Source organism: Bradyrhizobium sp. LM2.9 (assembly GCF_054056555.1).
In genome coordinates this window covers 1,377,992-1,435,224 of record NZ_JBSRYJ010000002.1, presented here as the reverse complement: position 1 = coordinate 1,435,224, position 57,233 = coordinate 1,377,992, and the positions used below count along the sequence as shown (strand labels likewise).

Below are 57,233 nucleotides of genomic sequence, written 5' to 3'. Positions count from 1 at the left end.
TCGTACTCAATCAGCTCGGCGACGGTGAAGCAGTCATGGGTCTCGACGAAGGAGAGATCGGACAGCGTGATCCCGGCCTGCTCCAGCGCGCGCTGCCATGCGACCGTGCAGCCTTCGAACTGGAGGATGTCGCGCTTGGACATCGGCAAGAAATCCTGGGCGTGCGCGGTGGCGCGGAAGCCGATCGACTTGCTCATGGTCTTGGCGGTCTCGGCGTCGGCCAGCACCAGTGCGGCTGCGCCGTCGGAGACGAGCGAGCAATCAGTGCGCTTCAAGGGGCCGGCGACGTAAGGGTTCTTCTCGCTCTCGGCGCGGCAGAAATCGAAGCCAAAATCCTTGCGCATCTGGGCGTAGGGATTGGCGACGCCGTTCTTGTGGTTCTTGGCCGCGATCAGCGCCAGCGCATCGGACTGGTCGCCGTATTTCTGGAAATAGGAGCTGGCGATCTTGCCGAACACGCCGGCGAAGCCGCCGACGGTGTCACCGTCCTCAGGCAGGTAGGATGCCTTCAACAGGTTCTTGCCGATCTCCGGCCCCGGCGTGCGCGTCATCTGCTCGACGCCGACGACCAGCACGATCTTGGCCGCACCCGCAGCAATCGCACGCACGCCCTGATGCACGGCGGCGGAGCCGGTGGCGCAGGCGTTCTCGACGCGGGTGGTCGGCTTGAAACGCAGCTTCGGGTCGGCCTGGAGCACCAGCGAGGCGGTAAAATCCTGCGGCGAGAAGCCGGCGTTGAAATGGCCGAGCACGATCTCATCGACGTCGGACGCGGAGATACCGGCATCCGCCATCGCCTCATTGGCGACGCGCGTGACGAGGCTTTCGACGGTTTCGGTGTCGAACTTGCCGAACGGCGTATGCGCCCATCCAACGATGCTGGCGGTCATGGTCTTTTCTCCCTACGGTCTATTACTGACCTAAGTCTTAGCCCAGCGATGGCAAGACTTCACGAGGCTTTCAGGGCCTTGATCGTGCGCTGGCAGATGGCAGTTATGCCGGCCCAGTTTCCGGCCTTGATCTCCGCCGCCGGGCACAGCCAGGAACCGCCGACCGCAACCACGTTGGGCTCGGCAAGCCAGGTCGCCGCATTGGCCTCGCCGACGCCGCCGGTGGGGCAGAACCGCACGTTCGGGAACGGACCACCGAGCGCGCGCAGGCCCTTGATACCGCCGGCCTGCTCGGCCGGGAAGAATTTTGCCACGTCGAGGCCATGGGCCAGCGCCATCATCAGCTCGGACGCCGTGGCGATGCCCGGCGCGAACGGCAAGGAGCTGTCGGCGGCAGCCTCAAGGAGATCCGGGGTCAGGCCCGGGCTGATGCCGAACGCGACGCCGAGCCTCTCGACACGGGCGAAGTCTGCCGGATTGAGAATCGTGCCGATGCCGACGACCGCCTCGGGTACTTCGGCCATCATCGCCCTCGCGGCCTCGATCGCAACAGGGGTGCGCATGGTCACCTCCAGCGTGCGGACGCCGCCGGCAACCAGCGCACGCGCCAGCGGCACTGCATCCTGGATCCGCTCGATGGTGAGGACGGGGATGACGGTCGCGGCCTTGAAGAGCGCAACGAGGTGGTTCTGTTGGGCAGTCGTGGTCATGGGTCTCGATCTTACTTGGTCGCTTGACGAGAGGTCGCCGGCCGGTGCCGCTTCTTCGGCGGCATGGCATAACCCGGAATGATGGCGCCGGAATAGCAGATCACGAGGCTGGCAAGGCGATGCCCGGCCTGGGCGGCCTCGACCGGGTCGGAACCGGCGAGCCGCGCCGCGATATAGGCCGCCGCAAAGCTGTCCCCGGCCGCCGTGGTGTCGACCACCGGCTTGGTCATCGGCTCGGCGCGGACCTCGTGGGTGGCTCCGGCAAAGCGCAGCAGGCTGACCGGCTCCGCGAGCCGGAACACCAGCTCGGGGCTCGGGATGCGCGCCATCAGCTGGTCCTGGCTCTCGCCGGGATAGAGGGCGAGCAGATCCTCGGTCGAGGTCAGCACGATGTCGGCGGCCGCGAAGGCCGCTGCAAACACCTCGCGCGCGACATCGCGGTCCGGCCACCCTCGCGCGCGAAAATTGGTGTCGAACACGAAGCGGGTGCCGAGCAGGCGCGCCCGCTTAATCGCCGCGAACAGGCGCTCGCGTCCGGCCGCATCGTAGATCGAGAGCGTGATCGCAGAGAGATAGATGATGTCGTAGCTCATCAGCGAGTTGAGCAACTCGTTCGTCTCCGGCAAGTCCATCAGCTGGCGCGCCGCCGCACTGTCGCGCCAGTGGAAGAACTGGCGCTCGCCCTTCGCATCCAGCTGGATCATGTAGAGGCCGGGCAGCTTGCCCGCCAACCGCGCGACACGCCTTGTGCCGACGCCCTCCGAGGTCCAGGCCGCGATCATCTCATCGCTCAGGGCATCGTCGCCAAGCGCGGTGAGATAATCGACCTTGGTATCGAGCCGCGCCAGATACACGGCCGTATTGAGGGTGTCTCCGCCGAAGCCGCGCGAGTACAGGCCACCGCCCTGCCCGGCAGACTGTCCCGAAGACTGTCCGCCCTGGGCCTGCCGAAGCTCGACCATGCATTCGCCGATGCAAGCAACGCTCGCCATCAATTTACCCGCTCAGTCAGAGATCAGGCGACGAAATTACCGCCGAGCTCGTCTTCGATGTGAATGCGGATGATGTCGTCGAAGGTCTTTTCCTCGGTGGTGAAGCCGAGCTCGAGCGACCGCTTGGCATTGAAGTTGCGCGGCCAGCCGCCGACGATGCCGACGATGAAGGGGTCGGGCTCCCGCTTGATGCGGGCGGCGACCTTGTCGCCCGCGACACGCTTCAGCGCAGCGATCTGCTCGCCGACCGTCGCCGACAGGCCCGGCATGGTCAAATTGCGGCGCGGACCGACGGTGGCGAGGTCCATGGTGCCGGCATGCAGCAGGAAACCGACGGCGGAGCGCGGCGTGGCGTGCCAGTGACGGACGTCCTCGGAGACCGGCAGCACGACCTCCTTGCCGGCGAGCGGTTCGCGCAGGATGCTGGAGAAGAAGCCCGATGCGGCCTTGTTGGGCAGGCCGGGCCGGATGCAGATGGTCGGCAGGCGGATGCCGATGCCGTCGAGGAAGCCGCGGCGCGAATAGTCGGCGAGCAGCAGTTCGCCGATCGCCTTCTGGGTGCCGTAGCTCAACAGCGGCGTGTGGAAGAACTCGTCGCCGATCGCCTCGGGGAACGGCGCGCCGAACACCGCGATCGAGGAGGTGAACACCACGCGCGGCTTGTAGCCGCCGCCAGCAAGCCTGACCGCGTCGAGCAGCATCCGCGTACCGTCGAGATTGATGCGGTAGCCCTTGTCGAAATCGAGTTCGGCTTCGCCCGACACGATCGCGGCGAGATGGAAGATCACGTCGGGACGGCCGGCGATCAGCTTTTCGGCGGCGCCGGGGACGGCGAAGTCGCTCGATACCGTCTCGACGGCAAAACCGGCCTTTTCCGGTTTCTTCGGCTCGACCACGTCATGCATGGTAAGCTTGGTGATGTCGCTCTTGCCGAGCCTGCCGTCGCGCAGCAGCCGTTCACACAATTTGCGGCCGACCATGCCGGCGGCGCCCAGAACCAGAATGTGCAAGAGCCTACTCCTTTTTATTGGCGCGCTGCCCTCAGCGCGCCCTCATTGCGGCCCCGCGATCATTCCTTCACGGCGCCGGTCATCGCCGACACATAATACTCCACGAAGAAGGAATAAAGGATAACTACGGGGACCGAGCCGGTCAGTGCCGCCGCCATCAGCGCGCCCCAATGGTAGACGTCGCCATTGACGAGCTCGGTGATCGCGCCGACGGGGATCGTCTTGTTCTCGGACGAGGAGATGAAGGTCAGCGCGTAGATGAACTCGTTCCAGGACAACGTGAAAGCGAAGATGCCCGCCGAGATCACCCCCGGCAGCGACAGCGGCAGCGTGATCTTCATGAGAATCTGCAGCCGCGTCGCCCCGTCAATCAGCGCACACTCCTCCAGCTCATAGGGGATGGTGCGGAAATAGCCCATCAGGAGCCAGGTGCAGAACGGGATCAGGAAGGTCGGATAGGTCAGGATCAGCGCCAGATTGCCGTCGAACAGGCCGAGCTGAAACACGATCGCCGCCAGCGGAATGAACAGGATCGAGGGCGGCACGAGATAGCCGAGGAAGATCGCAAGGCCGATATAGCGCGAGCCTTTGTAGCGCAGACGTTCGATCGCATACGCGGCGCACACGCTGGCAAACAGCGAGATGAAGGTCGAGGACACCGAGACGATCACCGTGTTCCACATCCAGAGCGGATAGTCGGTGTCGAAGAACAGCTTCTTGATGTGCTCCAGCGTCGGATGCACGATCCAGAACGGATTGTACCTCTCGTAGTCGTACATCTCCGCGTCCGGCTTGAACGTCGCGATCGCCATCCAGTAGAACGGGAACAGTAGCAAGAAGATGATCAGACCGAGCGGAAGGTAGACGCGGAGAAATTTCCGCGGGAAGCTCTCGAGGTAGTCCATTCCGACGCTTTGGTCGTCCGCTGTGCTCATGGTCAGTCCCTCCCGCCCTGCTGCCAGCGGGAACGCTGAAGCCCGAAAAAGCTGAGCAGGATCGCCGCGACCAGGAACGGAATCATCGCGTTCGAGATCGCCGCGCCCTCGCCGAGATTGCCGCCGGTGATGGCGCGCTGGAACGATAGCGTCGCCATCAGATGGGTGGCGTTGATCGGCCCGCCCCGCGTGATGGTGTAGATCAACTGGAAGTCGGTGAAGGTCATCAGCACCGAGAACGTCATCACCACCGCGATGATCGGCGACAGCATCGGCAGCGTGATGTGGCGGAAGCGCTGCAGATTGGTGGCGCCGTCGAGATTGGCGGCCTCGTAGAGCGAGGGCGAGATGGTTTGTAATCCCGCCAGCAGCGTGATCGCCACGAAGGGCACGCCGCGCCAGATGTTGGCGGCGACGACCGACCAGCGCGCATTCCAGGGATCGCCGAGAAAATCGATGTAGTGCGTGATCAGGCCGGCCTTGAGCAGCACCCAGGAAATGATCGAGAACTGGCTGTCATAGATCCACCAGAACGCGATCGCGGAGAGCACCGTCGGCACCACGAAGGGCAATAGCACGATGGCGCGGACGATCGACTTGAACGGAAGTCGCTCGTTGAGTAGCAGCGCCAGGTAAAGTCCGATCGCGAATTTCACGGCGCTGGCGGCGACCGTGTAGAAGATGGTGTTGAACACCGACAGCCAGAACACCGAGTCCTTGGAGAGCGAGACGAAGTTCTGGAACCCGATGTAGCGCCCGGCTCCGCCGATCTTGGTATCGGTCATGCCGAGCCAGAAGCCCAGCGCCAGCGGGTAAGCCAGAAACAGGATGAGAATCGCGATCGCCGGCACCATGAACATCGCGCCGAGAAAATTCCGGCTCTCGAATGCTCTGGTCCACAAGCTGCTGCGCTTGACATGCGCGGCAACGGGCTCGGCCATAACTGCCATGTCGGACTCCCCTCAACGAAAAGTCGCGGCGTCCGGCGAACCGGACGCCGCGTAGATTGGAACTGATCAGACCTGGTAGTAACGCTTGGCGCGCTCGGCCGCGCGTGCGGCTGCCTGCTTCGGCGTCACGGAGCCCGACGCCGCCTCGGCGAACATATCGACGACGACGAAGTCGCCCATCACGGCGGCGGAGGCATAGCCGAGATCGCCGGCATAGCCGTTGTCGCGGCAACGCTTCAGGCAGTCCCGATACGGCGTGATCTTCGGATCCGACGTCCACACCGGGTTGTCGTTGTAGGCCGGAAGCGGCGGCGAGACGTAGCCGTTGGAGGAGACCTCCCAGGCGTCGTAGTTCGCCTTGTCCATCATGAATTTGATGTATTCCTTGACCGCCTTGGGATACTTCGAGTGCTTGTAACCGTAATAGACGAGCACGTTCTGCTGCTCGGTCGACACGCCGACCGGCCCGATCGGCATCGGCGCGTGGTTCATGTCCTTGGCGATCTCCTGCTGCTTCGGATCGGTCGAGTTCTTTCCGACGGTCCAGATCGAGATGCCGTTCAGCGTCAGGCTGAGTTCGCCGTTGAGGAACGCCTTGTTGTTGTTCGAGTCGTTCCACGACAGCACGCCGGGGATGAAGGTCTCGTAGAGCTGCTTGACGTATTCGAGCGCGGCGATCGTCTCCGGCGAGTCGATCACGACCTCGTTCTTGTCGTTGACGACCTTGCCGCCGAATGCCCACAGCGCCCACTGGCACCACCCGTTGGCGTCGCCCGTGGCGTGGCCGAGCGCGAAGCCGGCCGGCGTGTTGTTCTTCTTCAGGGCCTGGCACAGCTTGAGGAAGCCGGCGGTGTCCTTGGGGAATTCATCGAAGCCGGCCGCCTTCACGTGGCTGATGCGGTAGTTCAGGCAGCCGCCGGTCGCGCCCTGCGGAATGGCGATCCAGCTGTTGCCCTTCTTGCCGTAGCGTTCGGCAACCGGATACCAGCCGCCATACTGCGCGCCGAGATAGTCGGCGACATCGGTCACATCGATCAGCTTTTCCGGGAACTTATGGGGATCATCGAGCGTGCCGATGATCAGGTCGGGACCGGCGCCGACATTGGCCGCGACCGCGGCCTTCGGCCTGATGTCCTCCCAGCTCTCGGCCTCGAGCTTGACCTTGACGCCGGTCTTCTCGGAGAACGCCTTGGTCTGCTCGGCGAACTTGTCGAACTCGGCCTGGATGAATTGCTTCCAGCGCAGCACGCGGATGGAGGCGTTCGGCTCCGGCGTGTTGGTCCAGGTCGCCGCACGCACCGGGACGATGCCCGGGCCAGCCAGCAACGCCGCGCCACCGAGGCCGACTTTAAGCACACTTCGCCTGTCGAAATCGCTCATCGTTCTCTCCCTAAATTTAATATTTTGTATTGGGTAGTCTTGTGTTGGGTCTTCTTGGGCCGTCGTTCGGCGTCGCTACACGCGTTTGCCCGTCGCCTCGTCGAACAGATGAACCACGGCAGGATCGGGCTTCAGCTTGACCTTGTCACCCGGATTGAATTGGTGACGTTCGCGGAAGACCGCGACGACCTGCTCACCACCGAGCTTCGCAAACACCTGCGTTTCGGAGCCGGTCGGCTCGACCACGACGATCTCGGCATCGGCGCCGTCGTCGGCGATGGTGAAATGCTCGGGCCGCACGCCGTAAACGACGGGACGGCCGTCGGACGCCGCCGGCGCGTTCTTGAGCGGCAGCTTGACGCCGTTCGGACCCTCGAAGGTCGCAACGCCGTTGACGCGCACATGACCCTTCAGGAAGTTCATGGAGGGCGAGCCGATGAAGCCGGCGACGAACTGGTTGTCGGGCTTGTCGTAGAGTTCGAGCGGCGTGCCCATCTGCTCGACGATGCCGTCATGCATGACGACGATCTTGTCGGCCATGGTCATGGCCTCGATCTGGTCGTGGGTGACATAGACGGTCGTTGTCTTCAGCCGCTGGTGCAGTTCCTTGATCTCGGTGCGCATTGCGACGCGCAGCTTGGCGTCGAGGTTCGACAAAGGTTCGTCGAACAGGAACACCTGCGGATCGCGCACGATGGCGCGGCCCATGGCGACGCGCTGGCGCTGGCCGCCGGAGAGCTGGCGCGGGTAACGCTCGAGCAGCGGCGACAGCGCGAGAATTTCGGCGGCGCGCTTGACGCGCTTGTTGATCTCGTCGGTGCTCTCGCCCCGCAGCTTCATCGAGAAGCCCATGTTCTCGCCGACCGTCATGTGCGGATAGAGCGCGTAGTTCTGGAACACCATCGCAATGTCCCGCTCCTTGGGCTGGACATTGTTGACGACGCGGTCGCCGATCGAGATCGTGCCGGAGGTGATGTTCTCGAGGCCCGCGAGCATGCGCAGAAGCGTCGACTTGCCGCAGCCGGAGGGACCAACCAGGACGACGAACTGGCCGTCCTCGATCGGAATCGAAACGCCGTGCAGGACTTCAAAATTGCCGAACGATTTCCGCACGTCGCGGATTTGCACAGACGACATCTAGCTCCCTCCTCGAAAGTCCACGACGCATCTTGCGCCGCGACCGTCTTGTTTTTTCAGACTTCACCGAACGAAGCCCAACCTTAGCGGGGGACATTGTCGGCAGTTTGTGCGGTTTTGGCAATTTGTCTTTGGTTAGTCTGTGCTGGTAGCGCTGTCAACGTTCCTTTGTTTGCGACAGTGAGTGTGTTAAGAGCAGCAAATGGGTCGAAAACGCACCAAGTCAGGCAAAATCCGGCTGGCGGAAGTCGCCGAACTGGCCGGCGTCAGCCCGATCACAGCGTCCCGCTTCTTCCGCAATCCCGAGGCGCTGTCGGTCGCCAAGCGGACACGGGTCGAGAGCGCGGCCAAGGAGCTCGGCTATGTGCCCAACCTGGCGGCACGCGCGTTGGCCTCGCAGCGCACCGAAGTGATCGGCGTCTTGATTCCGTCACTGACCAACAACGTGTTCTCCGACGTGCTGCGCGGCATCTATGACGCCTCCGAAAGCAGCCGTTACTCGATTCAGTTGTCCAATACACGCTACAGTATTCTCCAGGAGGAGAAGCTGCTGCGTCTGTTTCTCGCGCAGAAGCCGGCCGGACTGATCGTCACCGGCATCGACCAGACCGCGGAATCGCGCGCGATGCTCGATGCCGCCGACTGCCCGATTGTGCAGATCATGGAGATCGGACCCAATCCGGTCGACATGATGATCGGCTTTTCGCACTATGACGCAGCCCGCGCGGCGATCGCGCACCTGTTCGCGCAAGGTCACCGCAAGATCGGCTTCGTCGGCGCGCGGATGGATCCACGGGTGCAGCGGCGGCTCGACGGATACGTCTCGGCCATGAAGGACGCTGGACTGTTCGAGCAACGCCTCGTCGTCACGACGGCAACACCGACCTCGGTGACGCTCGGCGCCGCCCTTTTCACCGACCTCCTGGCGCAGGAGCCCGGCATGGACGCGGTGTTCTGCGCGAATGACGACCTCGCGCTCGGCGTGCTGTTCGAATGCAGGCGCCGGGAGATTGCGATACCCGAACAGATCGCGATCGTCGGCTTCAACGATCTCGAATTCATGGCGTCCACCGTGCCGACCCTCTCCAGCGTGCGCACCAACCGCTACGAGATGGGCAACACGGCCGCGGCCATGCTGATCGAGGCGATCGACGGGCGGCGCCCGCAGCATCCGGTGCTCGATCTCGGCTTCAAGGTGATAGAGCGGCAAAGCTCCTCGGCGCGGCGTTCGGACAACAGGCCGGCGGTTTCAGGCGCGGGCGCTGCGAACAAATTGGTAGCGTTACCAAGTGGCCATGACTAGTATCGGATTTGTGAGGAAACGACCCGCCAGCGGGCAGGCAAATCATCACTCGCGCCGTTGGGCATCGCACAAGCCGACACCATAAAACGGACGCCAGTGCGTTTGCATTGCAGGAGAAACCAATGACAAAAAAACCAACCAATGGGCATGCCCCCGCCGAGAACGGCGCTCGGCGCCACCTTCGCTCGCAGGAATGGTTCAACAATCCGCATAACCCGGGCATGACCGCGCTCTATCTGGAGCGCTATTTGAACTACGGTCTGACCCGCGCCGAGCTTCAGTCCGGCAAGCCGATCATCGGCATTGCACAAACCGGCAACGACCTTTCACCCTGCAACCGCCACCATATCGAGCTTGCTCATCGCGTCCGCGAAGGCATCCGCGAGGCCGGCGGCATTGCGATGGAATTCCCCGACCCATCCGATCCAGGAGACCGGCAAGCGCCCGACCGCGGCGCTCGACCGCAACCTCGCTTATCTCGGCCTGGTCGAGATCCTCTACGGCTATCCGCTCGACGGCGTGGTGCTGACCACCGGCTGCGACAAGACCACGCCGGCCTGCATGATGGCGGCCGCGACCGTCAACCTGCCCGCGATCGTGCTGTCGGGCGGCCCGATGCTGAACGGCTGGCACAATGGCGAGCGCACCGGCTCCGGCACCATCGTCTGGAAATCGCGCGAGCGGCTCGCCGCAGGCGAGATCGACTATGAGGAATTCATGGAGATCGTGGCGTCATCGGCGCCCTCGGTCGGCCATTGCAACACCATGGGCACCGCCTCGACCATGAACGGGCTTGCGGAAGCGCTCGGCTTCTCGCTACCGGGCTGTGCGGCGATCCCCGCGCCTTATCGCGAGCGCGGCCAGATTGCCTATGAGACGGGCAAGCGCGCCGTCGAGATGGTCTGGGAGGACCCTAAAGCCCTCGGACATCCTGACCCGCGAGGCGTTCGAGAACTGCATCGTGATCAACTCGGCAATCGGCGGCTCGACTAACGCGCCGATCCACATCAACGCGCTGGCGCGCCACATCGGCGTGGAGCTCTCGATCGACGACTGGCAGAAGGTCGGCCACGACGTGCCGCTGCTGGTCAACATGCAGCCGGCCGGCTTCTATCTCGGCGAGGAATTCCATCGCGCCGGCGGCATACCGGCGGTGGTGCGCGAATTGATGAAGCACAAGCGCATCCACGAGAACGCGGTCACCGTGAACGGCCGCGGCATCGGCGAGAACTGCGCCAATGCGGCAAAGCCCGACAACGACGTGATCTGGAATTACGACAAGCCGCTGGTCAAGGACGCCGGGTTCCTGGTGCTGCGCGGCAATCTGTTCGATTCAGCGATCATGAAGACCAGCGTGATCTCCAAGGAGTTTCGCGACCGCTATCTCAGCAACCCCAAGGACCTCAACGCCTTCGAGGGCCGCGCCATCGTGTTCGAGGGTCCCGAGGACTATCACGAGCGGATCGACGATGCCTCGCTCGACATTGATGAGCATTGCGTGCTGTTCGTCCGCGGCACCGGGCCGATCGGCTATCCCGGCGGCGCCGAGGTCGTGAACATGCAGCCGCCGGCGGCGTTGATCAAACGCGGCATCCTCGCCCTGCCCTGCATCGGTGACGGCCGCCAGTCCGGCACATCGGGCTCGCCCTCGATCCTCAACGCCTCGCCGGAAGCTGCCGCCAATGGCGGGCTGGCGATCCTCAGGAACGGCGACAAGGTGCGCATCGACCTCAACAAGGGCAGCGCCAACATTCTCATCTCCGACGACGAGGTGAAGAAGCGCCATGCCGAACTGGCGGCCAATGGCGGCTTCAAGCATCCGCCGAACCAGACGCCGTGGCAGGAGCTTTATCGCAACACCGTCGGCCAGCAGTCGACCGGCGCCTGCATGGAGTTGGCGACACGCTACCAGAACGTCGCCGGCACGTTTGGTGTCGCGCGGGATAATCACTAACCACTCGTCATTGCGAGGAGCGAAGCGACCAAGCAATCCAGACTGTCTCCACGGTGAGATTCTGGATTGCTTCGCTTCGCTCGCAATGACGGCATAGCAATCAAATTCACGGTGAGGAGAATTACAAATGGCAGACCGCCTCAAAGGAAAGCGTGCCGTCATCACGGCTGCAGCGGCAGGCATCGGACGCGCATGCGCCATCGCATTCGCGCGTGAAGGCGCGACCGTGATCGCCACCGACATCAACGAGAGCGGCATTGCGGGCCTGGCCAAGGAAGGCATTGCCGAGACGGCGAAGCTCGACGTTCGCAACACCGCCGACGTCAATGGCTTCGCCAAGCGCGTCGGCAAGGTCGACATCCTGCTGAATGCGGCGGGCTTCGTGCATCACGGCACCATCCTGGAGTGCTCGGAAGAGGATTTTGATTTCTCGTTCGACCTCAACGTCAAGTCGATGCACCGGACCATCAGGGCGTTCCTGCCGGACATGCTCGCGGGCGGCGGTGGCAGCATCGTCAACATCTCCTCCTGCGCAGCGCTGCGGCCGCCGGCCAATCGCTACGTCTACAGCTCCTCGAAGGCCGCGGTGTCGCTGCTGACGCGCGCGGTCGCGCTCGACTTCATCACCAAGGGTATCCGCTGCAACAGCATCTGCCCCGGCACCGTCGAGACGCCCTCGATGCTCGACCGCGCTGCCGCGCAAGGCCCGCAGGGCAAGGAGATGTTCGTCTCCCGCCAGAAGATGGGCCGGCTCGGCACCGCCGACGAGATCGCATCCATGGCCATCTATCTCGGCAGTGACGAGAGCGCCTTCACCACCGGCGTCGACCTCGTCGTCGACGGCGGCTACATGCTCTGATTAGTCCTCATCCCGAGGAGCCGCGACAGCGGCGCCTCGAGGGATGGACCACGGGCTCAATGGTTCGAGACGCGCGCCAAGTGCGCGCTCCTCACCATGAGGGATAGATGAAGGGATTTCGCGATGAACAAGATCGATCTCAACGGCCGCGTCGCCATCGTCACCGGCGGCGCGCAGGGCTTTGGCCGCGCCATCACCCAGCGCTTTGTCGATTCCGGCGCCAAGGTCGCGATCTGGGATTTTGACGCCGCGCTGGCCGAGAAGACGGCGAAGGAGATCGGCGACAGCGTCCGCATCTTCAAGGTCGACGTCACCGATACCGCAGCCGTCGAGCAGGCCCGCGATGCGACGCTTGCCGCCTTCGGCAAGATCGACATCCTCGTCAACAATGCGGGCATCGCCGGCGTCAACAAACCGGTCTGGGAAACCGATCTCGAGGAATGGCGCAAGGTGCTGCGCATCAACCTCGACGGTCCCTTTATCGTCTGCAAGGCGATCGTCCCCACGATGCTCAAGCAGAAATACGGGCGCATCGTCAACATCGCCTCGATCGCCGGCAAGGAAGGCAATCCGAACGCCTCGCACTATTCGGCCTCCAAGGCCGGCCTGATCGCGCTGACGAAGTCGCTCGGCAAGGAATTGGCGGCGCATGACATCCTCGTCAACGCGGTGACACCCGCGGCTGCGAAGACCGCGATCTTCGACCAGATGACGCAGCAGCATATCGACTTCATGCTGTCGAAAATCCCCAAAGCGCGCTTCGTGCTGGTGGAAGAGCTCGCCGCGATGGCGGCCTGGCTCGCATCGGAGGACTGCGCGTTCTCGACCGGCGCCGTGTTCGACATCTCCGGCGGGCGGGCAACATACTGAGGGCATCATGATCAGAGAAGGCGGCTGCCTCTGCGGCGCGGTGCGGTTCAAGGCGGAAGGCGAGCCGCTCAACGTTCGCATCTGCCATTGCCGCATGTGCCAGAAGGCAATGGGCTCGCCCTACTTCGTCCGCGCGCAGTTCGACCAGCGCGCCCTGACCATCGAGGGTGACACCGCCCGCTATGCGTCGTCCGAGAACATCGATCGCGTGTTCTGCAAACGCTGCGGCAACGCGCCTGTTCTCATGGCGGCGCAACGGCACGCTGGCGGGCGTCGCACTCACCACGTTCGATGATCGCAACGCCTTCGCGCCGACCGAGCACATCTGGGTCTCGGAGAAGCTCGCCTGGCTGAAGCTCGACGACGGGCTGACGCAGTATCCGGGCACGATCCCGGCGTGAATTTTGGCGGCAGCATAGCGGCTTCGGGGCCACGCGGATCATTTGCAGCGTGGCATTTCGGAACCGGCCACCCTATGTTGAGGTGAAGCGTTGCTGCACCACCGGTTTGGCTGGGTCGGCTGCATGACCGCAGGCAAACCGGAACGGACGGGCCGTGAACATTTCTTTCTATGACATATCGGTGTGGGTGCTGCCGCTGGTGCTCGCCATCACCTTCCACGAGGCCGCGCACGCCTTCGTCGCATACCGTCTCGGTGACACCACGGCCTGGCAGCTCGGCCGCGTCAGCTTCAACCCGCTCAAGCATATCGACCCATTCGGCACCGTAATCCTGCCGGCGATGCTGCTGTTTGCGCATTCGCCGTTCCTGTTCGGCTATGCCAAGCCGGTACCGGTGAATTATCGCAACCTCAACCATCCCCGGCTCGACATGGTCTGGGTGGCGTTGGCCGGGCCCGTCACCAACATCCTGCTGGCGCTCGTCGCAGCTCTTGCCCTGCACGCCCTGCCCTGGGTGCCGGCCAGCTCGGCGCAGTGGATCTTCGACAACCTCAAGAATGCGCTGTTGATCAACGCGGTGCTGGCGGTGTTCAATATGATGCCGATTCCGCCGCTCGATGGCGGGCGTGTCGCGGTCGGGCTGTTGCCCCGGCCCCTCGCCCTGCCGCTGGCCCGGCTTGAGCCGTTCGGGATGCTGATCCTGATCGGTCTCTTGATCCTGCTGCCGCTGGCGGGCTCCCAGTTCGGTCTAAATCTTGATGTTATTTCAGCAATACTGCGAACGTTGACCGGTTATGTGATTCAGACTGTTCTCATTCTGACCGGCAATGCGTAGTTGAACAGCCACACACCCGAACAGAAGCCGAAGGGCTCGAGGCCGACTTGGTCAAAGCTGCCGATATGCTGATCGCGCGACGCGCCGACACCCGCGCCCGCGCCGATTTTGCCACCTGGAAGATGATGGCCAAGCTCAACGGGTCGTCCGCGCTGCCTCCGGAAGCGCAGGAGTTCCTCGTCAGCTACAAGAACATGCTGGCGCAGATGAACGAGGGCGAGGCCACAGAGGCCATCATCGGCGTGATCTACAAGGCCTATTATTCCGAGATGGGCGGCGCAGGAACCCCGCCCGACGTCCGTCCCCGGGCGCCTGAAACGGCGTCGGACAATGTTACCGCCTTCCGCCGCCCAGAACCGAAGCCGAAAAAGGTCAGTTTCTTCGGGGCAGCGACCGCAGGCGCAACCCAGAAACGTCCGCTTCCGGTAGCGCTGATCTTCGCCTGCCTGGTCGTTGTCTATGTCGCGATCAGGCTCTACTGGCGCTGAGCCGCCTTCTTCTTTTTCTTGGCGTCCGGCGGCGTGAAGATGATGTCGACGGTGCGCTCGAACCGGTCTTCGGTCAGCCCGGCCGGCGGCTGCGGGACGGGATCGGACTTGCGGACGATCGAGATCGCGGCCGTATCGTAAGCTGCATCCCCGGACGACTCCACAACGTCGACCGAAAGCACGTTGCCCCGTCGGTTGATCGCGAAGGAGACCTTGACCTTCTGATTGTTGGGCTGCCTCCCCTCCGGATTGACCTTGTGGGCCGTGAGGTGCGCGCTGATCTTGCGATTCCAGTCGGCCGTCAGCTTCAGCATGTCCTTGCCGATGCCAAGCACAGGCGCCAGCGCCTTCTCGGCCTCGCGGGCGTCCTCATCGAGTGTCTGCCGCGCCGTCGCAACGGACTGCGGCGAGGCCTCCGCAGCGGGGGTTTCAACCGCCGCGATCTTCGGGTCCTCGTCCTGCGGCTTCTTCGAGATGTTTTCGGTGACGACCCGATCGGGATCGTCGACCTGTTGCGACTGATCCTTCGGAAGCTCGGTTTCCTTGGTCTCGGCTTTTTGCTCGGGAAGCGCCTGCTGCTCCTGCATCGCTTCACTGTCCGGTCCGGGCGGAAGATCGGTGTCAGGCGCCTTCGGCGAGGCCATCTCGACGGCGAACTCCGCGCCGGCTGCCCCCAGGCCATCGTCGCCGTCATCGGTTTGTAAATGGGCCAGCGCGAGCGCGGCACCACCCAGATGCAGCGCGAGCGCTGCCACCGCTGCCAAAATCCAAAGCTTCCGGGGTGGTCTGGGTTCGTCCGACATAGCGGGCCTCTAAGGCTGAGCGGCGCCTGCCGCAGGCGCCCCCGGAGCGCCTTCCAGCGCAACCAGCTTCACCCGCGAATAGCCGCCTGCGCGCAACAGCTCCATGACGCCCATCAACTCGCCATACGGCACCGAGCGATCAGCGCGCAGGAAGACATACTTGTCCTTGCTCATGTCCGACAGGCCGTCGAGGGTGCCGATCAACTCGGCGCGGTGGACCGGGTTCTCTCCGATCGCAAGCGTCAAATCGGGCTTGATGCTGAGATAGGTCGGCTTGTCCGGCTTCTTCTGCGGCGTCGCGCTCGACGTCGGCAAATCGATCGGCAGGTCGACCGTGGAGAGCGGCGCTGCGACCATGAAGATGATCAGCAGCACCAGGATGACGTCGATGAACGGCGTGACGTTGATCTCATGCGTCTCGCCGAAATCGTCGTCGTCGTCATTGTCTGCGAGCGAAACGCCCATGGTTCACTCCGCCGCGCGCGAATGCACGCTGCCGTGGCTGCGGTCGAGATCGCGCGAGAGCAGCCGCCCCGCCGCGCCCGAGGCACGGCTGACGAGTTCGAGATAGCTCTTCGTCACGCGCGAGAAGTAGTTGTAGATGATGACGGCGGGAATGGCGGCGACAAGGCCGATCGCGGTCGCGAGCAGCGCCTCGGCGATGCCGGGCGCGACGACGGCGAGATTCGTGGTCTGCGACTTCGAGATGCCGATGAAGCTGTTCATGATGCCCCACACCGTGCCGAACAGGCCGACGAAGGGCGACGTGGAGCCGATGGTCGCGAGCACACCCATGCCGACGCGGATGCGCCGCGCCTCCGCACGCACGATCTCGGAGAAGCTCGAGGCGGCCCTCTCCTTGATGCCGGTATCGCTGGACAGGCCGGCCGACATCCGCGCCTCGCGCAGCGCCGCCGCCAGGAACGACGGCAGGATGCCCTCCTTGGAGCCGAGTGCCATCTGCGCTTCCGCGAGCGAGCGCGCCTCCGCAATCTTCTTCAGGGCCGAACGAAGCTTGGTCGAGGCAACCGACAGCTCGATCGACTTGGCGATCAGCACCGTCCAGGTCATCAGCGATGCGAAGGCGAGCCCGATCATCACCGCCTTCACGATGATGTCCGCCGACTGGAACATCACCCAGGGCGACAGTTCCTTCATGGCCGGCGCGATGCCGACCGCCGCATCGGGCTTTGCCGCCGCCAGCGCGGCGGCTGAGGGAGCCGCGGCGGGCGCGGCCGGCTGAGCTGTCGATTGGACCGGCGTCGCCGGCGGGCTTTGTGTCTGGGCAGAAACAGGGGATGCGAGCCAGGCGGCCGCCAACATCAAGGCTGCGGCAACGCTTGCTTGGAAGGACATGATCTTCATACTTCGGCCCAGTAGCGAATGAGGTTGTGATAGATACCCGTCAATTTGACCGTTTCGGGATCGTCACGCCCGAGCCGTTCCACCAGCGCCTGAATCGCGGTGTCGAGGTCAAAGATCATGCTCCGGGCTTGATCGTCCCGTATCATGCTCTGAAGCCAGAAGAAAGACGCAACCCGCGTTCCCCTCGTCACCGGGGTGACGAGATGGAGGCTGGTCGAGGGATAGAGCACGCAGTCCCCGGCTGGCAACTTGACTTCGTGCGAACCGTAGCTGTCCTCGATCACAAGTTCGCCACCGTCGTACTCCTCCGGCTCGGCCAGGAACAAGGTGACCGACAGGTCTGTACGGATGCGAAGGCCGGTCAGGCGGTCGCCGCGGATGGCATTGTCGACATGCAGCCCAAAATGGTGGCCGCTGCTGGCCGCATAGCGGTTGAACAACGGCGGGAAAATCTGGAGCGGAATTGCCGCCGCGATGAAGCGCGGGTTCGACGTCAGCGCCGAGATGATGCGGTTGCCGAGTTTTCGCGCGACCTCGCTGTCCGGCGGCAATTGCTCGTTGCGCTTGACCACCGCCGACTGCGAGCCGGCGGTGGAGCGCCCGTCTTCCCAGTCGCTGGCGTCCATGATGCGGCGGAAATCCGCCACATCATCCTTGCTCAAAACGCCTTCAATGCATGTCAGCATGGCACCTCGTCATGACTTCATCAGTAGCGCGCCGAGATCACCAGATAGGCGGCGCGTCCCGGTGCTTCCAGCACGAACGGTGCCGCGCTCTGGTACAGCGCGTCGTAGTAGCGCTTGTCGAAGATGTTGTTCACGAACAGCTTGACCTGCCAGTTCTTGTTGATCTTGGCCTCCGCGAACATGTCGAAGCGCCAGTAGCTTGGGATCGACGTGCCCTGGTTGGCCGCGAGTAAGGTGCCGCCGTAGATCTTCGAGCGGTAAACCGCCTGCCCGCCAAGCTCCCAGACATCGGTGAGCTGGTATTTCGAGAGCAGGCTGAACGACTCGTGCGCAACATTGGCGAGCGGACGGCCGACGTTGGTGGGATAAAGGGTCTTGTTCGCGGACGGCGCCAGCGACTGCGTCACCTCCGACTGCATCAGTACGAGACCGCCGAATACGCTCCACTTGTCGGTGATCTTGCCACCGACACCGAGATCAATGCCGCGGATGCGGTAGGCTGCGCCGGCCGTGATACACGACACCGAGCCGGTAGTCGCCGGTACAGTTACTGGATAGGGACAAGTCGCCGTTGCCGTTGCCGCGGTAATGTTCTGCGATTCGCGCGCGTTGTCCTTCGTGGTCTGAAACAGCGCCGCCGTCAGCAAAAGGTGACGGTCGAACAACTCCCATTTCGTGCCGAGCTCGATCGCCTTGTTCTTCTCCGGCCCGAAAATCTGGTTCGTACTGCCGTTGAGGACGGGTGTGAGACCACCATAAGCGGTGCTCGTCCCATCGAACTCGGCACCGACGGGATTCGCTGAGGTCGCATACGCCACGTAGACGCTGCCATTCGGAAGCGGCTTGAGCGTGAGACCGAGGTTGAAGTTCGGAATCAGGAACTCGGCAGACTGCTGGCCAAACTGGCTCACGCCACCGACCGTTCCGTATCCCGACGTGTTGATCTTGTAATTATCGTAGCGGAAACCGCCGTTGAGGATCAGGAGGTCGCGATAATTCGCGCTATCCATGACGTAGCCGCTGACGGTGTCGATGCCGATTTTGGTCGGCAGCCCTGCCAGCGCGAGCGCTTTACCGGGCAAAAACGTATCTTGGGGAAAGAAGACGCTGACGCCCGTCGGCGAACCGGATGGGCTTACGGGCACTCCGTTCCCCTCCGAGGTGAGCCCGAGATATTTGTCGATCGACGATCTCTCGCGATCGACTTCAATTCCCGCCAGCGCGGTATGCTTGAACCCGACCCCGTCCTGGAATTTGTAGGTCGCCTCCGTCTGGTTGGCGATCACGTCGGTGATCTGGAGACGGCTCTGCGGATTCATCGTGAGCGTGGAAGCCGAGAGCGGGGTGCCGTTGATCGGGCTCTCCGGCAGCGTTCCGACGTAGTTCTGCGTCGAGCGAGACGCACGGAACCTGTTGCTGACCATCAGGTCCGGGGTGATCTGCACTTCCGCGTTGAGCGAACCGATGTCCTGGCCGGTCCGATAGAAGTCGCGGTTGATCTGGCCATACCAGTTGTTGCGGTTGGCGCCGAAGTCCGCGAACGGACCGCCGGCGGTCGACGCCGTGCTCGGCCGATAATAGGGCACACCGAAGTCCGGAACTCCCGTCAATTCGGTATGAATGTAGCCAGCCGTGACCTTGACAGCATCGACAGGCTTCCAGGTCGTCGCGACGAAAGCGCCATTGCGATTGTCCTTGACGAAATCGCGCCCGGCGACATCGGCATCCTGGAACAGACCGCCGGCACGAACGGCCAGTGTCGGGTTGATCACCTGGTTGACGTCGAGGGTGACACGCTTGGTCTGGTCGGTGCCAAACGTGGTGTCCATGTTGTAGAAGCTCTTCTCCGTCGTCGCCTGCTTGGTGACGATGTTGATCGCACCACCGGCGACACCGCGACCGGCAAAGGTCGAGCCGGGACCGCGCAGGATCTCAACCTGCTCGGTGAAGAAGTTCTCACGAACGCTGACGCCGGGATCGCGGACACCGTCGATGAAGATGTCGTTGCGGGCGTCGAAGCCGCGGATAAAGAAGCGGTCACCGAAGGCGTTGCCGCCCTCGCCTGTTCCAAGCGTCACGCCAGCCGTACTCAGGATCGCCCGTTTCAGCGACGTGGCGTTCATGTCCTCGAGCACATCCTTTGTAAGCACAGTGATCGATTTTGGCGTGTTGAGGATCGGCTCGGGGAATTTGCCTGACGCCTGCACCCGGGTCGCCATGTAAGGCGCGGCGGGATTTGCGTACGGATCACGGTCGGCCGCAAGACCGCCTGGATTGACGACTGGCGCCGTTGCTGCCTGCTGCCGCTGCGCAGCACGCCGAAGCGCATTGCGCGCGCGGACCTGGTCGGCCGCCGGTTTCGAAGCCACGGGGCGCGGACGCTGGACCGGCGCATCGACCGTCACCGGCGGCAGGTTCGACTGCTGCGCCTGAGCCCCGCTCGAAACTGACGCGACGGCGATCAGACTGGCCACTGCAGAAACGGTCTTGCCCGTCGCAGCATCCAAATTGTTGCCGAATGATTTCCGAACAGCGACCGGACGCAACGATCGCGGTGTTTTCGTCATGCTCATCACACGCCCCGCAGTGTTTTTGCTTCCATTGGCCGCGTTGCGACAACGCGACGCACCGGTGCTATCGGGCGTATTGATGGGGGTCAACGCGATCACGGCAACACAGCGGAGGAATCCGCCCATTTCAAAGCAATTCTAAACTTGCCTGCGCGCGTCACTTTGTAAGCGTTCTAATCTCGAGTTTGTAAGCGTTCTAAACTGATGCCGATTTTGTCCCTCGGACACCGGTGGCACGCACTCTCACCATCGGATGCGGAAGGTGGAGGGATGCCCGCCATGGCGGACATCCCAGCCTTGGATAGACGAAATCAGAACTTCGCCGTCGTCACGAGATAGAATGCCCGGCCCGGCGCGACCGCCACGAACGGCACGGCGCTGCGGTAGAGCGTATCGTAGTAGAGCTTGTTGGTGAGATTCTGCGCGTAGAACTTCATGGTCCAGTTCTTGTCGATCTTCTTCTCGACGAACGCGTCGAAGCGCCAGTAGCTCGGGAGCTCGTTGCCGGTATTGGCCGCGAACGTGCCGCCATAGACTTTCGAGCGGTACACCGCCTGCCCGCCCAGCTCCCAGCCGCCATCGAACTTGTACTTGGTCAGCATGCTGAACGACTGGTGCGCGACGTTGGCGAGCTGCAGGCCGAGGTTGGAGGCGATGTTGCTCTGCGTGACCTTCGACTGCATCAGCACGATACCGCCGAAGATGCTCCAGCGATCGGTGATCTTGCCCTCGGCCTCGATGTCGATGCCCTGGATGCGGTAGGCAGCGTTCGACGTGAGCAGGCCCGCGGCGTTTGTCTCGCGCGCATTGTCCTTCGTGGTCTGGAACAGCGCAGCGCTGACCAACAGGTGACGATCCGCCAGCTCCCATTTGGTGCCGAGTTCGGCGGCCTTGTTGCGCTCGGGCCCGAGCAGGATGACCGTGTTGGCCGGAACGCCACCGTAGTCGGTGCCGGTCGCGTCAAGCTCCGAGCCGAACGGATTGGCCGAAGTCGCATAGGCCGCATAGACGCTGCCGATCGACGTCGGCTTGTAGACCAGGCCGACGTTGTAATTGACGAGGTCGGCGTTCATTTTCAGGTAATTCGGCGAGTTGGTCGACGAGCTCATGTTGTAGCCGTCGTAGCGGATGCCGCCATTGACGATGATCGTGTCCTGCCAGTTGGCGGTGTCCATGACGTACACGCTGCTGGTGTTGACACCATAGCGCGTCGGATTTCCGGTCAACGACGGCGATCCGAACGGGATGTTGGTGTACTGGGGGGAATAGAGATTGACCCCTGTAACGGCGCCGGTGCTGGTGAAGGCGCTGCCGGCCAGTTCCGACGCGAGGCCGGCGTAACGGTCGATCGAGATGTTCTCGTTCGCATATTCCACGCCGAATACGGCAGTGTGCTTCACCCCGCCGGTGTCGAGCTTGAACGTGGCCTCGTTCTGGTTGGCCCACACGTCCACGTTCTGCAGCCGGCTCTGCGCGCTGGCCGTCGTGGTCCAGAGCAAGGGATTGGGGCTGGTCGTATTCGGGTTCTGCGGCAGCGTGCCGATGTAGTTCAGCAGCGAGTGCTCGCCGCGCACTTTGCTGCTCAGCGTGATGGCCTCGTTGACCTTGTACTCGATCGTGCCGGTGCCGAAATCCTGCCGCGCGGTCTGGAAGTCGCGGTTGAGGAAGCCGTACCAGTTTCCACGCGGAATGCCGGCGGACGTCACCGGCACGTTACCCTTCTTGTAATAAGGCACGCCGAAATCCGGCAGGCCGCTGAGATCGGTATGGACGTAGTTCGTGGTGATCTTGATGTCGCTGGTCGGGGTGTACTTGGTCGAGATGAAACTGCCCCAGCGATTGTCGGTGACGTAGTCGCGGCCGGCGACGTTGGCATCCTGGAACATGCCGCCGGTGCGCACCGAGAAGGTCGGATCGATCACCTGGTTGACATCGATCGTGACGCGCTTGGTCCTGTCGGTGCCGAACTCGGTATCCATGCGCTTGAAGTTGGTGTCGCCGGCCTGCTTGGTGACGATGTTGATGGCGCCGCCGGCGGTGCCGCGGCCGGCATAGGACGAGGCTGGCCCGCGCAGAATCTCGATCTGCTCGGTGAAGAAGTTCTCGCGGATCGAGACCGCGGGATCGCGGATGCCGTCGATGAAGACGTCGTTTCGCGCGTCGAAGCCGCGGATGAAGAAGCGGTCGCCGAAGGCGTTGCCGCCCTCACCCGATCCCAGCGTCACGCCGGCGGTCGAACGGCCGATCTCCTTCAGCGTCGTGGCATTCTTGTCCTCGAGCACTTCCTTGCTGAGCACCGTGATGGTCTTCGGCGTGTTCAGCATCGGCTCGGGAAACTTGCCGGAGGCCTGGACGTGGTCGACTTTGTAGGGCGCCGCCGGATCGGAATAGGGATTGCGATCGACTTCGCCGGCCGGGACCGTGGGCGCGGTCTGCTGCGCCGCCTGCTGCCGCTGCGCGGCGCGCCGAAGCGCATTGCGCGCGCGGACCTGATCCGGCGTCGGCTTCGAAACCGCGGGACGCGGACGCGCGACGGGAGCGTCGACCGTCACCGGCGGCAGGTTCGACTGCTGCGCCTCTGCGCCGCTCGACACCGACGCCACCGCGATCAATCCTGCAACGGCAGAAACCGCCTTGCCAGAATGCCCATCGAACTTGTTCTCAACCGAATGCCCCCCTGCGATCGAACGCAACGATCGCGGCACAACTGCCAGCTCCATCCCAACGCACCCCATCTTGAATTCATCGATCCGCAACATGCGCGATGAACGATGGGCCGGTGCTATCGATCGAGAAAATGCAGGTCAATGCAGTGTGATCCGTTCGATCACTTGAAATCGTCCAGTTCAAATCGATTCTAAAATCGAGCTTTGTAATCGATCTAAATCCGCGCGACATAGTGATGCAGTTGATCTGCACGCGCCTTGCTTCACACGGTAGCGTGTTGCAGCTCAATCGCTGCTCGGCGGCTTCATCAGCGAGAACAATTCGTCGATGGTCTTCTGCGCCACGGCGCGCACGCGATCGCTATCGTCCATGCCGGCGATGTTGACGCCGTTGACGACGGCTTTGATCTCGTCGCGGAAGTCCGTGAGGAAGCGCAGGGGATCACGCTGCTCGTTGGCAACGCGTGCGATCAGTCCCGTGATCAGAATCTGACACGCGATAAGCTTGCCGTTCAGCTCGTCCATCCTGCGCTCCCTCTGGTGGCGGGGCCGATATGAACGATGCCGATTTTCCTGACAACCGAAACGGCCTCTGCACGGTTTAGAACCGTTCTTGTAAAGCGTCCGCCCCGGCGGCTCTGCGCGGCGCCATTCAGCGTGGCGCACACCGCTTTCGAGCATTGCACAAGGTTTGCACGCTGATCGTTCACGCCGGGAAAATGCAGTGCTGCACACCGTAGCGCCACGGAGCTGCCTAGACAGTGCAAAGCTTTCCAATTGTTTAGGATTCTCAACCGATAGTGCTGTTTACTCTGGAACTTGGCGTGTATTATACAGGCGCCTTGGAACCCAATGATTGCCCTCATAATTCGTAGCTTAGGGCACGAGAGCCGACACGAGACGATATGAAAAAGTCCCGGCCGATCCTCTGGATTCTGATCATCGCGGCCGTGGCCTCCGCGGGTTACTATGGTTGGCACAAATTCGGCTCGCCCGACGCCGCAAAAACCCAGACCGCGCAGAAGGGTCCGCAGCGTCCGCCCGCCGTCCTCGTGAGTGTTTCGCCGGTCCAGAAGGTCGACTTCCCGGTCTACCTGACCGGTCTGGGCACGGTTGCGGGCTTCAACACCGTACAAGTCCGGACTCGGGTGGATGGCCAGATCGACAAGATCGCCTTCACCGAAGGCCAGATCGTCAAGCAGGACGAGCTTCTCGTCTCGATTGATCCCCGCCCCTATCAAGCCACGCTCGACCAGGCCAAGGCCAAGAGGGCCCAGGACGAGGCGAATCTGGCCAACGCCAATCTCGAGCTCCAGCGCGCCATGAAGCTCGGCGAATTCGCCACCGCACAGCGGGTCGACACCCAGCGCTCCACGGTTGCCCAGCTCACTGCGCAGATCGCCGCCGACGATGCCGCGATCTCCAACGCCCAGACCCAGCTCGACTACACCCAGGTCAAGGCACCGATCACCGGCGTCGCGGGCCTGCGCCAGGTCGACGTGGGCAACATCGTCAACGCCTCGACGCAGACCGGCATCGTCACGATATCGCAGGTCGAGCCGATCTCGGTGATCTTCACGGCGCCGGAGGATCAGCTTCCCTATATCAGCGAGGGCCAGAAGGCCGGCGCGCTCAAGGTGATCGCTTTCACCACCGACGGCAAGAAGACGCTGGCCGAGGGCAAGCTCGCGGTCATCAACAACCAGGTCGACACGAGCAGCGGGACGATCCGGCTCAAGGCGGTGTTCGACAATAAGGACCACGCGCTGTGGCCCGGGCAGTCGGTGTCGACGCGCCTTCTGGTGCGCACCTTGAAAGATGCGACCGTCGTTCCCGATGACGCGGTCCAGCACTCCACCAACGGCCTCTATGCCTATACCGTCAATCAGGACAACAAGGCCGAGATGCACAAGATCAAGGTCAGCTACGGCATCGACGGGCGTTCGGTCATCGACGAAGGGCTGACGCCCGGGCAACAAGTGATCACCGGCGGCCAATTCAAGGTCCAGCCGGGAAGCCTCGTCTCCACGGCCGTGGCGAGTACGGATCCGGCCCAGAACAAGGTTCGACAGGAATGAACGCGGGAGGGATTTCGGCACCTTTCATCCGTTATCCCATCGGCACCTCGCTGCTGATGGCCGGCATTCTCTTCGTCGGTCTCGTCGCCTATCCCCTGCTGCCGGTCGCGCCACTGCCGCAGGTGGACTTCCCGACCATCCAGATCACCGCCAATCTGCCGGGCGGCAGCCCGGAGACCATGGCCTCGTCGGTGGCCCAGCCGCTCGAACGGCAATTCGCCCAGATCCCGGGCATCGCCCAGATGACCTCGACGAGCTATCTGGGCACCGCGTCGATCACGATCCAGTTCGACCTCAACCGCAGCATCGACGGCGCCGCCAATGACGTGCAGGGCGCCCATCAATGCCGCGAGCGGCCAGCTGCCGAAGAATCTGCCCTCGCCGCCGACCTACCGCAAGGTCAACCCGGCCGACGCGCCGATCCTGCTGCTGTCGGCGACCTCCGATACATTGCCGCTGACCAGCGTCAGCGACGCGGTCGATGCCCAGCTCGCCCAGCAGATCAGCCAGCTCTCGGGCGTCGCGCAGGTGTTCATCGGCGGCCAGCAGAAACCGTCCATCCGCATCCAGATCGATCCGGCGAAACTCGTCGCCAAGGGCCTGTCGATGGAGGACGTGCGCAGCCAGATCGCGATCACCACGGTCGACAGCCCCAAAGGCAATATCGACGGCCCGAAGCGCGCCTACACGATCTACGCCAACGACCAGCTGACCCAGGCCAAGGACTGGAACGACGTCATCATCGCCTATCGCAATGGCGGTCCCTTGCGAATCCGCGACATCGGCCAGGCGGTCAGCGGCGCTGAAGACGCCAAGCAGGCGGCCTGGGCCAATGGCAAGCGCGGCGTGTTCCTGGTGATATTCAAGCAGCCGGGCGCCAACGTGATCGAGACCGTCGACCGGATCAAGGCCACCCTGCCTCGCCTCGTGGCCGCGATACCGCCCGCGATCAAGATCGAGCTCATCAGCGACCGCACCACGACCATCCGCGCCGCCGTCGAGGACGTCCAGTTCACGCTGCTGCTGACCATTGCGCTGGTGGTCATGGTCATCTTCATTTTCCTGCGCAGTTTCTGGGCGACCGTCATTCCCACCATCACGGTTCCGCTGGCGCTGCTGGGCGCGTGCGCCTTGATGTGGGTGGTCGGCTATTCGCTCGACAATTTGTCGCTGATGGCGCTCACCATCGCGGTCGGCTTCGTCGTCGACGACGCCATCGTGATGCTCGAGAACATCACCCGCTACATCGAGGAAGGCGAATCGCCGATGGCGGCCGCCTTCAAGGGCTCCAAGGAAATCGGCTTCACCATCGTGTCGATCAGTATCTCGCTGGTCGCGGTGCTGATTCCGCTGCTGCTGATGGGCGGCATCATCGGGCGCCTGTTCCGCGAATTCGCCGTCGTGCTGGCGATGACGATCTTCGTCTCGATGTTCGTGTCGCTGACCCTGACGCCGATGATGGCCTCGCGCTTCCTGCGCGCCCATGGCGAGGTGACCCACGGCAAGTTCTATCAGTGGAGCGAGCGCGGCTTCGATGCGATGCTGCGCGGCTACGAATGGGTGCTCGACCATGCACTGGCCTGGCGCCGCACGACGCTCGCGATCTTTTTCGCGACCCTTGCTTTGTCGGTCTATTTGTTCGTCCTGATCCCGAAAGGGTTCTTCCCGCAGCAGGACGTCGGCCTGATCACCGCGACCTCGGAAGCCTCCCAGGACATCTCGTTCGCGGAGATGCAGCGCCGCCAGGTCGAGCTCGGCAAGATCGTGATGGACGATCCCGACGTCGCAACGATCGCGATGAACATCGGCGGCAGCGGCCGCGCCGGCAACAACGGCAACATGTTCATCACGCTGAAGCCGCTCGGCGTCCGCACTACCTCGGCGCAGCAGATCATCGCGCGGCTGCGTCCCCAGCTCGAGAAGGTGTCGGGCGCCCGTCTCTACATGCAGGCGGCCCAGGACGTCCGGCTCGGCGGCCGGCCGACGCGCACGCAGTTCGAGTTCACGTTGCAGGACGCCGATCTGGCCGAGCTCAACGACTGGGCGCCGAAAATCCTCGCCAAGATGCAGACGTTGCCGCAACTGCGCGACGTCGCGACCGACCAGCAGACCAAAGGCACCACGGTTCAGCTCAAGATCAACCGCGATACCGCAGCGCGCTACGGCATCCAGCCTCAGCTGATCGACGACACGCTGTACGACGCCTTCGGCCAGCGCCAGGTCACGCAGTATTTCACCCAGCTCAACACCTACAAGGTGATCCTGGAAATCCTCCCGGAGATGCAGGGCAGCCTCGAAAGCCTGAACAAACTCTATCTGAAATCGCCGCTGACCGGGGACCAGGTGCCGCTGTCGACGTTTGCGACCTGGAGCACCGATCCGGTCCGCCCGCTCTCGATCAGTCATCAGGGCCAGTTCCCGGCGATCACGATCAGCTTCAACCTCGCCCAAGGCGTCGCGCTCGGCCAGGCCACGGAGGCCGTGCAGAAGGCGATGGCCGATCTCGGTGCGCCGCCCACGCTCAATTCGAGCTTCCAAGGCACGGCACAGGCGTTCCAGCAGTCGCTGGGCACCGTGCCGCTCCTGATCCTCGCGGCGCTGGTCGTGGTCTATCTGATCCTCGGCATCCTCTACGAGAGCTACATCCATCCGATCACGATTCTCTCGACCCTGCCCTCGGCCGGCGTCGGCGCGCTCGCGATCCTGATGGCGGCCGGTTTCGAGTTCAGCCTCATTGCTTTGATCGGCATTATTCTGCTGATCGGCATCGTGAAGAAGAACGGCATCATGATGGTGGACTTCGCCATCGCCGCGGAGCGCGACGAGCACAAGACGCCGGCGGAATCGATCCGGCAGGCAGCGCTGTTGCGCTTCCGTCCGATCATGATGACGACGATGGCTGCCCTGCTCGGCGGTGTGCCGCTGATGCTCAGTCACGGCACCGGCGCCGAGATCCGCCAGCCGCTCGGCTACGCCATGGTCGGCGGCCTGATCGTCAGCCAGGCGCTGACGCTGTTCACCACCCCGGTCGTCTATCTCTATCTCGACGAGCTCAACAACTGGTTCTCGGGTTGGGGCCGTAAGGGTGACGGCGAAGGCGACGAGACGATCGCGCACGGCACCGTTAAGGAAGCTGCCGAGTAGCAGCTTGCACCGCCCGCCTCGCGACGCTACAGCGAGCGAGACCCCGGTTCACGCCAACGCGGTTTTGCCATGTCCATGCAATCCAGACTTGCCGCCCTTGCCGCCGCGCTCCTGTTGTCGACGGGTGCCGCGTATGCCCAGCAGGGCGCCAAGAAGAACGCAGCTCCCCCTGCCCCGGCGGCACAGCCCGCACCGGCTCCGACGCAACCGCAGGCTGAGGCCTCTCCGGCGCAGCAGGCCGGCTGGGTCGTGCGCTGTACCAGCGTCAGCCGCGATGCGCCGCTCGAATGCGCGATGGAGCAGAACGCGGTGCTGACCAAGACCGGCCAGACCATCGTCCTGATCAACATCCGCATTGCGCCCGACACCCGCACACCGGTGGCGCTGCTGCAATTGCCGCTCGGCCTCAACCTTCCCATCGGCGCCAAGCTCCAGGTCGACGAGGGCAAGACGGTCGATCTCCCCATCCAGACCTGCGAGAACCGCGGCTGCTACGCCTCGACTCCGATCGCGCCGGACCTGCTTGCGACCTTGCGGTCGGGCAAACAGCTCAAGGTCTCCTTCCAGAACATGGCGAAGGAAACGATCGCGATTCCGATGCCGCTCGGCGATTTCGCGGCCGCTTACGACAAGATCAAGTAGCCCGCTTCTTTTTCGCCGATTGCCGCAGGAGTTTTCCTTGCGGCCCATCCTTCGAGACGCCCGCTTCCGCGGGCTCCTCAGGATGAGGTTTCAGCGCGCGGCAAATCCCAAACCCTTATGGTGAGGAGCCCGCCAGGGCGGGCGTCTCGAACCATGATGGCCGAGCGCTCTCGCAGCCCGCAAGCCTGCCGTTACTGCCGAGCCATCTGCGCGTTGCCGACGGCGTCGCCGTCGAGCTTCTGGTCGTTGTGCATGGTCACGCTGACGCGCGAGAGCCGTCCTTCGAATTCGAACGGCGCCTCGTAATGCGACACCGGGCTGCCGCGGTCGCGGCCAATGTCGAGGCCGGACCACGAAATCAGCGTGTGGAATCCGAGCTGGGTCTGCAGCGATCCCGCCTTCTCACCGTCGATCAGGAGCGTGTAGTCAGTGACGCCGGTACGCGAGCCCTTGGCCGGCGGCTCCTTGCGCACAAGACGCTCAACGTGAACGCCGAGCCGCCGCGCGCCCGACGGCACCTTGCGCTCCGAGCGGACGATCTGGTGACTGCCGCCGATGTTGAGGTCGTGCACGAGATGGCCGTCCTTGACGTAGAGGCTATAGCCGGACGTCGCATCACCATGCGAGATCAGCACGCCGTCGGCACCCGCCTCGTCGATCTCGACATGCGCCTCGATCGTGTAGCTGCGGCTGCGCACATCAGGCGCGACATCGGTCGGCACATGACCCATGCCGGCATGGAAGACGAAATGATGGCGCGCACCATGGAAGCGCGCGGCATTCTCCGCAAAGCGCGGCCCGAAGCGGTCGTCGAGCGGCAGCACCTTGTGCTTCTCGGCTTCCTCCCACCATGCCGCGATCATCGCTGCCAGGCGCTCCGGTTCTTTCGCCGCAAGATCATCGGTCTCGGAGAAATCCTCATCGAGATGGAACAGCTCCCATTTGTCGCTATCGAACGGCGTGCCCGATGGATGGAAGGCGACCGCCTTCCAGCCGCCCTGCCAAAGGCCGCGATGGCCGAACATCTCGAAATATTGCGGCGAGCTCTTTGAAGGAGCGGACGCGTCCGCGATCGAACGCGCAAAGCTCTCGCCTTCCAGCGGCATCTGCCGGCAGCCCGCGATCTCGGCGGGCGCCTCGATGCCGATCAGCTCCAGCAGCGTCGGCGTGAGGTCGGTTGCGTGCACGAACTGGTGCCGCAGCTCTCCCTTGGCCGCGATCTGCTTCGGCCAGTTGATGACGAAGGGATCACGGATACCGCCGCCATGGGTGTTCTGCTTGTAGCGCCGCAGTGGCGTGTTGGACGCCATCGCCCAACCATGCGGAAAATTACTGTGGGTGTCGGGCCCGCCGATGTCATCGATACGGCTCAGCTTCTCCGCGATCGGCTCCGGCTTGAAGTTGAACGGACCCATCGCGTTGACGAAGCCGAGCGGTCCGCCCTCCTGGCTGGCGCCGTTGTCGGACATCACGATGATGACCGTGTTGTCGCGGATGTTGGCCGTCTCCAGGAATGAGACAAGGCGCGCAAGATGACGATCGGAATGATCGAGCATGCCGGCAAAAGCCGCCTGCAGGCGCGTGAAGACGCGACGCTCGTCGGCCGAATGATCTTCCCAGGCCTTCACGCCGTCATTGCGCGCCGGCATCCGCGTTCCCTCCGGCACCAGCCCCATCGCCTTCTGACGCGACAGCCGCTGCTCGCGCTCGATGTCCCAGCCGTGTGAGAACGTCGCGTCGTAGCTCCTGATGATCTCGGCCGGGGCCTGGTGCGGCGCGTGGCAGGCCCCCAGCGCCACCCAGGTGAGCCACGGGATGTCGGGACGATCGGCGACGTGATCACCGATGAAGCGGATCGACTGGTCGATCAGGTCCTCGGTCAGATGATAGCCATCGCCATACGTCCCCGGGGGATCGATATGCGTGTTGTCGGAGACGAGCTCCGGCGCGTACTGGTCGGTCTCGGCATCGAGAAAGCCGTAGAAGCGATCAAAACCGCGGCCGAGCGGCCAGCCGTCGAACGGGCCGGTGGCGCCGCTTTCGGTCAGCGGCGTCACGTGCCATTTGCCGACCATGTAGTTGCGATAGCCGTGGGTGCGCAGCATCTCGGCGAGTGTCCCCGCCTCGCGCGCGATTTTGCCGCGGTAGCCGGGATAGCCGGAATCGAAATTGGCAAGGCATCCGACGCCGACGGAGTGATGGTTGCGCCCGGTGAGCAGTGCCGCGCGCGTGGTCGAGCACATCGCGGTGGTGTGGAAGCCGGAGTAACGCAGCCCTTCGGCGGCGAGCCTGTCGATGGTCGGCGTCTTGATCGCGGAACCATAGCAGCCGAAATCGGAGAAGCCGACGTCGTCGAACAGCACGACCAAAATGTTCGGCGCGCCCTCGGGCGGCCTCGGCGCCTCCGGCCACCAGGGTTTTGAGTCCGCAACCGTCTTGCCGACGGTGCCGCGGAACGGCGTGTTGCTGCCTGCGCTCATCTGATCCTCCCTGTCGGCTGGCCTGGATGGCCGCCGACGGCCACGGTTGACCTGCGGCTCGTCCTCGCCTAAACTATAATCCGAATTATGGTTATGATTTAGCCCAGATGCAAGCGCGGAAGCAGCCAGGTTCGGAACAGCCCGAGTTTCGTGATTTCGACCTGCCCGGCGTCGTCCCGTCGCGCCAGAAGCGCAGCCGCGAGACGACGCTGGCGCTGCTGCGCGCCGGCGCGGAGATGCTGCGGAGGCGCAGCCTCGCCGAGCTTTCGATCGAAGCGCTCTGCACCGAAGTCGGTGCCACCGTCGGCGCCTTCTACAGCCGCTTCGAAAGCAAGGAAGCCTATTTCAACGCGCTGATGGCACTGGCCGCGCGCGACGGCGAGCAGCGGCTGGCCGAGATCAGGCGGCCGTCGCCCGATGCGGGCCTCGACAAGCTCTGCCAAATCATCGTCAGCGGCATCATCGTCTGGATGCGCAACCACGAGGGCGTGCTGCGCGCAGCGCTCCAGCATGACGACACCCGTCCGGACAAATGGACAGCATTCAAGGCTCTCGCGAAAGCGACCACCGAACGCGCCACCCCTCTCCTGCTGCCGGCGATGGGCAAGGGGCGTAAGGCCGCCAAGGTCCGCACCATCGCGTTCGGCTTCCAAATCGTGCTGGGCACGCTGGTGAATGCGATCCTCAATGATCCCGGGCCGCTGTCGCTCGGGACGAAGGAGATGGAGACACGGCTCGCCGGCTGCCTGTTGCTGCTGCTTCAGTCGGAAATCAGTCAGTCCACCCCAAGATAAGCCTTCTGCACCTGCGGGTCTTGCGCGAGCGCTGCGGCCGTGCCTGACAGCACGCTCTTGCCGACCTGGAGCACGGTGGCGAAATCCGAGACTTCCAGCGCGAGCTCGATCGATTGCTCGGCGAGCAGGATGGTCAGACCCTCGCGATGCAGGCGGCCGAACGTCTCGTACATGGATTCGACGATCGCCGGCGCAAGACCGAGCGAGGGTTCATCCAGCATCAGCAGTTTCGGGTCGCTCATCAGCGCGCGGCCGACCGCGAGCATCTGCCGTTCCCCCGCCGGACATGGTGCCGGCGCGCTGGTTGCGGCGCTCCTTCAACCGCGGAAAGAACTCGTAGACGCGTTCGAGGAGCGTGGCCCGGCGCGACTTGTCGTGCAGCGGCGTTGCGCCGAGCAACAAATTGTTCTCCACGCTCTGCTGCACGAACAGCCGCCAGCCCTCCGGCGACAACGCCAGCCCCTTGCGCACGATCGCAAACGCCCTCTCGCCGGCGATGTCCTCGCCGCGAAAGTGGATCAATCCGGAATGCACGGGAATGAGGCCGGCGATGGCGTTCAACGTCGTGGTCTTGCCGCCGCCATTGGAGCCTAGCAGTGCGACGACGCTGCCTTCGGGAACCTCCAGCGAGACGTCGGAGACGCCGATGAGATCGCCGTAGCGCACCTCCAGATGCTCGATCCTGAGCAATGCCCCGCTCATAGGTCCGGCCCGCCCATCAATTCGACCGGCGTGTGGCCGGCGGCCGCCTTGGCCGCGCGCTTGCCGAGATAGGCCTCGATCACCGCCGGGTTGGACGTGACTTCGCGGGGTGACCCACGGGCGATCTCCTTGCCCTGGTGGAACACCATCACGCGGCTCGCGAGCGACATGATCACTTCCATGATGTGCTCGACGATCACAAGCGTAATGCCGGAACGGTGGATGTCGCGGACGAGGTCGATGGCGAGCCTCACTTCATGCGCGTTGAGACCGGCCATGGCTTCGTCGAGCAGCAGCACCTTCGGCTCGGTCGCGAGCGCGCGCGCGATCTCCAGCCGCTTGCGGCCGGGCGTGCCGAGCGAGCGCGCCGGTGCATCCGCAAGCCTGATCATGCCGACCCGCTCGAGCACGGCGCGCGCCTTGGTCTCGGCCTCCTTGCGATGCGCCGTGCGCAGGAAGGCGCCGATCATGACGTTCTCGAGCACCGTCATGCCTTCAAATGTCTGCGGCACCTGGAAGGTGCGGGCGAGCCCAAGCCCGGCGCGCAGCTCCGGCGTGAGGTCGGTGATGTCGCGGGCCCTCGAACAGGACGCGGCCGGACGTGGTCTTGAGATCGCCGGTGAGGCAGTTGAAGAACGTGGACTTGCCCGCGCCGTTGGGGCCGATCAGGCCGAGGATGTCGCCCTGCTCCAGCGTGACGGAAGCATCGTCCACTGCCTTGAAGCTGCCGAACGCCTTGGTGATCCCGCACGCCTCAAGGAGCATGGCCTGCTCCCGTATCCTTGCTGGGCTTGCTGCGCCGCGTGAACAGGCTGAGCAGACCGCCCGGCTGGAAGCGCGCGATCACCACGATGATCGCGCCATAGAGCACGAAGGTGAGCCCGGCGCCCTTGCCGCCGAGCCAGCTGTTGGAGATCTCCTCCAGCGGCACCAGGATCGCGGCGCCCACCAGCGGTCCGAACAGCAGCCCTGCCCCGCCCAGCGCCGCCATGATCAGGATTTTCACCGAGATCAGGATGCCGAACCCGGACTCGGGATCGACGAAGCCGAACATCATGGCGTAGAGCGCGCCGGCGACGCTCGTCAGCGCCGCACTCAGCATGTAGGCATAGAGCTTGGTACGGCTCGCAGGTGCACCGAGCGAGCGCGCGGCCCGTTCGGAATCCTTGATGGCGCGCAGGTAAAACCCCATCCGGCTGTTGGTCATCCACCACGTGATCAGAAGCGTGATCGCGAGGATGAGCAGGAAGAGATAATAGTACGGCAGCGACGACAGGAACGAGAGATCGAAGATGTTGCGTGGGACAGTTGGACCAGAGAGCCCGACGGCCGCGCCTAACCAGTCGGTGTTGGTGACGATCAGCCGCATCGTCTCGGCGACCGCGATCGTCGCCATGCTGAAATAATGGCCGGACAGACGCAGCGTCGGGACACCGATGATCGCAGCCAAGCCCACGGCCAGCACGATCCCGCCGGGAATGCCGAACAGGGGCGACAGGCCAAATTTTACATAAGACCCCATCGCGGCATAGGCGCCGCAGCCGAAGAACACGACGTGTCCGACCGAAACCTGGCCGGCATAACCGCCGACGATGTTCCAGGCCGACGCCGCAATCGCATAAAGCAGCACCAGTGCGCCCAAGCGCTGCTGGAACGGCGAGGACAGCAGCAGCGGATAGGCGATCGCAATCGCTGCGACGACCGAGAGCCAGATCAAGCGCCGCATCACAGCTTTCTCATCACATCTTCCCCATCAGGCCCTGTGGCCGGAACCAGAGGAAGAGCAGGAACAGGACATAGACGACGATGTCCTTGTAGATCGCGCCGATCAGATAGCCGGATAGCGACTCGATCACCCCGATCAGGAGCCCTGCGACGAGCGCGCCGGGCACGCTCCCAAAGCCGCCGAGCGAAACCGTGACGAAGGCGACGATGCCGAGCGTCTCGCCGACGGTCGGCACGATGTAGAAGAAGTTCGCAATCAGCGCGCCGGCAAGCCCGGTGGCGCCAGCCGCAATCGCCCAGGCGATCGCCTGCATGGTGTCGGGCCGGATGCCCATCAGCTGAGCCGCTGTTTGATCCTCCGCCACCGCCAGCATTTTCGAACCGAGCGAGGTCCGCGTCAGCAGCAGATGCAGCCCGAGCGTCACGAGCAGCGCGACCACGCCGGCAAGCAGCCGCGAGGCCTCGATGCGCAAGCCGGCAAACGCATAAGTGCCGCCCACGATATTCGGGGGCATCGACAGGAAGTTGGCGCCGAACCACCAGAACACGGAATAGCGCAACAGCAGCGCCAGACCGAAGGTGCCGAGGATCTGCGCCAGCATCGGCCCCTTCATGATGTCGCGGATCAGGGTGAAATAGACCACGACACCGACCGTCGCGAGCACCAGCGTCGCCAGCGGCGCGCCGAGGATCGGCCCTCCCCCCAACAGCGTGTAGACGACGTAGGCAACGTACATGCCGAGCATGACGAAATCGCCATGCGCGAAATTGACGATGTTCATCATGCCCCACACCAGCGTGAGGCCGGAGGAAAACAGGGCGTAGACGGCGCCAAGCAGAAGCCCGCCGACGATCACCTGCACGAGTACAAAGGACATGAGCCGCGTTGCTCTGATCAAATCATCATGGGAATGGCGGAGCGCTCAGCCCCGCCTTTAAATCTCACCAGCCCTTGTAAGGCAGCACAGGCGCCTTCTCGGCATTGGCCTTGGGCCACACCGCGGTGTAGTTCTCGCCGTCCTGGAGCTGGATGATGAGGCCGGAGGCGAGCACGTTCTGGCCCTTGTCGTCGAACTTCACGCCCTTGTAGCCCATCATCAATTGCTCGGGCTTCAGATCCGTCGCCTTCAGCGCGGCCTGGATCTTGGCGGGATCGGTCGAGCCGGCGCGGTCGATCGCGTCGGCCAGCACGAAGAAGCCCTGCATCTGGCGGCCGACGGTGTCGTCCATCTCCTCGCCGCTCTTTTTCTTGTACATGTCGGCGATGATGGCGGACGGCGAGCCGGACGGACCCACCGCCCAGGACGAGCGATTGAAGACGCCCTGCGAAATCTTGCCGACCGCCTTGATGAAGGACGGATCGGAATAGCCTGCGTCGTCGGCGAGCAGCACGGGCGGCTTGTAGTCGAGCGACTGCATGGTCTTGGCGAACAGGATCGCGTCCGACGTGTAGCTGATCATGATGATGACGTCGGGCTTCTTCTCCTTGAGCTGGAGCACCTGACCCTGCAAATCGGTGGCGTTGACGGGATAGGCGACGTCAATTGCGATGGCCTGCCCCTTGTCCTTGAAGGCGGCGCTGATGGTGTTGGCGACAGAGGTGCCGTATTCGGTGTTGTCGTGAACCAGTGCGATTGCATCGGTCTTGGCACCCTGCGCCTTGATGTCGGCGAGGAAATCGACATAGGCCTTGGCGAAGTCGGTGGCGATCGGCGTGGTGCGGAAGAACCATTTGAAGCCGCGCTCGGTGAGATTGGCGGCGACCGACTCGGAGTTCAGGAAGGGAATGCCGTATTTCTCGGCGATCGCGCTCGAGGTCAGCGTGACGCCGGACTGATAGGAGCCGAACAAAGCGGCCACCTTGTCCTCCGTGATCAGACGCAGCGCCTGGTTCTGGCCTGTCGCCGGGTTGCCCTGGTTGTCCGCGAACACGATCTCGATCTTGGCGCCGCCGAGGCCGGCGAGGCCTGCGTTCTTCGCCAGCGGCAGATTGCCGAGTTCGGGATGGGCGTTGTTGATGATGTCCGTCGCGACCTCGAGCGCCGCCTTGGCATGCGCGCCGATCGAGGCGGTGCCGCCGGACATCGGCAGGATCGCGCCGATCTTGACGACCTTGTCCTGCGCTCGCGCGCCTGAAGCGAGCACAAGGGACATCGCAGCCGCGCAAAGCAGCCCGGTGACGTGCTTCAATCTCATGAAATCAGACCTCCCAAGGGGTTTCCCCAACCAGTTTCTTTTAGAAAGCTCGGCTAAGCGCCCGCCTCCGTTTGATTATGCCTGGTGATGAGAGGATGGCATGCCGGCCCGATACCGGCAAGGTGAAACGAATTGCCACGATGCATAAGCAAGCACCGCTTATAGGGTGGGTTAGCGCCAGCGTACCCACCCTACGAGGCTGCGCAGCGCGCGCTCACCCGACCACGTCGCTCGCCCTCAGCAGCGTCGTGAAGCCGCCATAGATCATGCGCTTGCCGTCAAACGGCATGCCGTCCAGCTTCAGCCGGGGGTCCGCCATCACCTTCTTGTTGACGGCGTCGCGAGTTTCCCGGTCGCGATAGATGATCCAGGAGAACACCACGATCTCGTCCTCCTTGGCCATCACCGCGCGCGGAAACGACGTGAGCTCACCATAGGGCACGTCGTCGCCTATGCATTCGACATAATCCAGCGCGCCGTGCTCCATCCAGATCGCGCAGGCCGTTTTCGCCAGCGCCTTGTAGGGCTCGATCTTGTCCTTCGGCACAGCCAGCACGAAACCATCGACATAGGGCATCACGGATCTCCTTGGGTTGCATGTCCAAGGACGATGCAGCGCGCGCCGATCCGACCGGGAAACGTGATTTTCCGATGAGGCAAACCGTCGCGCGCCGCTGCGGCGCGCCGCCGGAGCCTGAGATCCGGCCGCTCACGCCCCCGATTGGACCGCAAAACACACCTGCACCTCAGCGCTTGCCAGCCCACAGCCGAGCGGGTAGAAACCCTCCACGCCTGAGCCGTGATTTGCGCGATAAGCGCCGTCGGCCGCGGCCGGACAAGTCAACAAGTCATTGAATTTGTTCGGCTATTCCGTTGGGGAATGGTGTAACGGTAGCACAACAGACTCTGACTCTGTTTGTCTAGGTTCGAATCCTAGTTCCCCAGCCACTCCAGGTAAGCCGCTCACAAACAGACCGTCAGAGGTGGCGCTCTTCCTCGAGCGCCTTCATCCTATGCTTCTCGACAGGATGCGACGAGCGAGCTTCGCGCATACACGAAGCTTTGGCGGGACCGGCGCGACAGGCGCCAAGCCGCGATCCGGCCCAAGCCACTTCGAACGTTGCCAGACGGTCGACCTGGCTCCTAATCCAGCTTGATGTTTGCGGCTTCGATCACCTTCTTCCAGCGCGCGGTTTCCGCGGCGATGTAGGCCGCGAACGGTTCGGAATCCACCGCGACCGCGGCTGCGCCGAGTTCGGCCATCTTCTGCACTGTCTCCGGCTGCTGCATGAAGGCGCGGATCTCGGCGGAGAGCTTTTCGACGATCGGCTTCGGCGTCGCCGCGGGGACGAAGAAGCCGTGCCAGGCCACGGCCTCGAAGCCGGGCAGGAATTCGGCAACGGCGGGCATTTCCGGATCGAAGGCAGCGCGCTTGGGCGTTGCGGTCGCAAGCATCGCGAGTTGGCCGGTCTTCACCTGCGGCAGCAGCAGCGGCACGTTGTCGAAGGCGAGATCGATCTGGCCACTCAGCAGATCCGTCAGCATCTGGCTCGAGCCCTTGTAGGGCACGTGCACCATCTTGGTGCCGGTCATCTGCTGAAACAGTTCGCCGGCGAGATGCTGCGAGGTGCCCACGCCGGCCGAGCCGAACGAGACCTTGTCCGGGTTCGCCTTCAGAAAGGCGATCAGCTCCGGCACGGTGCGCGCCTTGATCTTGTCGGGGTTGACGACGAGAACGTTGGGCACGACGCTGATCTGGGCGACCGGCGCCAGATCCTTGTTCGGCTGGTAGCTGAGCTTCGGCCCGTAGAGCGTGGGGTTGATTGCGAGCGCGGACGTGCTGGCAAGCCCGAGCGTGATGCCGTCAGGCGCAGACTTCGCCAGCCGCGTCACGCCGAGGATCGAACCGGCGCCGCCGACATTCTCGACCACGAACGGCTTGCCGAACTTCATTTGCAGATGGTTCGAGACCATCCGCGCAAAAATGTCCGCGGTGCCGCCGGCAGCGAAGGGAACGATCACCGTCACCTGCTTGGACGGATAGCCGTCCTGGGACTTCGCCGGCGACGTCGCCAGCAGCACGGTTGAGGCAAGAACAAGCCACATCGATCTCATCGAAGTTTCCTCATTTCCTGTTGTTGATTGGCTGCCGCGCGCGTGCGCGGAGATAACTAGAACGCAACCTCGTACATGCTCAGGATCGCATCCCGTCCGAGGTCGCGCGGATTGTTGTCGAGCAGGCGGCGAATGGCGTGCGCCTCGTCGGCCATCGCGCCGAGATCGTCCCGGGGCACGCCGAGCGCAGACAACCGCATCTCGATGCCGAGATTCCTGCAGAACCCATAAGTCGCCTCGAAGGCAAGCTTCGCATCACTCTGCGCCGGCAGTCCGAGTGCCGCGAGCACCGCCGCCGTCTTCGCCTCGGCCGCCGGCATGTTGAACGCCAGCGTGTGCGGGAAGATCACCGCGCAGGCGAGCCCGTGCGCCACATGATGGCGCGTCCCGAGCGGATAGGCCACCGCATGGCCGGCGGTCGTGTTCACCGGCCCGAGGCAATAGCCGCCGTACAGCGAGGCCAGCGCCAGACCCGCGCGCGCCTCGCGATCCCCGCCGTCAGCGACCGCGCGCTTGAGATATTGGCCGACCAGCCGGGCGCCTTCGAGCGCGTAGAGATCGATCGCCGGATGCGCCTTGCGGCTGGTATAGGCCTCGGCGCAATGCGCAAGCGCATCGACACCGGTGGCCGCAGTGATCTCCTTCGGCACGGTCATCGTCAGGTCCGGATCGACGATGGCGATATCGGCGAGCATGAAGCGGCTCTGCACCGCCTGCTTGTTCCGGCTGACGGGATCGGTGACCAGTGCGCGGGTGCCAGCCTCGCTGCCGGTGCCCGACGTGGTCGGAATCTGCATCAGCGCCACGCTGCGGCCGGCCACCTTCTCCGGACCGACGATATCGGCAAAAGCCACCTCGGAGGTACAGAGCACAGCCACCAGCTTGGCGAGATCCATCGCACTGCCGCCGCCGAAGCCGATCACGAGATCGGGCTTGACCTCGCGCGCCATCGCCACGGCCTTGTCGAGATTGGGCAGGTCCGGCTCGGGCTTGACCTCGCCGAACACCTTCACTGCACCCGGCAGCGCCAGCCTGTCGACGCGGCGCGCGTTGAACGGGTCGGAGATCACGAGCGGTCGTTTGGCGCCGATGCGCTCGGCGAAGCGCGCCGCTGCGGTGATTGTGCCGCAACCGAATTCGAGGACGGCGGGGCGAAGAATTTCGATGGGCGTGAAGGCGTTGGTCATCGTGGGCTCGATCTCGTCACTTGGATGCGGAGGCGCCAGCGGCCAGCCGTTCGGCATAGTCGATGGCCTCGATCAAGCTGTGCTCGTTGGCGATGCCCTTGCCGGCGATGTCGAAGGCGGTGCCGTGATCGACTGAGGTGCGGATGATTGGCAGGCCCAGCGTGATGTTGACGCCGGAGAGCTCCTGCCAGCGGCCAGTCGCGGGATCGATCTGGAAGCCGAGCAGTTTGACCGGGATATGCCCCTGGTCGTGATACATCGCCACCGCGGCATCGTACTGACCGGCGCGCAGCTTGACGAAGATGGTGTCGCCGGGCACGGGACCGACGACGTCGAGGCCGTCAGCGACCGCTTTCGCAATCGTCGGCGCGGACACGTCGATGTCCTGGCGGCCGAACAGGCCGCCCTCGCCGGCGTGCGGATTGAGCGCGGCGATGGCGATCTTCGGCTTGGCGATGCCGAGCCGCAGCAGCGCATCGTTGGTGAGGTCGATGACCATGCGCAGGCGCTCCGGCGTCAGACGCTTCGGCACGTCCTCCAGCGCCACATGGGTCGAGACATGGCTGACGCGCATGTTGCCGTGGGCGAGCAGCATCACCGAGCCGCGCACCCCGGTGAGATGCGCCAGCATCTCGGTATGTCCAGGGAAATGATAGCCGGCCTTGTTGAGGGCTTCCTTGTTGAGCGGAGCCGTGACGATGGCCGCGGTCCGCCCCGCCTGCGTCAGGCGCACGCTCTGCTCGATCGCCTTGTAGGCGAAGCGTCCGCCGTCGGCGCTCAATACGCCGGGCTTGATCGGGTCGCCCTCGACGTCGGCCTGGAGGAAGCAGAGGTTCGGCCAGTCACGATCCTCAGCGCTCACTTCCGGGATCGCAATACCGGCACCGAGCGTGGCTTTTGCGCCATCGAGCGCCGCGCCACTGCCGATGATCAGCAGACGCAGATCGCCGGTTGCGATCCGGTCCTTCAGCCCGACGCAGGCCTTGATGATGATCTCCGGCCCGATCCCGGCCGGATCGCCCATGGTGATGGCAAGATGGCGAGAGGTCATGTCGGACTCTCCTTGTTGAGCAAATGATTGATGTGGAGCAGATCGCGCCAGAGCTCACTGGTGCCAAATGCGCCTGATTTCGAGATGACATCGACGCCGGCCCAGCGGCCGCCCTGCAAGATCGAGCGCGGCAATCCCGGCACGATACGTCCTGTCACCTGCAGCGCATGCGCGCCAAGGGCAACGCATGCGGCCTTCAAAGTCTCTCCGCCGGCAACGATCAGCGTGCCCGGCGGTTCAAGCGCTGCGATCAGCGCCGTCATCTCGCGAGCGATCCTCCGTGCCGCCTCGGCGCGGGTCAGACCGTCGGCGAGGGAGAACTTGACCAGCGCCACGCCGTCATCGGCCAGCTTGCGTTGGACGTGCGTCGTGCCCTCACCTTCCGCAAGCGCGACGGCGGCATCACCGCAGGCAGAAAGCTGGGAGGCGGTGGCAGCCTGATCGGAGCCGAACAGCCCCAGCACCGGCAGCTTCAACCGGCGCGGCGCATCGGCGCGATGGCTGCGGGCGAGCGCGCCGGCCAGCCCGCCGCTTCCGCACCAGAGCACAGGCCCGGGCATGCGCCGTCCCATTTCGACGACACGATCGAGCTCGATATCGCTCTCGGCATCAAAAACCTGAACGCCGCCTTGCGAGAGCGTATCGGCCCGGCCCTGCCGCGCTTCGATGCCCTCGAGTTGCAATTGGGTCAGGAGATTCTCTCCGACCCGATGCCAGTCGCCTTGCACCGTGCGCGCAAATTGCTGGCCACCCACGGTGCGGCGCCCCTGATAGTGGAAGGCAGGCGCGACCACGCACGACGCCCAATGGCCGCTACGCAGGCAGGCGCCGAGCTCGGCGGCCCATGCGCCGCGCAGCAGGCTATCCACCTTCTTGTAGGCGATGGTCGCCTCGCGGAGCAGCGGCGCCAGCCGTCCGACGATCTCGATGCTCTCGGCCTTCGACCGCTCGCGGCTGCCGCTGTCGATCGCGAGGCTTCCGGAATCCTGTGGAGCGGACGCTTCCGGCCAGGCGACGTTGAACGGTCCGCACAGGCCGACGAACTCTGCGGCGGTATCGAGCGCGCCGGTGAGATCGTCGGCAAGCAGGCGGACGCTTGTCATCGTCGCGTGCCTCCGACATTGAAGATCTTGCCGGGGTTCATCAGGCCCTTGGGATCGAGCAATTGCTTGATGCCGCGCATCAACTCGATATCGAGGGGATCGGCGACGCGGGCAAGCCGGCCACGATTGGTGATCCCGATGCCGTGTTCGGCACTGATCGCCCCGCCCTGCACTGCGGTCTCGTCGTCGACGATCTCGTTGATCTCAGCCACCAGCGCGGCTGTTGCGTCCGGATCCTGGCAACGCGCGCGGTCGATCAGGGCGATCACGTGGATATTGCCGTCGCCGATATGGCCGTGCATCACGACGCGCGCATGCGGCACCGCCGCGTTGATCCGGGCCTCGACATTGGTGACGAAGGCAGCCTGACGCTCCAGCGGCACCACACTGTCGTGCGACACGACATAGCCGCTGCGCTTGTTGCCTTCGGAGACGCCGTGCCTGACCGCCCAGATCGCCTTCGCCTGCGCGAGGTTGGACGCCAGGATGACGTCTTCGGCGAGCCCTGCCTCCATCGCGGCTGCGAGCACCGTGGCGAGCGGCTCATCGAGATCGACGCCCGCGAGCGTGTCGGTCAGCTCGACGATCAGGTACCACGGCGTCGTCAGCTCGAACGGGATCGTGACATGCGGCACGGTCTCCGCGATCACCTCGATCTGCGAGCGCGACATGATCTCGAGGCTGCCGAGCCGGTCGCCGACCGCACCGCGCAAGCGTTGCATGATCTCAAGCGCCTGCTCGACGCCCTGCAATTTGAGCAGCGCCAGTGCCGAGCTGCGCGGCGGCGAAAACAGTTTCAGCACGGCTGCGGTGACGATGCCGAGCGTCCCCTCTGCGCCGATTAAGAGCTGCTTGAGCGCGTAACCGGTGTTGTCTTTGCGGAGCGCACGCAGGCCGTTGAAAATTCTGCCGTCGGGCAGCACGACCTCCAGCCCGAGCACGAGATCGCGCGTCGGCCCGTAGCGGAGCACAGCCGTGCCGCCGGCATTGGTCGAGATGTTGCCGCCGATCTGGCAGGAGCCTTCGGCACCGAGGCTCAAAGGGAAGTAGCGATCCACGGCACGGGCCGCATTCTGCACCTCGGCGAGGATGCAGCCGGCCTCCACGGTGATGGTGTTGGCGAGCGGACTGACGTCGCGCACGGCCCGCATGCGGTCGAGCCGGATCACGACGTTGGCCGTACGCTCGTCCGGCGTCGCGGCGCCGCACATGCCGGTGTTGCCGCCTTGCGGTACGATCGCGAGCTGCTTTGCCGCGCAGAACTTGACGACGGCAGAAACCTCGGCGTTCGAGCCGGGCTTCACGACGGCGGCGGCGCGACCGTGATAGCGTCCGCGCCAGTCCACCACATAGGGCTCCTGGTCGGGTCCGGACGCGATGACGTGCTTGTCGCCGACGATGGCGGCGAGCCCGGTCAACGCATCACGGTAAGAGTCGGACATCGGATCGCCTCGGAGCGTCGCGCTAGACGACGGCGACGAATGCCGCCGCATCCGCGAGCAGCTCTTTCACCTGCCCCGGCGGCAAGGATTCCAGCGGCGGCCGCAGGCGCTGCCATGCGGCATGGCCGGTGCGTTCGGCCGTCAGCGCCTTCAACGACGCCATCTGCGGAAAACGCGAGACCAGTTCGCGCGCCTTGACGATGCGTGCCTGCGCCACCTTCAGCGCCGCGTCGTCGTCGCTGTCGCCAAAGTGCTTGTAGACATAGGCAAGGTCGCGCGCGATGAGATTGGAGGTCGCGGTGATGCAGCCCGCGCCACCCTTGCGCAGCAGCGGCAACAGCAACGGATCAGCTCCGACCAGGACCGAAAAGCCGGGGAAGCGTTCGACCATCGCGGTCATGTTGGCGAAGTCGCCGGAGGAATCCTTGATGCCGGTGAAGGTGGACGGATAAGCCGCGCGCAGCCGCTCGATCAAGGCATGCGAGATCGGCTGCGCCGACATTTGCGGGATATGATAGAGCACGATTTTGAGCCTGGCATCGCCGATGCGCTGCACGACTTCGCTGTAGGAGGCGAAGATGCCGTCATCGGTGACGCCCTTGTAATAGAACGGCGGCAGCATCACCACGGTATCGACGCCGACCGAGAGCGCGTGGCGCGTCAGCGCGATGGTCTCGCTCAGCGCGGCAACACCGGTGCCGGGCAGAAGTCGCTGCGGCGCGATGCCGGCGGCGACTACCGCCTCCAGCAGTGCGATCCGCTCGGCAGCCGATAAGGAGTTCGCCTCGCCTGTCGTGCCGAGCAACGCGATGCCGTCGCAGCCTTCGTCGAGCAGGTAGCGGCAATGCGCGACGAAACGCGCATGATCGGGGGCGAGCTCGGCGTCGAGCGGCGTCAGCGCGGCGGAGAACACGCCATGGGGGTGCAGTGATGATGTCGACAAACTTCCTCCGGGCGTCAAATCGCTGTTGTTCGGAATGCGAACTTTTGTTACTGGCTTGACCTGTCGTAAAATCAGCTTGCCGCCACGTCAAGGGCGACATGTCATGGCAAGGCATTAGAGCATGGCCAAGGTCGAAAAGAAGGCCGCAAAGCGCGCATCGCAAGCTAGCGCAAAGAATCCAAAGAATCACGTCGCCTCCGTCGGCAAGGCCTTCGCGGTGCTCAAGAGCTTCACCAGCGAGGCCTTCGAGCTGACCCTGAGTGAGATTGCCGCACGCGCCGATCTCGATCGCGGAACGGCGTTCCGGCTGATCCAGACCCTGGTCGAGGTCGGCTATGTCCAGGCGGTTCCGCAAAGCCGCCGGTTCCGGCTCGGGGTTGCCTGCCTCGACCTTGGCTACACCGTGCTGTCGCACGGTTCGTTGCGGCCGATCGTCGAGCCGCTGCTGCGCGATCTCGTACCTGATGTCGGCGATGCAGCATCGCTCGGGATCCTCGACGGCGGCGACGTGATTTATCTCGCGCGCATAGGCGCGGGCCTCGACCGGCACAAGATGGATCGCCGTCCGGGCACGCGCATTCCCGCCTACAGTGCCGCGCTCGGCCATGTCATGCTCGCGCATCTGGCACGGGACGAGCAGATCGCGCGACTGGAATTGCGGCCTCGCGTCAAGCTGTCGGAGCGCACGCTGACCGATCTCGATGCCTTGCTCGCGCGGCTCGATCAGGTGAAGAAGAAAGGCCATGCCGTCTCCGACGGCGAGAATGCCTATGGCCTGCGCACGCTGGCAACGCCGATCTTCGACGCCCAGGGTCTTGTGATCGGGGGATTGAGCGTCACCGTCGATGCGATGCGCATGGACATGCCGACCTTCCGCGACCAGGCGCTGCCGAGGCTGATACAGGCGACGAAAGAGGTGCAGGACCTCGCGATCAAGTCGGGATTGACGAGATGAGTGACGTCAAGCCGGTGAGATGACGATGTGGTCGAAGTCGGCGGCGATCCGCGTGTTCGGAAAGATCCTAGTCGCCTCGGCCAATAGCTCTTCGTCCCGATAGCGCCCCGACATGTGATTCAGCACGAGTTGGCCGACGTTGTTCGCGGCAGCAAATGAAGCCGCCCCTGCGGCGGTGAGATGGCCATAGTCCCGCGCGGTCGAGGCGTCGCGATCGAGGAACGTCGCTTCGATCACCAGCACATCTGCGTCAGCGACGTATCGTGACAGCCCATCGGTGGTTTCGGTGTCGCCGATCACGACGAGTTTCTTGCCGCCGCTCGGCGACCCCAGGACGTCTTCGGGATCGATGGTTCGATCGGCGATCGCGACAGGCCGTCCTGCGGCCAACTCTCCGCGCAGCGGCCCATCCGGCACACCGAAAGCTGCGAGGCGATCGGGCTGAAGGTGGCGACGGGTGGGACCCTTGAAGGAGAAGCCAAAGCTGTCGGTGTCGCGGTGGCGGACCGGAAAGCAATCGACGGTGAAGTCGCCGGCATCGATGACCTGTCCTTCGGTCAGCGGCGCGAATTCCACCGGGATCGGCGCCCTGCCCGCGCCCCACAGGCCCGAGAGCATGCGGACGACGATGTCGAGCGTACCCTGCCCTGCATGGACGGTCATCACGTCGGAGTTCTGGCGTAACCCCAGCGTCGAGAACAGACCGGGGATGCCGAGCACGTGATCGAGATGGGCGTGCGTCAGCAGGATGCGGTCAAGCCGCCGAAAGCCGGCGCCGCTGCGCAGCAACTGGCGCTGCGTGCCCTCGCCGCAATCGACCAGGATGCGCTTGCCCGCTGCCTCGACCAGGAGGGCCGGATGGTTGCGCTCCGCCGACGGAACGCTGGCCGAGGTCCCAAGGAATGTCAGGGCGAACATGCTCGTCAGTGTCCAGGCTTCACCGCCCCCAATGCCACGCGAGCAGCAGCGCGTACAGGCCATCGATTCAGCATGGAGCGCCGTTCCCCACGGGAGCTCGATAAAAAAACGCGAAAACAACCCCATGCACAGTACAAATCAGCACAAATCATTGAAGAATTTCGCACCCCATTGCGCGACCCCCGCGAGCGAAGGCGGTTTGACTCGTCGGGCAAAACAGGCGCAGAATTGTACGATCCCAGATTATGAATCCGCAAGTCGCGCCGCCGCCATTGCCGGTTCGAAAGGCACGTCCGACCGCGACCATGTCCCGCCGACGGACGAGCAGATCTGGTTTCCGTTGCGCGGCCTCCTCATTCCATTCCCCAAATTGCATGTTCGATACCAGGATCGATTTGCAGCCGAACGAACATCGACACGGCGATGCGAGACAATGGAGATCGTGATGCAACCAGGACTGGCCGCAGATGCCACTGATTGGAACTACAGTTCGATCAGCACCCTGCTGAGCGCCAGGCGCGCAAGATTTCTGCGTCGGAGTTGCTCGCGCACACGATCGCGCGCATCGAGGCAGTGGACGGGCGGATCAATGCCGTCATCGTTTGTGATTTCGATCGCGCAAGAGACGCTGCGCGTGCCGCCGATGCCAACGGAAGACGCCGTGCGTCGGCCATTGAACGATTGGCCGCATGGGGGCCGACGCCGGCAGCAGGCTGAGCGGCCCGCCGCCGGTGTCAGCGGACGAGTGGCGCGTGCTGAGGGGATCTCCAGGACGAGGAAGTGTAACCCGCATCTCGCCCCGCTGTAGGCGGGGCAAGATGGTTGCTCCCGGAGCAACTCGCTCAGATGAGGAAGTCGGTCGGGTGCAGGCTGGCGGCGTGAACACCGTCCAGCGTGATGGTGTCGCTCGCCGACAGATGAATCACGGCATCGCCGGCGGTATCATCGCTGATCAGGCTCGACAGCGCCGTCCAGTCCGCAAACCCATAATCACCCACATTGATCAGGTCGTGCTCGGTCGCGGTGCTGCCGACCGCCTTGTTGCCTTGATCGAAGTCAGTGATGAGGTCATTACCGGATCCGGTGTTGAAGACGAAGGTGTCGCTGTTTCCTCCGCCCGAAAGCTCGTCATTGCCGGTGCCGCCGTTGAGGATATCCCTGCCGCCGGTGATCGAGCCCGGCGTCGCGGGGTTATAGACCTTCGCATCGCCATACAGGAAATCGTTGGTCGCTCCGCCGGTGAGGATATCGTTGCCGCCATCAGCATTGCCGGACATGGTCGGAGCATCGCCGTAGAGCGCTGGGTTCGTAAGCTGGAGGGTGTCAGGGCCACCGGTCTTGAGGGTGAGAATGTCATCTCCCCCTTGGGCATTGTCGGTCAGTGAGGTCGCCGAATCTCCGTACGCAAATCCGCCGGTCCAGACAATGTTGGCGCCGAAGGTGAAGGTGATGTTGTCGTTACCGCCAATGGCATCGCCGCTGATGGAGCCGATAGCATCGCCGCTGGCTATCGCTGAGCCCTCCATGGTGTTCAGACTGATGTCGAGCGTGTCATTGCCGCCCTGCGCCGTACCGCTCATGGAACCGCCGGCATCGCCGGCGTACACATTGTCGTAGTCTCGCCAACCCACCGCGCCGATGATGGTGTCACTGCCGCCGTGCGAACTGCCCGACATGTCGCCAGCGACATCGCCGAAAGCATGCACGTTGGTGTACATCGAGCCGTTCTCGACATCGATGGTGTCGTTGCCGCCCCTGGCGTCGTCGGTCATCGCCTGGGCGTCGCCGACCACGAGGGCGGCGTTCCAGCCATAGTTGAAATTGACCGTGAGCGTGTCGTTGCCGCCGTGGGACTGGCCATGTAGAGTCGTGTTGTCGTCGCCGAAGATCGTGACCTCTGCTTCGGGCTGGGTGATCGTTGCGGTCACGCTGTCGTTGCCGCCCCAGGTGTCGGTAGCGGTCGGAAAGTTGGGATCTCCGTTAACGGTTTCGATTTGACCAAACTGGTCGAGCAGGACGTCGATGGTGTCGTTCGGCAGATGTTGCATGGCGTAACTCCCAGTTCATTGTCGGAAGCGGGTTGACGCCGGCAAACTTCTTGCGCGACGCGCTGTGACCACGCTTCACCGTGACCAATCTACTTTCGATAGACGGCGGAAATTTGCAGGAATCCGGGATAGAGTTTGATTGCGATGGAGATTGGTGGAGCTCGTCGGCGTGCCGTCGCAATCCCGATGTCGCCCGGCGCTTTGCGGAGCAACACCGCCGCTTTTGATTCAACTTCGTCAGATGATGAAGTCGGTCGGATGCAGGCTCGCGGCATGGACGCCGTCGAGCGTGACCGAATCGTTGGCGGAGAGATGGATCACGGCATCGCCGGCGGCGTTGTCGCGGATCAGGCTCGACAGTGCGGTCCAGTCTGCAAAGCCGTAGTTCTGTACGTCGATCAAGTCATGTTCCACCGCCGTGCTGCCGATGGCCTTGTTGCCCTGATCGAAGTCGACGATCGTGTCGTTGCCGGAGCCGGTGTTGAAGGTGAAGAAGTCGCTGTTTCCCCCTCCCCACATCCGGTCGTCGCCGGCTCCGCCGTTCAGCGTATCGATGCCGCCGGTGATCGAGCCTGGTGTCGCCGGTTCATAGATTCGCGCGTCGCCATACATGAAATCGCGGCCCGCGCCGCCATTGAGGATGTCGTTGCCGCCATGGGAATTGCCCACCATGGTGGACGCATCGCCATACATCTGCGAAACGGCATTCGTGTACTGTCCGTCGAGCTTGGCGGTGAGCACATCGTCGCCGCCCTGGGCGAAATCCATCAGGGATTCCGCCGAATCCCCGAACAAGGTTCCGCCTGAGATGGCGCTGTCGCCGTTCAAGGTTATGGTCAAGTTGTCGTTGCCGCCATGCGCGAGACCCCTCAGGGAACCAATGGCGTCACCGCTTACAGTCGCCCCTCCGTCCATCGTGAGCACGCTGACATCGAGTATGTCGTTGCCGCCGCGCGAGGTGTCTATCATGGAACCGCCGGTGTCGCCGGCAAACAGGTTGGCGCCGCCGCGCCACGCGACCGAGCCGGTAATGTCGTCATTGCCGCCTTGCGCGTTGCCCGACATGTCGCCAGCGGCATCGCCGAAGGCCGAGACCGTCGTATAGACGGTGCGGCCGGCATCCGCGACGATGGTGTCATTGCCGCCCTTGGTGTCGTCGATCATCGCCTGGGTATCTCCCACCACGAGGGCGGTATTCCAGCCGCCACCGATGTCCGCGATGAGCGTGTCGTTTCCGCCTTGCGAGTGACCAAGCAACATCGTGTGGTCATCGCCGAAGATCGTGAGTTTTGCATTGAGCGCGGCGACCGTCGCCGTCACGGTGTCGTTGCCGCCCCAGACGTCCTTGGCTGCGGGAAAGCCGGGGTCTCCGTACACGGTCTTGATTTGACCAAACTGGTCGAGCAGGACGTCGAAGGTATCGTTCGGCAGATGCTGCATGGCGTAACTCCCATTTCATCGTCGGAAGCGGGCCCTGACGCCTGCAGAACTTCTTGCAAGACGCGTTGTTGACCACGCTTCACCGGGAGCAATCTACCTTTGGTAGATGGCAGAGATTTGCAGGAATTCGGGAGAGAGTTTGATCGCATGCGTGGAACCGCGGCGGCAATCTCGTCGAATTGCTCGAACGCGAATTCGGCGGCTTCGTCCCGCCACCACCGCTGCCTGCTACGCAATCCGCGAGATGAGTGAGGCCGCGACGCGGGCAGACATCACTTTCCGTCGGCCGACTGCGCTTCGACCGCCTGCACGGCGACACTCGCTACCTGCTGCAACGCCTCGCGGTCGGAGCCCGAAGACGCCATCACGCCCATGCCGACGGACACCGCCGAGACATAGCGCGCGAGCGCGGCAGGATCTGAGGTCGGCTTGAGGTCGCCTTCGGCCTTGGCGCGAACAAAACGGTCGCGGAGCTGGTCTTCGTTCTGGGCGCGACGGGTGGCGAGCTCGAAGGGGACGCTTTCTGATCCAGTGCCGCAGGCGATGCCGCCTTGCACAAGCAGGCAGCCCGGCGGATTGGCGGGATCGGTCTGCCTGTCGGCGATGCCCGTCAGCATCCGCTCGGCGACCTCGCGGGCGGTCGGCGCTGCCACCACCTCGTCCATCCAGACGCCGCGCAGTTTGGTGTAGCGGTCGAGCGCGGCTTTCAGCAGGCCCTCTTTGTTGCCGAAACAAGCGTAAAGGCTCGGAGGATTGATGCCCATGGCCTCGGTGAGCTGGGCAATCGTGGCGCCCTCATAGCCATGGCGCCAAAACACTTCCATCGCCTGGTCCAACGCCGTCTCGGCGTCGAATTCGCGGGGGCGTCCCATGCCCATGTGCCTGTTCTCCTCGGAATTCGCGGTCTGCCGGAGGCTAACGCCAAATCCTATCTAGTTGTTCTAGCTTTATTTTCCTGCCGTCTTCCAATTCTTGCGGTAGGCCGCTACAATTTTCTTAGTGAATGGTACATAAGTATCTTGCACTGCGGCATCCAGCTCCACATCTGTAGCGAACACTACATATCTGGAGCGCGCAAATGCATCCCTCCCAAAATTCTGCCCAAAATACCGTCCGCACCGGCCGTTTTCGCCGCCTCCTTGGCGGCGTCGCCATCGTGGGCGCCCTCGCCGTAGCCGGCTCGATCGCGACCGGCCACTACTTCCGTTCAGCCCAGGCGACGGCAACGGCCGCCGCGGCCGAGCAAGCCGTCTCCGTCACCGTCGCGATGATCGAGCCGCGGCAGACCGTGCTGTGGGACGACTTTTCCGGCCGTCTGGAGGCCATCAACCGCGTCGAGCTTCGCCCGCGTGTGGCAGGCGCGATCATGTCGACCAACTTCACCGAAGGCACGCTGGTGAAGGCCGGTGACATCCTGTTCAAGATCGACCCGGCGCCTTACGCAGCAGAGGTCGACAAGGCCAACGCGCAGCTCGAGGCGGCGAAAGCCCGCGTCGTGTTCACCCAGAGTGAGCTCGAGCGCGGCGCGCAGCTCGTCGGCAACGCCGTGGTCACGCGGCGCGACTACGACCAGCGTGAGAACGCCAACCGCGAAGCCATCGCCAACGTGAAGGCGGCTGAAGCAACGCTTCAGACCGCAAAGCTCAATCTCGACTACACCGAGGTGCGCGCCCCCGTGGATGGCCGCGTCGGCAAGATCGAAATCACCGTCGGCAATCTCGTCGCCGCCGGCACCGCCTCCCCGGTCCTGACCTCGCTGGTCTCGGTCAATCCGATCTACGCGTCGTTCGATGCGGATGAAGAGGTCGTGCTGCGTGCGCTGAACTCGATCGCGGATGCTTCCGGCCAGCGCGGCAAGCTCGACCAGATCCCGGTTGCGATGGCGACCTCGGGTGACTTGTCGGCGAAGGGCCACATCCAGCTCATCGACAACCAGGTCAACGGACCAGAGCGGCACTATCCGTGTCCGCGCGGTGTTTCAGAACGAGGACGGGCGTCTCATCCCCGGTCAGTTCGCCCGCGTGCGCATGGGCCAGCCGAAACAGCAGACGCTGGTGATGATCGACGAGCGCGCGATCGGCACCGACCAGGACAAGAAGTTCGTGATGGCGGTCGGCGACGACAGCCGTGCAGTCTACCGGCCGATCACGCTCGGCGGCTCCGTCGACGGCTTGCGTATCGTCACGGCGGGGCTGAAGACCGGCGACCGCATCATCGTCAACGGCCTGCAGCGCGTGCGGCCGGGTGCCCTGCTCAAGACGGAGATCGCGGCGATGGGTGCGCGCGGGCCGCAGCAGGCATCCAACCACAGCAACCAGGACGTCGTGCAGCGTTAGTGTTCTCCGTCATTCCGGAGCGCGCGGGCAGCGCGAACCGGAATGACGAAATCGTTGAACTACCAGGACATCAATTCTCAATTCCGGGTTCGCGGGCTTTGCCCGTGCCCCCTGGGATGACGGGAGAGTCGTCTCTCGCGCAGGGGCAAGGCCATGAATCTCTCAAAGTTCTTCATCGATCGTCCGATTTTCGCCGGCGTGCTGTCGGTCCTGATCTTCCTCGCCGGCCTGATCTCGCTGTTCGCGATGCCGATCTCGGAATACCCCGACGTCGTGCCGCCCTCGGTGCTGGTGCGTGCGACCTATCCCGGCGCCAATCCGAAGGTGATCGCGGAGACGGTAGCGACGCCAATCGAGGAGCAGATCAACGGCGTCGAGAACATGCTCTATATGTCGAGCCAGGCGACCACCGACGGCGCGATGACGCTGACGGTGACGTTTCGGCTCGGCACCGATCCTGACAAGGCGACGCAGCTGGTGCAGAACCGCGTGCAGCAGGCCGAGCCGCGCCTGCCCGCCGTGGTGCGCCAGCTCGGCATCACCACCAAGAAGTCATCGCCCGACCTCACCATGGTCGTGCATCTGCTGTCTCCGAACAACCGCTACGACATGACGTATTTGCGCAACTACGCCGTGCTCAACGTCAAGGACCGGCTGGCGCGGATCGACGGCGTCGGCGACGTCCAGCTCTACGGCGCCGGCGATTATTCGATGCGGATCTGGGTCGATCCGCAGAAGGCCGCCGAGCACGGCCTGACCGCAAGCGATATCGTCAAGTCGATCCAGGCGCAGAACGTCGAGGCCGCCGCCGGCGTGGTCGGCTCTTCCCCCAACGTCAAGGGCATCGACCTGCAACTCTCCGTCAACGCCGAAGGGCGGCTTGCGAACGAGGAGCAGTTCGGCGACATCGTGGTCAAGACCGGCACCCATGGCGAGGTGGTGCGGCTGCGCGACGTGGCGCGCATCGAGCTCGGCGCCTCCCAATACGGCCTGCGTTCACTGCTCGACAACAAGCAGGCGGTGGCGATCCCGATCTTCCAGGCGCCCGGCTCCAATGCGCTCGAGATTTCCGACCACGTTCGCGCCACCATGGCCGAGATCAAGAAGAACATGCCGGAAGGCGTGTCGTACCAGATCGTCTACGACCCCACCCAGTTCGTGCGCTCCTCGATCGAGGCTGTGATCCACACGCTGCTGGAGGCGATCGCGCTGGTGGTGCTGGTGGTGATCCTGTTCCTCCAGACCTGGCGCGCCTCGATCATTCCGCTGCTGGCGGTGCCCGTGTCGATCGTCGGCACCTTCGCGGTGATGCACGTGTTCGGGTTCTCCATCAACGCGCTCAGCCTGTTCGGCCTGGTGCTCGCGATCGGCATCGTCGTCGACGACGCCATCGTCGTGGTCGAAAACGTCGAGCGCAACATCGAGGGCGGATTGTCGCCGCGCGATGCGACCTATCAGGCGATGCGTGAGGTGTCCGGCCCGATCATCGCGATCGCGATGGTGCTGATCGCCGTGTTCGTGCCGCTCGCCTTCATCTCCGGCCTCACCGGGCAGTTCTACAAGCAGTTCGCGCTGACGATCGCGATCTCGACCGTGATCTCCGCGGTCAACTCGCTGACACTGTCGCCGGCGCTGTCGGCCTTGCTGCTTAGGGGTCACGACGAGCCTAAGGACCGGCTGACGATCATCATGGAAAAGGGCCTCGGCTGGTTCTTCCGCGGCTTCAACAAAGCGTTCACACGCTCGTCGGAGAATTACAGCGGCACCGTCACCAAAGTGATCTCAGGCAAGGCCGCCGTGATGGGCCTCTATGTGGTCCTGGTCGGCGTGACTGCCTTGCTATTCCAGCAGGTCCCGAGCGGCTTCGTGCCGGGTCAGGACAAGCAATATCTGGTCGGCTTCTCGCGTCTGCCTGATGGTGCAACGCTCGACCGCACCGAAGACGTGATCCGCAAGATGAGCGACATCGCCCTGACCCAGCCCGGTGTCGAGAGCTCGGTGGCATTCCCGGGCCTGTCGATCTCGGGCTTCACCAACTCCTCCAACGCCGGCATCGTGTTCTCGACGCTGAAGCCGTTCGAGGAGCGCAAAGGTGCATCGCTGAGCGGAAATGCAATCGCCGCCGACCTCAACAAGAAGTACGCCGGGATCCAGGAAGCCTTCATCGCCATGTTCCCGCCGCCGCCGGTCAACGGGCTCGGCACCATTGGCGGCTTCAAGCTGCAGATCGAGGATCGCGCCGGTCTCGGCTACGAGGCTCTGAACGAGGCGACCAACTCGTTCGTGGCCGCGATGCAGAAGGCGCCGGAGATCGCCGGTGTGTTCTCGAGCTTCCAGGTCAACGTGCCCCAGCTCTTCGCCGACATCGACCGCACCAAGGCGCTCCAGCTCGGCGTGCCCGTGACGGAGGTGTTCAACACGCTCCAGATCTACCTCGGTTCCTACTACGTCAACGACTTCAACAAGTTCGGCCGCACCTATTCGGTCTATGTCCAGGCCGATGCGCCGTTCCGCGCGCGGGCCGACGACATCAGGCAGCTGAAGGTGCGCTCGTCCTCCGGCGACATGGTGCCGCTGTCGGCGCTCATGACTATCCGCCAGAGCGCAGGCCCTGAACGCGCGATCCGCTACAACGGCTTCCTATCCTCCGACATCAACGCGGCGGCTGCGCCCGGATTCTCTTCCGGTCAGGCGCAGGAAGTCGCGACGCGGATTGCGGCGGAGACATTGCCGCCCGGCTTTGCCTTCGAATGGACCGACCTGACCTATCAGGAGTTCATCGCCGGCAATTCCGGCCTCTGGGTGTTCCCGCTGGCGATCCTGCTGGTGTTCCTGGTGCTGGCCGCGCTCTATGAGAGCCTGACCTTGCCGCTCTCGATCATCATGATCGTGCCGATGGGCCTGCTGGCCGCGATGTTCGGCGTCTGGATCTCCAAGGGCGACAACAACGTCTTCACCCAGATCGGCTTGATCGTGCTGGTGGGACTCTCGGCCAAGAACGCGATCCTGGTCGTCGAATTCGCGCGCGAGCTCGAATTCGCAGGCCGCACGCCGATCCGGGCTGCAATCGAGGCGAGTCGCTTACGACTGCGCCCGATCCTGATGACGTCGATGGCGTTCATCATGGGCGTCCTGCCACTGGTGCTCTCGACCGGCGCGGGCTCGGAGATGCGGCGTGCCATGGGCGTCGCCGTGTTCTCCGGGATGATCGGCGTTACCGTGTTCGGCCTGTTCCTGACACCGGTGTTCTACGTGCTGCTGCGGACCGTTACCGGCATGAAGCCGCTGACGCATCACGGCAGCGACACCAGCGCGTCGCCGGTGCAAACCGTCGGGCACTAGACCAGGGAAATCCCCGAGAGCAACAACAGCACGAGCACGGTCTTGCGAAAGACCGTCTCGTTGACCCTGTGGAAGGCGATCACGCCGAGCGCGGAACCTGCGAACAGCGCCGGCAGGCTGACCGCGAGGTCGACGAAGACTTTTGACGAGAGGCCCTGGTGTCCGACCAGCAGGACGATCGCGAAGAGCTGCATTACGGCGATAAACGGTTGCACCAGCCCGCGCTGCTCGCTCTTGGGCATGCCGCGCATGTCGCACCAGATCGTCGGGATCGCGCCGGGCATCGCGGTCAGCCCGCCGACCAGCCCTCCTCCAAACCCGATCAAAGCGACCCAATGCCGCCCGACCGCCGCGCCGGCCGTCACCAGTGTCGGCCGCAGCAGCATGTAAGCGGCATAGAGCGCGACGATGAGGCCGAAGCCGCGCCGGAGCAGATGCGTGTCCGCGGACTGCAACAGCGAGACCGCGATGGGAACGCCGATCAATCCGCCGACGATCAGCATCAGACTGCCCTCCCAGCGGATGTTGCGCCGAAGTGCCCACAGATTGGTGGCCTGCACGCCAATACTGCACGCCATCATCAGCGGCACGGCTTCGAGCGGCTGAAACACCCGAAGCAAAATGGCACCCGCCACCGCCGAGAAGGCAAAACCGGAGAGCCCGGAGACGAAGGCACCGGCGAACACGGCAACGCTGAGCAGCAACAGAGTGGTGACATCAGGCACAATGCACCCTCCGGTCAGTCGTAGGGAATTTGCGAGACAGGGACATCGGCGCTCTCGGTGCAAACGGCTGGCTCGAGTGGAATCGACGGATGCGCGTAAGCGCAAGATCGCTCCAGCACCGCGAGGCCGACCAGTTGGAGAGCGACGAGCGCCGCGGTCAGCGCGATCGCGACGATGCTGACGTTACGCACGCTCGAGTTCGGGGTGGCCGGTCGTGCGCTCGCGCGGATCAACTCCGTTGGCATTTTCAAAAATATCCTCTTCACGGGAGACGGGAATAATTTCATTCAAACACGGCGCTTCGTGCGGCTGCTGCAGCAGGTGGCGATAGCGCCATAACACGCGCTGCGCGTCGATTTCGCGCTGCGCGCGGAATGCCTCGCCTATGCGGGCGACAATATCGCGAAACCTGCTTGTCAGAATTGGTGACGCCGTTCGCATGACACTCTCCTCTCAACCTGCACGCGAGGTTGACGGAATTTCACTCCCGCTTGCAGTGAGTTGCTTCACACAAATGTCTGATACGTCGAACAACAGATCGTGTGACCTCTAGTAGAAGACAACGCAAAAACTCGCGTCATTCGATCGAACGACGCGCGATAACTTTCTAATGATGCTTCTGATTGAACCTATTGCGAGCTGCGGCGACTCGCCTGCGCCTTGAGCGCGTCTCAGTGCACGAGCGGATTGGAGAATCCAGCTGCGAGCTTGACGAGATCGGCCTGACGGGAAACGCCGGTCTTGGCGAACACGCGATGCAGATGTGTCTTCACCGTCGTCTCCGCGATGCCGAGCGCAACCGCCGTCTCCGGGACACCGCCGACATCGACGATCGACTGCAGGACCCTGAGTTCTGCAGGAGTAAGTTCGAAGGTGCGGTCGATGAGGCCGGCAGATGAGCGGCCGTCGAGTTCCGCTTTCCAGATGAACAAGGCGCCCACGGCGGAACTGCGCTCAGCCGCACCTTCGCGCAGCAGCGACGGCAGCGCCATGACGTGCGCGACATAGTAGGAACCGTCATGCGACATCAGCGGAATTTTCCGCCCCGCAGAGGCCGCCAACG

At 63.7% G+C, this 57,233-nt stretch carries 46 protein-coding genes, 1 tRNA gene and 6 pseudogenes (2 of these 53 running past the window's edge); 16 read left to right on the top strand and 37 right to left on the bottom strand.

The genetic code is table 11. The features are described from left to right. The 8 genes from ACVWW3_RS08110 to ACVWW3_RS08075 form a co-directional block, all read right to left on the bottom strand. On the bottom strand, positions 1–890 hold the 5' portion of the coding sequence (locus tag ACVWW3_RS08110) for an acetyl-CoA acetyltransferase (protein ID WP_354103709.1). The gene continues 280 nt to the left of window position 1, outside the view; 890 of the gene's 1,170 nt are visible here — the first part of the coding sequence; its start codon is at positions 888–890; the stop codon falls past the left edge of the window. A gap of 59 nt (positions 891–949) precedes the next feature. Next, positions 950–1,600 carry a bifunctional 4-hydroxy-2-oxoglutarate aldolase/2-dehydro-3-deoxy-phosphogluconate aldolase gene (gene eda, locus ACVWW3_RS08105; RefSeq protein ID WP_456650376.1) on the bottom strand — a complete coding sequence of 217 codons (651 nt, stop codon included), beginning with the start codon at positions 1,598–1,600 and terminating at the stop codon, positions 950–952. A gap of 11 nt (positions 1,601–1,611) precedes the next feature. Then, positions 1,612–2,592: a sugar kinase gene (locus ACVWW3_RS08100; protein WP_456650377.1), complete on the bottom strand. Its 981-nt coding sequence runs from the start codon at positions 2,590–2,592 to the stop codon at positions 1,612–1,614. Positions 2,593–2,615: 23 nt separating this feature from the next. Beyond that, a complete protein-coding gene (gene denD, locus ACVWW3_RS08095; RefSeq protein ID WP_456650378.1) occupies positions 2,616–3,602 on the bottom strand; it encodes a D-erythronate dehydrogenase in 987 nt (328 codons plus the stop codon). A 59-nt stretch (positions 3,603–3,661) separates the two neighbouring features. Next, a complete protein-coding gene (locus ACVWW3_RS08090) occupies positions 3,662–4,537 on the bottom strand; it encodes a carbohydrate ABC transporter permease (protein WP_354046753.1) in 876 nt (291 codons plus the stop codon). 2 nt (positions 4,538–4,539) lie between these two features. Further along, on the bottom strand, positions 4,540–5,487 hold the full coding sequence (locus tag ACVWW3_RS08085; RefSeq protein WP_247446802.1) for a carbohydrate ABC transporter permease: 948 nt from the start codon (positions 5,485–5,487) through the stop codon (positions 4,540–4,542). A gap of 66 nt (positions 5,488–5,553) precedes the next feature. Further along, entirely contained in the window at positions 5,554–6,867 is a 1,314-nt protein-coding gene (locus ACVWW3_RS08080) for an ABC transporter substrate-binding protein (RefSeq protein ID WP_247446801.1), read from the bottom strand. A gap of 75 nt (positions 6,868–6,942) precedes the next feature. Next, positions 6,943–8,004, bottom strand: coding sequence for an ABC transporter ATP-binding protein (locus ACVWW3_RS08075; RefSeq protein WP_247446800.1), 1,062 nt, complete (start codon positions 8,002–8,004; stop codon positions 6,943–6,945). A gap of 202 nt (positions 8,005–8,206) precedes the next feature. On the opposite strand from ACVWW3_RS08075, the gene gntR reads away from it, so the two are divergent. The 7 genes and pseudogenes from gntR to ACVWW3_RS08040 all read left to right on the top strand — a co-directional run bounded on the left by gntR (position 8,207) and on the right by ACVWW3_RS08040 (position 14,714). Then, entirely contained in the window at positions 8,207–9,307 is a 1,101-nt protein-coding gene (gene gntR / locus ACVWW3_RS08070) for an HTH-type transcriptional regulator GntR (protein WP_247345870.1), read from the top strand. Positions 9,308–9,429: 122 nt separating this feature from the next. After that, positions 9,430–11,261 (top strand): annotated as a pseudogene (locus tag ACVWW3_RS08065) (IlvD/Edd family dehydratase). Between the two features lie 127 nt (positions 11,262–11,388). Continuing rightward, entirely contained in the window at positions 11,389–12,120 is a 732-nt protein-coding gene (locus tag ACVWW3_RS08060) for an SDR family oxidoreductase (protein ID WP_456650379.1), read from the top strand. A 123-nt stretch (positions 12,121–12,243) separates the two neighbouring features. After that, positions 12,244–12,990, top strand: coding sequence for an SDR family NAD(P)-dependent oxidoreductase (locus ACVWW3_RS08055; protein ID WP_354046743.1), 747 nt, complete (start codon positions 12,244–12,246; stop codon positions 12,988–12,990). Between the two features lie 7 nt (positions 12,991–12,997). After that, a pseudogene (locus ACVWW3_RS08050) lies at positions 12,998–13,391 on the top strand (GFA family protein). Positions 13,392–13,545: 154 nt separating this feature from the next. Beyond that, entirely contained in the window at positions 13,546–14,226 is a 681-nt protein-coding gene (locus ACVWW3_RS08045) for a site-2 protease family protein (RefSeq protein WP_247446798.1), read from the top strand. A 65-nt stretch (positions 14,227–14,291) separates the two neighbouring features. Further along, the gene (locus ACVWW3_RS08040; RefSeq protein ID WP_456652052.1) at positions 14,292–14,714 is read left to right on the top strand and encodes a hypothetical protein; all 423 of its coding nucleotides are present in this window, start codon (positions 14,292–14,294) and stop codon (positions 14,712–14,714) included. Here ACVWW3_RS08040 and ACVWW3_RS08035 read toward each other — a convergent pair. The 7 genes from ACVWW3_RS08035 to ACVWW3_RS08005 form a co-directional block, all read right to left on the bottom strand. Beyond that, positions 14,702–15,517 carry a TonB family protein gene (locus tag ACVWW3_RS08035; RefSeq protein ID WP_456650380.1) on the bottom strand — a complete coding sequence of 272 codons (816 nt, stop codon included), beginning with the start codon at positions 15,515–15,517 and terminating at the stop codon, positions 14,702–14,704. The two genes, ACVWW3_RS08040 and ACVWW3_RS08035, sit on opposite strands and share 13 nt — an antisense overlap. Positions 15,518–15,526: 9 nt before the next feature. Further along, positions 15,527–15,982 carry a TonB system transport protein ExbD gene (gene exbD / locus ACVWW3_RS08030; protein ID WP_247446796.1) on the bottom strand — a complete coding sequence of 152 codons (456 nt, stop codon included), beginning with the start codon at positions 15,980–15,982 and terminating at the stop codon, positions 15,527–15,529. Between the two features lie 3 nt (positions 15,983–15,985). Next, on the bottom strand, positions 15,986–16,882 hold the full coding sequence (gene exbB, locus ACVWW3_RS08025) for a tonB-system energizer ExbB (protein ID WP_456650381.1): 897 nt from the start codon (positions 16,880–16,882) through the stop codon (positions 15,986–15,988). Next, positions 16,879–17,568 (bottom strand): Fe2+-dependent dioxygenase, encoded by a 690-nt coding sequence (locus ACVWW3_RS08020; RefSeq protein ID WP_456650382.1) that lies wholly within the window; start codon positions 17,566–17,568, stop codon positions 16,879–16,881. Before ACVWW3_RS08020 ends, exbB begins: the two co-directional genes overlap by 4 nt. A gap of 20 nt (positions 17,569–17,588) precedes the next feature. After that, on the bottom strand, positions 17,589–20,141 hold the full coding sequence (locus ACVWW3_RS08015) for a TonB-dependent receptor (protein ID WP_456650383.1): 2,553 nt from the start codon (positions 20,139–20,141) through the stop codon (positions 17,589–17,591). A 308-nt stretch (positions 20,142–20,449) separates the two neighbouring features. Next, a complete protein-coding gene (locus ACVWW3_RS08010) occupies positions 20,450–22,858 on the bottom strand; it encodes a TonB-dependent receptor (RefSeq protein WP_456671931.1) in 2,409 nt (802 codons plus the stop codon). Between the two features lie 231 nt (positions 22,859–23,089). Then, positions 23,090–23,329, bottom strand: a complete 240-nt coding sequence (locus ACVWW3_RS08005; protein ID WP_247345835.1) for a hypothetical protein — start codon at positions 23,327–23,329, stop codon at positions 23,090–23,092. A 380-nt stretch (positions 23,330–23,709) separates the two neighbouring features. Here ACVWW3_RS08005 and ACVWW3_RS08000 point away from each other — a divergent pair, with 380 nt between their 5' ends. The 3 genes and pseudogenes from ACVWW3_RS08000 to ACVWW3_RS07990 all read left to right on the top strand — a co-directional run bounded on the left by ACVWW3_RS08000 (position 23,710) and on the right by ACVWW3_RS07990 (position 28,668). After that, the gene (locus ACVWW3_RS08000) at positions 23,710–24,882 is read left to right on the top strand and encodes an efflux RND transporter periplasmic adaptor subunit (RefSeq protein WP_354046730.1); all 1,173 of its coding nucleotides are present in this window, start codon (positions 23,710–23,712) and stop codon (positions 24,880–24,882) included. After that, a pseudogene (locus tag ACVWW3_RS07995) lies at positions 24,879–28,026 on the top strand (efflux RND transporter permease subunit). The gene ACVWW3_RS08000 and the pseudogene ACVWW3_RS07995 overlap by 4 nt, the downstream one beginning before the upstream one ends. Before the next feature lie 69 nt (positions 28,027–28,095). Further along, the gene (locus ACVWW3_RS07990) at positions 28,096–28,668 is read left to right on the top strand and encodes an invasion associated locus B family protein (RefSeq protein WP_456650385.1); all 573 of its coding nucleotides are present in this window, start codon (positions 28,096–28,098) and stop codon (positions 28,666–28,668) included. A gap of 191 nt (positions 28,669–28,859) precedes the next feature. On the opposite strand, the gene ACVWW3_RS07985 is transcribed toward ACVWW3_RS07990, so the two are convergent. Continuing rightward, the gene (locus ACVWW3_RS07985) at positions 28,860–31,148 is read right to left on the bottom strand and encodes an arylsulfatase (RefSeq protein ID WP_456650386.1); all 2,289 of its coding nucleotides are present in this window, start codon (positions 31,146–31,148) and stop codon (positions 28,860–28,862) included. A gap of 107 nt (positions 31,149–31,255) precedes the next feature. Between ACVWW3_RS07985 and ACVWW3_RS07980 the strand changes: the two genes are divergently transcribed. Continuing rightward, a complete protein-coding gene (locus tag ACVWW3_RS07980; protein WP_456650387.1) occupies positions 31,256–31,942 on the top strand; it encodes a TetR/AcrR family transcriptional regulator in 687 nt (228 codons plus the stop codon). On the opposite strand, the pseudogene ACVWW3_RS07975 reads toward ACVWW3_RS07980, so the two are convergent. The 7 genes and pseudogenes from ACVWW3_RS07975 to ACVWW3_RS07945 all read right to left on the bottom strand — a co-directional run bounded on the left by ACVWW3_RS07975 (position 31,924) and on the right by ACVWW3_RS07945 (position 37,142). Then, positions 31,924–32,644, bottom strand: a pseudogene (locus ACVWW3_RS07975) (ABC transporter ATP-binding protein). The gene ACVWW3_RS07980 and the pseudogene ACVWW3_RS07975 sit on opposite strands and share 19 nt — an antisense overlap. After that, on the bottom strand, positions 32,641–33,156 hold the full coding sequence (locus tag ACVWW3_RS07970; RefSeq protein ID WP_456671930.1) for an ABC transporter ATP-binding protein C-terminal domain-containing protein: 516 nt from the start codon (positions 33,154–33,156) through the stop codon (positions 32,641–32,643). The pseudogene ACVWW3_RS07975 and the gene ACVWW3_RS07970 overlap by 4 nt, the downstream one beginning before the upstream one ends. Next, positions 33,140–33,409 (bottom strand): ATP-binding cassette domain-containing protein, encoded by a 270-nt coding sequence (locus ACVWW3_RS07965; RefSeq protein WP_456671929.1) that lies wholly within the window; start codon positions 33,407–33,409, stop codon positions 33,140–33,142. Before ACVWW3_RS07965 ends, ACVWW3_RS07970 begins: the two co-directional genes overlap by 17 nt. Beyond that, a complete protein-coding gene (locus ACVWW3_RS07960) occupies positions 33,399–34,370 on the bottom strand; it encodes a branched-chain amino acid ABC transporter permease (protein ID WP_247345810.1) in 972 nt (323 codons plus the stop codon). Before ACVWW3_RS07960 ends, ACVWW3_RS07965 begins: the two co-directional genes overlap by 11 nt. A gap of 13 nt (positions 34,371–34,383) precedes the next feature. After that, complete coding sequence (locus ACVWW3_RS07955) at positions 34,384–35,247, bottom strand: branched-chain amino acid ABC transporter permease (RefSeq protein ID WP_456650389.1); 864 nt, start codon at positions 35,245–35,247, stop codon at positions 34,384–34,386. Between the two features lie 64 nt (positions 35,248–35,311). After that, on the bottom strand, positions 35,312–36,565 hold the full coding sequence (locus ACVWW3_RS07950; protein ID WP_456650390.1) for an ABC transporter substrate-binding protein: 1,254 nt from the start codon (positions 36,563–36,565) through the stop codon (positions 35,312–35,314). 214 nt (positions 36,566–36,779) lie between these two features. Then, positions 36,780–37,142 carry a DUF1428 domain-containing protein gene (locus tag ACVWW3_RS07945; RefSeq protein ID WP_456650391.1) on the bottom strand — a complete coding sequence of 121 codons (363 nt, stop codon included), beginning with the start codon at positions 37,140–37,142 and terminating at the stop codon, positions 36,780–36,782. Between the two features lie 297 nt (positions 37,143–37,439). Between ACVWW3_RS07945 and ACVWW3_RS07940 the strand changes: the two genes are divergently transcribed. Continuing rightward, positions 37,440–37,513: transfer RNA gene (locus ACVWW3_RS07940), tRNA-Gln, on the top strand. Between the two features lie 195 nt (positions 37,514–37,708). On the opposite strand, the gene ACVWW3_RS07935 is transcribed toward ACVWW3_RS07940, so the two are convergent. From ACVWW3_RS07935 to ACVWW3_RS07910, 6 genes are read right to left on the bottom strand one after another with little or no spacing between them, the layout of a single operon-like run. Continuing rightward, on the bottom strand, positions 37,709–38,680 hold the full coding sequence (locus tag ACVWW3_RS07935) for a Bug family tripartite tricarboxylate transporter substrate binding protein (protein WP_456650392.1): 972 nt from the start codon (positions 38,678–38,680) through the stop codon (positions 37,709–37,711). 56 nt (positions 38,681–38,736) lie between these two features. Next, on the bottom strand, positions 38,737–39,867 hold the full coding sequence (locus ACVWW3_RS07930) for an iron-containing alcohol dehydrogenase (RefSeq protein ID WP_456650393.1): 1,131 nt from the start codon (positions 39,865–39,867) through the stop codon (positions 38,737–38,739). Between the two features lie 16 nt (positions 39,868–39,883). Beyond that, positions 39,884–40,918: a 4-hydroxythreonine-4-phosphate dehydrogenase PdxA gene (gene pdxA / locus ACVWW3_RS07925; RefSeq protein ID WP_456650394.1), complete on the bottom strand. Its 1,035-nt coding sequence runs from the start codon at positions 40,916–40,918 to the stop codon at positions 39,884–39,886. Next, positions 40,915–42,021, bottom strand: a complete 1,107-nt coding sequence (locus ACVWW3_RS07920) for a four-carbon acid sugar kinase family protein (RefSeq protein ID WP_456650395.1) — start codon at positions 42,019–42,021, stop codon at positions 40,915–40,917. The genes pdxA and ACVWW3_RS07920 overlap by 4 nt, the downstream gene beginning before the upstream one ends. Beyond that, on the bottom strand, positions 42,018–43,463 hold the full coding sequence (locus ACVWW3_RS07915; RefSeq protein ID WP_456650396.1) for an FAD-binding oxidoreductase: 1,446 nt from the start codon (positions 43,461–43,463) through the stop codon (positions 42,018–42,020). The genes ACVWW3_RS07920 and ACVWW3_RS07915 overlap by 4 nt, the downstream gene beginning before the upstream one ends. Before the next feature lie 22 nt (positions 43,464–43,485). Then, positions 43,486–44,406 (bottom strand): dihydrodipicolinate synthase family protein, encoded by a 921-nt coding sequence (locus ACVWW3_RS07910; protein ID WP_456650397.1) that lies wholly within the window; start codon positions 44,404–44,406, stop codon positions 43,486–43,488. Positions 44,407–44,527: 121 nt separating this feature from the next. Between ACVWW3_RS07910 and ACVWW3_RS07905 the strand changes: the two genes are divergently transcribed. After that, on the top strand, positions 44,528–45,361 hold the full coding sequence (locus tag ACVWW3_RS07905) for an IclR family transcriptional regulator (RefSeq protein ID WP_456650398.1): 834 nt from the start codon (positions 44,528–44,530) through the stop codon (positions 45,359–45,361). 6 nt (positions 45,362–45,367) lie between these two features. Here ACVWW3_RS07905 and rnz read toward each other — a convergent pair whose 3' ends face one another. After that, positions 45,368–46,279: a ribonuclease Z gene (rnz, locus tag ACVWW3_RS07900; RefSeq protein ID WP_456650399.1), complete on the bottom strand. Its 912-nt coding sequence runs from the start codon at positions 46,277–46,279 to the stop codon at positions 45,368–45,370. Positions 46,280–46,712: 433 nt separating this feature from the next. Here rnz and ACVWW3_RS07895 point away from each other — a divergent pair. Continuing rightward, a pseudogene (locus tag ACVWW3_RS07895) lies at positions 46,713–46,927 on the top strand (amidase); the annotation flags it as partial. Positions 46,928–47,121: 194 nt separating this feature from the next. On the opposite strand, the gene ACVWW3_RS07890 reads toward ACVWW3_RS07895, so the two are convergent. The 3 genes from ACVWW3_RS07890 to ACVWW3_RS07880 all read right to left on the bottom strand — a co-directional run bounded on the left by ACVWW3_RS07890 (position 47,122) and on the right by ACVWW3_RS07880 (position 50,645). Beyond that, on the bottom strand, positions 47,122–48,327 hold the full coding sequence (locus tag ACVWW3_RS07890) for a calcium-binding protein (protein WP_456650400.1): 1,206 nt from the start codon (positions 48,325–48,327) through the stop codon (positions 47,122–47,124). 237 nt (positions 48,328–48,564) lie between these two features. Then, complete coding sequence (locus tag ACVWW3_RS07885) at positions 48,565–49,767, bottom strand: calcium-binding protein (protein WP_456650401.1); 1,203 nt, start codon at positions 49,765–49,767, stop codon at positions 48,565–48,567. Between the two features lie 272 nt (positions 49,768–50,039). Continuing rightward, positions 50,040–50,645 (bottom strand): TetR/AcrR family transcriptional regulator, encoded by a 606-nt coding sequence (locus tag ACVWW3_RS07880; protein WP_247345715.1) that lies wholly within the window; start codon positions 50,643–50,645, stop codon positions 50,040–50,042. Between the two features lie 200 nt (positions 50,646–50,845). Between ACVWW3_RS07880 and ACVWW3_RS07875 the strand changes: the two are divergent. Together ACVWW3_RS07875 and ACVWW3_RS07870 are read left to right on the top strand one after the other, a co-directional pair. Next, positions 50,846–52,103: pseudogene (locus tag ACVWW3_RS07875) on the top strand (efflux RND transporter periplasmic adaptor subunit). A 153-nt stretch (positions 52,104–52,256) separates the two neighbouring features. Continuing rightward, complete coding sequence (locus ACVWW3_RS07870; protein WP_456650402.1) at positions 52,257–55,445, top strand: efflux RND transporter permease subunit; 3,189 nt, start codon at positions 52,257–52,259, stop codon at positions 55,443–55,445. On the opposite strand, the gene ACVWW3_RS07865 is transcribed toward ACVWW3_RS07870, so the two are convergent. The 4 genes from ACVWW3_RS07865 to ACVWW3_RS07850 form a co-directional block, all read right to left on the bottom strand. Then, positions 55,442–56,170, bottom strand: coding sequence for a sulfite exporter TauE/SafE family protein (locus ACVWW3_RS07865; protein ID WP_456650403.1), 729 nt, complete (start codon positions 56,168–56,170; stop codon positions 55,442–55,444). The two genes, ACVWW3_RS07870 and ACVWW3_RS07865, sit on opposite strands and share 4 nt — an antisense overlap. A gap of 14 nt (positions 56,171–56,184) precedes the next feature. Further along, positions 56,185–56,361, bottom strand: a complete 177-nt coding sequence (locus tag ACVWW3_RS07860; RefSeq protein ID WP_456650404.1) for a hypothetical protein — start codon at positions 56,359–56,361, stop codon at positions 56,185–56,187. Beyond that, the gene (locus ACVWW3_RS07855; RefSeq protein WP_456650405.1) at positions 56,354–56,611 is read right to left on the bottom strand and encodes a hypothetical protein; all 258 of its coding nucleotides are present in this window, start codon (positions 56,609–56,611) and stop codon (positions 56,354–56,356) included. Before ACVWW3_RS07855 ends, ACVWW3_RS07860 begins: the two co-directional genes overlap by 8 nt. A 230-nt stretch (positions 56,612–56,841) precedes the next feature. Then, positions 56,842–57,233, bottom strand: partial view of a helix-turn-helix transcriptional regulator gene (locus tag ACVWW3_RS07850; protein ID WP_456650406.1) — the end only. 727 nt of this gene lie beyond the right edge of the window; the window shows 392 of its 1,119 coding nt (coding positions 728–1,119); its start codon lies off the right edge, out of view; the stop codon is at positions 56,842–56,844.

Excerpts from the sequence above, each read along its gene's own strand:
- eda (WP_456650376.1), bottom strand. The coding sequence starts at position 1,600 with ATGACCACGACTGCCCAACAGAACCACCTCGTTGCGCTCTTCAAGGCC.
- ACVWW3_RS08100 (WP_456650377.1), bottom strand. The coding sequence starts at position 2,592 with ATGGCGAGCGTTGCTTGCATCGGCGAATGCATGGTCGAGCTTCGGCAG.
- ACVWW3_RS08090 (WP_354046753.1), bottom strand. The coding sequence starts at position 4,537 with ATGAGCACAGCGGACGACCAAAGCGTCGGAATGGACTACCTCGAGAGC.
- ACVWW3_RS08085 (WP_247446802.1), bottom strand. The coding sequence starts at position 5,487 with ATGGCAGTTATGGCCGAGCCCGTTGCCGCGCATGTCAAGCGCAGCAGC.
- ACVWW3_RS08080 (WP_247446801.1), bottom strand. The coding sequence starts at position 6,867 with ATGAGCGATTTCGACAGGCGAAGTGTGCTTAAAGTCGGCCTCGGTGGC.
- ACVWW3_RS08075 (WP_247446800.1), bottom strand. The coding sequence starts at position 8,004 with ATGTCGTCTGTGCAAATCCGCGACGTGCGGAAATCGTTCGGCAATTTT.
- gntR (WP_247345870.1), top strand. The coding sequence starts at position 8,207 with ATGGGTCGAAAACGCACCAAGTCAGGCAAAATCCGGCTGGCGGAAGTC.
- ACVWW3_RS08060 (WP_456650379.1), top strand. The coding sequence starts at position 11,389 with ATGGCAGACCGCCTCAAAGGAAAGCGTGCCGTCATCACGGCTGCAGCG.
- ACVWW3_RS08055 (WP_354046743.1), top strand. The coding sequence starts at position 12,244 with ATGAACAAGATCGATCTCAACGGCCGCGTCGCCATCGTCACCGGCGGC.
- ACVWW3_RS08040 (WP_456652052.1), top strand. The coding sequence starts at position 14,292 with ATGCTGATCGCGCGACGCGCCGACACCCGCGCCCGCGCCGATTTTGCC.
- ACVWW3_RS08035 (WP_456650380.1), bottom strand. The coding sequence starts at position 15,517 with ATGTCGGACGAACCCAGACCACCCCGGAAGCTTTGGATTTTGGCAGCG.
- exbD (WP_247446796.1), bottom strand. The coding sequence starts at position 15,982 with ATGGGCGTTTCGCTCGCAGACAATGACGACGACGACGATTTCGGCGAG.
- exbB (WP_456650381.1), bottom strand. The coding sequence starts at position 16,882 with ATGAAGATCATGTCCTTCCAAGCAAGCGTTGCCGCAGCCTTGATGTTG.
- ACVWW3_RS08020 (WP_456650382.1), bottom strand. The coding sequence starts at position 17,568 with ATGCTGACATGCATTGAAGGCGTTTTGAGCAAGGATGATGTGGCGGAT.
- ACVWW3_RS08015 (WP_456650383.1), bottom strand. The coding sequence starts at position 20,141 with ATGAGCATGACGAAAACACCGCGATCGTTGCGTCCGGTCGCTGTTCGG.
- ACVWW3_RS08010 (WP_456671931.1), bottom strand. The coding sequence starts at position 22,858 with ATGGAGCTGGCAGTTGTGCCGCGATCGTTGCGTTCGATCGCAGGGGGG.
- ACVWW3_RS08005 (WP_247345835.1), bottom strand. The coding sequence starts at position 23,329 with ATGGACGAGCTGAACGGCAAGCTTATCGCGTGTCAGATTCTGATCACG.
- ACVWW3_RS08000 (WP_354046730.1), top strand. The coding sequence starts at position 23,710 with ATGAAAAAGTCCCGGCCGATCCTCTGGATTCTGATCATCGCGGCCGTG.
- ACVWW3_RS07990 (WP_456650385.1), top strand. The coding sequence starts at position 28,096 with ATGTCCATGCAATCCAGACTTGCCGCCCTTGCCGCCGCGCTCCTGTTG.
- ACVWW3_RS07985 (WP_456650386.1), bottom strand. The coding sequence starts at position 31,148 with ATGAGCGCAGGCAGCAACACGCCGTTCCGCGGCACCGTCGGCAAGACG.
- ACVWW3_RS07980 (WP_456650387.1), top strand. The coding sequence starts at position 31,256 with ATGCAAGCGCGGAAGCAGCCAGGTTCGGAACAGCCCGAGTTTCGTGAT.
- ACVWW3_RS07965 (WP_456671929.1), bottom strand. The coding sequence starts at position 33,409 with ATGCTCCTTGAGGCGTGCGGGATCACCAAGGCGTTCGGCAGCTTCAAG.
- ACVWW3_RS07960 (WP_247345810.1), bottom strand. The coding sequence starts at position 34,370 with ATGCGGCGCTTGATCTGGCTCTCGGTCGTCGCAGCGATTGCGATCGCC.
- ACVWW3_RS07955 (WP_456650389.1), bottom strand. The coding sequence starts at position 35,247 with ATGTCCTTTGTACTCGTGCAGGTGATCGTCGGCGGGCTTCTGCTTGGC.
- ACVWW3_RS07950 (WP_456650390.1), bottom strand. The coding sequence starts at position 36,565 with ATGAGATTGAAGCACGTCACCGGGCTGCTTTGCGCGGCTGCGATGTCC.
- ACVWW3_RS07945 (WP_456650391.1), bottom strand. The coding sequence starts at position 37,142 with ATGCCCTATGTCGATGGTTTCGTGCTGGCTGTGCCGAAGGACAAGATC.
- ACVWW3_RS07935 (WP_456650392.1), bottom strand. The coding sequence starts at position 38,680 with ATGAGATCGATGTGGCTTGTTCTTGCCTCAACCGTGCTGCTGGCGACG.
- ACVWW3_RS07930 (WP_456650393.1), bottom strand. The coding sequence starts at position 39,867 with ATGACCAACGCCTTCACGCCCATCGAAATTCTTCGCCCCGCCGTCCTC.
- pdxA (WP_456650394.1), bottom strand. The coding sequence starts at position 40,918 with ATGACCTCTCGCCATCTTGCCATCACCATGGGCGATCCGGCCGGGATC.
- ACVWW3_RS07920 (WP_456650395.1), bottom strand. The coding sequence starts at position 42,021 with ATGACAAGCGTCCGCCTGCTTGCCGACGATCTCACCGGCGCGCTCGAT.
- ACVWW3_RS07915 (WP_456650396.1), bottom strand. The coding sequence starts at position 43,463 with ATGTCCGACTCTTACCGTGATGCGTTGACCGGGCTCGCCGCCATCGTC.
- ACVWW3_RS07905 (WP_456650398.1), top strand. The coding sequence starts at position 44,528 with ATGGCCAAGGTCGAAAAGAAGGCCGCAAAGCGCGCATCGCAAGCTAGC.
- rnz (WP_456650399.1), bottom strand. The coding sequence starts at position 46,279 with ATGTTCGCCCTGACATTCCTTGGGACCTCGGCCAGCGTTCCGTCGGCG.
- ACVWW3_RS07890 (WP_456650400.1), bottom strand. The coding sequence starts at position 48,327 with ATGCAACATCTGCCGAACGACACCATCGACGTCCTGCTCGACCAGTTT.
- ACVWW3_RS07885 (WP_456650401.1), bottom strand. The coding sequence starts at position 49,767 with ATGCAGCATCTGCCGAACGATACCTTCGACGTCCTGCTCGACCAGTTT.
- ACVWW3_RS07880 (WP_247345715.1), bottom strand. The coding sequence starts at position 50,645 with ATGGGCATGGGACGCCCCCGCGAATTCGACGCCGAGACGGCGTTGGAC.
- ACVWW3_RS07870 (WP_456650402.1), top strand. The coding sequence starts at position 52,257 with ATGAATCTCTCAAAGTTCTTCATCGATCGTCCGATTTTCGCCGGCGTG.
- ACVWW3_RS07855 (WP_456650405.1), bottom strand. The coding sequence starts at position 56,611 with ATGCGAACGGCGTCACCAATTCTGACAAGCAGGTTTCGCGATATTGTC.